Annotated in this window: 64 protein-coding genes and 6 tRNA genes (2 of these 70 only partly in view); 55 read left to right on the top strand and 15 right to left on the bottom strand. The window is 45.6% G+C overall.

The window, feature by feature from the left end; all coding sequences use genetic code 11:
- From CELL2_RS06440 to recJ, 4 genes are all read right to left on the bottom strand, one after another.
- Window positions 1–141 carry the 5' portion of a rod shape-determining protein gene (locus tag CELL2_RS06440; RefSeq protein ID WP_004081933.1) on the bottom strand. It extends 870 nt beyond the left edge of the window, so only the first 141 of its 1,011 coding nucleotides appear in the window; the start codon lies at window positions 139–141; its stop codon lies beyond the left edge, outside the window.
- 65 nt (window positions 142–206) lie between these two features.
- Window positions 207–282, bottom strand: a tRNA-Arg gene (locus CELL2_RS06435).
- A complete protein-coding gene (locus tag CELL2_RS09145) occupies window positions 273–929 on the bottom strand; it encodes a RuvX/YqgF family protein (protein ID WP_128080960.1) in 657 nt (218 codons plus the stop codon). The genes CELL2_RS06435 and CELL2_RS09145 overlap by 10 nt, the downstream gene beginning before the upstream one ends.
- Complete coding sequence (gene recJ, locus CELL2_RS06425) at window positions 890–3,757, bottom strand: single-stranded-DNA-specific exonuclease RecJ (protein ID WP_038034580.1); 2,868 nt, start codon at window positions 3,755–3,757, stop codon at window positions 890–892. Before recJ ends, CELL2_RS09145 begins: the two co-directional genes overlap by 40 nt.
- Window positions 3,758–3,835: 78 nt before the next feature.
- On the opposite strand from recJ, the gene CELL2_RS06420 reads away from it, so the two are divergent.
- From CELL2_RS06420 to CELL2_RS06410, 3 genes are read left to right on the top strand one after another with little or no spacing between them, the layout of a single operon-like run.
- Entirely contained in the window at window positions 3,836–5,248 is a 1,413-nt protein-coding gene (locus CELL2_RS06420) for an HD domain-containing protein (protein ID WP_012311013.1), read from the top strand.
- Window positions 5,242–7,059 (top strand): nucleoside-diphosphate sugar epimerase/dehydratase, encoded by a 1,818-nt coding sequence (locus CELL2_RS06415; protein ID WP_011943746.1) that lies wholly within the window; start codon window positions 5,242–5,244, stop codon window positions 7,057–7,059. Before CELL2_RS06420 ends, CELL2_RS06415 begins: the two co-directional genes overlap by 7 nt.
- Window positions 7,040–7,915, top strand: a complete 876-nt coding sequence (locus tag CELL2_RS06410) for a glycosyltransferase family 4 protein (protein WP_038034586.1) — start codon at window positions 7,040–7,042, stop codon at window positions 7,913–7,915. Before CELL2_RS06415 ends, CELL2_RS06410 begins: the two co-directional genes overlap by 20 nt.
- Here the strand turns inward: CELL2_RS06410 and CELL2_RS06405 are convergent.
- On the bottom strand, window positions 7,811–8,701 hold the full coding sequence (locus CELL2_RS06405; RefSeq protein WP_004081944.1) for a DUF1385 domain-containing protein: 891 nt from the start codon (window positions 8,699–8,701) through the stop codon (window positions 7,811–7,813). The two genes, CELL2_RS06410 and CELL2_RS06405, sit on opposite strands and share 105 nt — an antisense overlap.
- 76 nt (window positions 8,702–8,777) lie before the next feature.
- Between CELL2_RS06405 and amrA the strand changes: the two genes are divergently transcribed.
- From amrA to lepB, 22 genes are all read left to right on the top strand, one after another.
- On the top strand, window positions 8,778–9,302 hold the full coding sequence (gene amrA / locus CELL2_RS06400; protein ID WP_004081947.1) for an AmmeMemoRadiSam system protein A: 525 nt from the start codon (window positions 8,778–8,780) through the stop codon (window positions 9,300–9,302).
- A gap of 12 nt (window positions 9,303–9,314) precedes the next feature.
- Window positions 9,315–10,310 (top strand): AmmeMemoRadiSam system radical SAM enzyme, encoded by a 996-nt coding sequence (gene amrS / locus CELL2_RS06395; protein WP_004081949.1) that lies wholly within the window; start codon window positions 9,315–9,317, stop codon window positions 10,308–10,310.
- Window positions 10,277–11,326: an FAD:protein FMN transferase gene (locus CELL2_RS06390; RefSeq protein WP_004081951.1), complete on the top strand. Its 1,050-nt coding sequence runs from the start codon at window positions 10,277–10,279 to the stop codon at window positions 11,324–11,326. Before amrS ends, CELL2_RS06390 begins: the two co-directional genes overlap by 34 nt.
- A 5-nt stretch (window positions 11,327–11,331) precedes the next feature.
- Window positions 11,332–11,682 (top strand): NusG domain II-containing protein, encoded by a 351-nt coding sequence (locus CELL2_RS06385; protein ID WP_038034680.1) that lies wholly within the window; start codon window positions 11,332–11,334, stop codon window positions 11,680–11,682.
- Window positions 11,679–12,224, top strand: coding sequence for a Gx transporter family protein (locus tag CELL2_RS06380; RefSeq protein ID WP_004081957.1), 546 nt, complete (start codon window positions 11,679–11,681; stop codon window positions 12,222–12,224). Before CELL2_RS06385 ends, CELL2_RS06380 begins: the two co-directional genes overlap by 4 nt.
- Entirely contained in the window at window positions 12,148–12,762 is a 615-nt protein-coding gene (locus CELL2_RS06375) for a Maf family nucleotide pyrophosphatase (protein WP_010865361.1), read from the top strand. Before CELL2_RS06380 ends, CELL2_RS06375 begins: the two co-directional genes overlap by 77 nt.
- Entirely contained in the window at window positions 12,689–13,357 is a 669-nt protein-coding gene (gene radC, locus CELL2_RS06370; protein ID WP_038034593.1) for a DNA repair protein RadC, read from the top strand. The genes CELL2_RS06375 and radC overlap by 74 nt, the downstream gene beginning before the upstream one ends.
- Window positions 13,354–13,902, top strand: coding sequence for an HD domain-containing protein (locus tag CELL2_RS06365; RefSeq protein WP_012896413.1), 549 nt, complete (start codon window positions 13,354–13,356; stop codon window positions 13,900–13,902). Before radC ends, CELL2_RS06365 begins: the two co-directional genes overlap by 4 nt.
- 11 nt (window positions 13,903–13,913) lie before the next feature.
- On the top strand, window positions 13,914–14,660 hold the full coding sequence (gene deoC, locus CELL2_RS06360) for a deoxyribose-phosphate aldolase (RefSeq protein WP_038034597.1): 747 nt from the start codon (window positions 13,914–13,916) through the stop codon (window positions 14,658–14,660).
- Window positions 14,650–15,258 (top strand): cyclodeaminase/cyclohydrolase family protein, encoded by a 609-nt coding sequence (locus tag CELL2_RS06355; protein ID WP_004081967.1) that lies wholly within the window; start codon window positions 14,650–14,652, stop codon window positions 15,256–15,258. Before deoC ends, CELL2_RS06355 begins: the two co-directional genes overlap by 11 nt.
- A 31-nt stretch (window positions 15,259–15,289) precedes the next feature.
- The gene (tgt, locus tag CELL2_RS06350; RefSeq protein ID WP_052132633.1) at window positions 15,290–16,351 is read left to right on the top strand and encodes a tRNA guanosine(34) transglycosylase Tgt; all 1,062 of its coding nucleotides are present in this window, start codon (window positions 15,290–15,292) and stop codon (window positions 16,349–16,351) included.
- Window positions 16,348–17,148: a hypothetical protein gene (locus CELL2_RS06345; RefSeq protein ID WP_038034599.1), complete on the top strand. Its 801-nt coding sequence runs from the start codon at window positions 16,348–16,350 to the stop codon at window positions 17,146–17,148. Before tgt ends, CELL2_RS06345 begins: the two co-directional genes overlap by 4 nt.
- A 4-nt stretch (window positions 17,149–17,152) precedes the next feature.
- The gene (locus tag CELL2_RS06340) at window positions 17,153–17,959 is read left to right on the top strand and encodes a mechanosensitive ion channel family protein (RefSeq protein WP_038034601.1); all 807 of its coding nucleotides are present in this window, start codon (window positions 17,153–17,155) and stop codon (window positions 17,957–17,959) included.
- On the top strand, window positions 17,934–18,206 hold the full coding sequence (locus CELL2_RS06335; RefSeq protein ID WP_004081975.1) for an acylphosphatase: 273 nt from the start codon (window positions 17,934–17,936) through the stop codon (window positions 18,204–18,206). Before CELL2_RS06340 ends, CELL2_RS06335 begins: the two co-directional genes overlap by 26 nt.
- A gap of 151 nt (window positions 18,207–18,357) precedes the next feature.
- Window positions 18,358–19,659 (top strand): signal recognition particle protein, encoded by a 1,302-nt coding sequence (gene ffh, locus CELL2_RS06330; protein WP_011943734.1) that lies wholly within the window; start codon window positions 18,358–18,360, stop codon window positions 19,657–19,659.
- A 13-nt stretch (window positions 19,660–19,672) separates the two neighbouring features.
- Window positions 19,673–19,960 (top strand): 30S ribosomal protein S16, encoded by a 288-nt coding sequence (gene rpsP / locus CELL2_RS06325; protein WP_004081979.1) that lies wholly within the window; start codon window positions 19,673–19,675, stop codon window positions 19,958–19,960.
- A complete protein-coding gene (locus CELL2_RS06320) occupies window positions 19,957–20,184 on the top strand; it encodes a KH domain-containing protein (RefSeq protein WP_004081981.1) in 228 nt (75 codons plus the stop codon). The genes rpsP and CELL2_RS06320 overlap by 4 nt, the downstream gene beginning before the upstream one ends.
- 4 nt (window positions 20,185–20,188) lie before the next feature.
- Window positions 20,189–20,719, top strand: a complete 531-nt coding sequence (rimM, locus tag CELL2_RS06315) for a ribosome maturation factor RimM (RefSeq protein WP_038034603.1) — start codon at window positions 20,189–20,191, stop codon at window positions 20,717–20,719.
- A complete protein-coding gene (gene trmD, locus CELL2_RS06310; RefSeq protein WP_012896406.1) occupies window positions 20,719–21,456 on the top strand; it encodes a tRNA (guanosine(37)-N1)-methyltransferase TrmD in 738 nt (245 codons plus the stop codon). The genes rimM and trmD overlap by 1 nt, the downstream gene beginning before the upstream one ends.
- Window positions 21,450–22,028, top strand: a complete 579-nt coding sequence (locus CELL2_RS06305; protein ID WP_038034606.1) for an RNA methyltransferase — start codon at window positions 21,450–21,452, stop codon at window positions 22,026–22,028. Before trmD ends, CELL2_RS06305 begins: the two co-directional genes overlap by 7 nt.
- Before the next feature lie 2 nt (window positions 22,029–22,030).
- Complete coding sequence (gene rplS / locus CELL2_RS06300) at window positions 22,031–22,378, top strand: 50S ribosomal protein L19 (RefSeq protein ID WP_004081989.1); 348 nt, start codon at window positions 22,031–22,033, stop codon at window positions 22,376–22,378.
- The gene (gene lepB, locus CELL2_RS06295) at window positions 22,378–23,298 is read left to right on the top strand and encodes a signal peptidase I (protein ID WP_038034681.1); all 921 of its coding nucleotides are present in this window, start codon (window positions 22,378–22,380) and stop codon (window positions 23,296–23,298) included. Before rplS ends, lepB begins: the two co-directional genes overlap by 1 nt.
- On the opposite strand, the gene CELL2_RS06290 is transcribed toward lepB, so the two are convergent.
- A complete protein-coding gene (locus CELL2_RS06290) occupies window positions 23,295–25,106 on the bottom strand; it encodes a PQQ-binding-like beta-propeller repeat protein (RefSeq protein WP_038034609.1) in 1,812 nt (603 codons plus the stop codon). The two genes, lepB and CELL2_RS06290, sit on opposite strands and share 4 nt — an antisense overlap.
- Before the next feature lie 69 nt (window positions 25,107–25,175).
- On the opposite strand from CELL2_RS06290, the gene truA reads away from it, so the two are divergent.
- The 6 genes from truA to prfB are packed head-to-tail and all read left to right on the top strand — an operon-like array spanning window position 25,176 to window position 32,957.
- The gene (truA, locus tag CELL2_RS06285; protein WP_038034611.1) at window positions 25,176–25,913 is read left to right on the top strand and encodes a tRNA pseudouridine(38-40) synthase TruA; all 738 of its coding nucleotides are present in this window, start codon (window positions 25,176–25,178) and stop codon (window positions 25,911–25,913) included.
- The gene (locus CELL2_RS06280; RefSeq protein WP_038034614.1) at window positions 25,910–27,226 is read left to right on the top strand and encodes a PQQ-binding-like beta-propeller repeat protein; all 1,317 of its coding nucleotides are present in this window, start codon (window positions 25,910–25,912) and stop codon (window positions 27,224–27,226) included. Before truA ends, CELL2_RS06280 begins: the two co-directional genes overlap by 4 nt.
- The gene (locus CELL2_RS06275; RefSeq protein ID WP_038034617.1) at window positions 27,205–28,008 is read left to right on the top strand and encodes a TlyA family RNA methyltransferase; all 804 of its coding nucleotides are present in this window, start codon (window positions 27,205–27,207) and stop codon (window positions 28,006–28,008) included. The genes CELL2_RS06280 and CELL2_RS06275 overlap by 22 nt, the downstream gene beginning before the upstream one ends.
- A complete protein-coding gene (locus tag CELL2_RS06270) occupies window positions 28,005–29,231 on the top strand; it encodes a hypothetical protein (RefSeq protein WP_038034619.1) in 1,227 nt (408 codons plus the stop codon). The genes CELL2_RS06275 and CELL2_RS06270 overlap by 4 nt, the downstream gene beginning before the upstream one ends.
- Window position 29,232: 1 nt before the next feature.
- On the top strand, window positions 29,233–31,848 hold the full coding sequence (secA, locus tag CELL2_RS06265) for a preprotein translocase subunit SecA (protein ID WP_038034622.1): 2,616 nt from the start codon (window positions 29,233–29,235) through the stop codon (window positions 31,846–31,848).
- Between the two features lie 5 nt (window positions 31,849–31,853).
- Window positions 31,854–32,957, top strand: a complete 1,104-nt coding sequence (gene prfB, locus CELL2_RS06260; protein ID WP_038034624.1) for a peptide chain release factor 2 — start codon at window positions 31,854–31,856, stop codon at window positions 32,955–32,957.
- Here prfB and CELL2_RS06255 read toward each other — a convergent pair.
- Window positions 32,949–33,884: a helix-turn-helix domain-containing protein gene (locus tag CELL2_RS06255; RefSeq protein WP_128081017.1), complete on the bottom strand. Its 936-nt coding sequence runs from the start codon at window positions 33,882–33,884 to the stop codon at window positions 32,949–32,951. The two genes, prfB and CELL2_RS06255, sit on opposite strands and share 9 nt — an antisense overlap.
- Before the next feature lie 118 nt (window positions 33,885–34,002).
- On the opposite strand from CELL2_RS06255, the gene CELL2_RS06250 reads away from it, so the two are divergent.
- Genes CELL2_RS06250 through CELL2_RS06235 form a run of 5 tightly spaced genes read left to right on the top strand, consistent with a single transcriptional unit; the run spans window position 34,003 to window position 37,298 of the window.
- Window positions 34,003–34,896, top strand: coding sequence for an alkaline phosphatase family protein (locus tag CELL2_RS06250; RefSeq protein ID WP_241208639.1), 894 nt, complete (start codon window positions 34,003–34,005; stop codon window positions 34,894–34,896).
- Window positions 34,893–35,147 carry a hypothetical protein gene (locus CELL2_RS09635; protein WP_241208638.1) on the top strand — a complete coding sequence of 85 codons (255 nt, stop codon included), beginning with the start codon at window positions 34,893–34,895 and terminating at the stop codon, window positions 35,145–35,147. The genes CELL2_RS06250 and CELL2_RS09635 overlap by 4 nt, the downstream gene beginning before the upstream one ends.
- 34 nt (window positions 35,148–35,181) lie before the next feature.
- Window positions 35,182–35,601, top strand: a complete 420-nt coding sequence (locus tag CELL2_RS06245) for a ribonuclease H-like YkuK family protein (protein ID WP_235231212.1) — start codon at window positions 35,182–35,184, stop codon at window positions 35,599–35,601.
- 12 nt (window positions 35,602–35,613) lie between these two features.
- A complete protein-coding gene (locus CELL2_RS06240) occupies window positions 35,614–36,696 on the top strand; it encodes a hypothetical protein (RefSeq protein WP_038034629.1) in 1,083 nt (360 codons plus the stop codon).
- Complete coding sequence (locus CELL2_RS06235; protein ID WP_004082014.1) at window positions 36,690–37,298, top strand: ComF family protein; 609 nt, start codon at window positions 36,690–36,692, stop codon at window positions 37,296–37,298. Before CELL2_RS06240 ends, CELL2_RS06235 begins: the two co-directional genes overlap by 7 nt.
- Here CELL2_RS06235 and CELL2_RS06230 read toward each other — a convergent pair.
- Window positions 37,288–38,541, bottom strand: a complete 1,254-nt coding sequence (locus tag CELL2_RS06230) for a glycerate kinase (RefSeq protein WP_038034630.1) — start codon at window positions 38,539–38,541, stop codon at window positions 37,288–37,290. The genes CELL2_RS06235 and CELL2_RS06230 overlap by 11 nt on opposite strands.
- Complete coding sequence (locus CELL2_RS06225; protein ID WP_038034632.1) at window positions 38,520–39,140, bottom strand: nitroreductase family protein; 621 nt, start codon at window positions 39,138–39,140, stop codon at window positions 38,520–38,522. Before CELL2_RS06225 ends, CELL2_RS06230 begins: the two co-directional genes overlap by 22 nt.
- 26 nt (window positions 39,141–39,166) lie before the next feature.
- Between CELL2_RS06225 and CELL2_RS06220 the strand changes: the two genes are divergently transcribed.
- The 12 genes from CELL2_RS06220 to CELL2_RS06170 all read left to right on the top strand — a co-directional run bounded on the left by CELL2_RS06220 (window position 39,167) and on the right by CELL2_RS06170 (window position 42,898).
- A complete protein-coding gene (locus CELL2_RS06220; protein WP_039446221.1) occupies window positions 39,167–39,553 on the top strand; it encodes a hypothetical protein in 387 nt (128 codons plus the stop codon).
- Window positions 39,550–39,933 (top strand): diguanylate cyclase domain-containing protein, encoded by a 384-nt coding sequence (locus CELL2_RS09630; RefSeq protein WP_235231211.1) that lies wholly within the window; start codon window positions 39,550–39,552, stop codon window positions 39,931–39,933. The genes CELL2_RS06220 and CELL2_RS09630 overlap by 4 nt, the downstream gene beginning before the upstream one ends.
- Window positions 39,934–39,949: 16 nt before the next feature.
- Complete coding sequence (locus tag CELL2_RS09625; protein ID WP_235231210.1) at window positions 39,950–40,264, top strand: diguanylate cyclase domain-containing protein; 315 nt, start codon at window positions 39,950–39,952, stop codon at window positions 40,262–40,264.
- Window positions 40,265–40,297: 33 nt separating this feature from the next.
- Window positions 40,298–40,372, top strand: a tRNA-Val gene (locus tag CELL2_RS06210).
- Between the two features lie 12 nt (window positions 40,373–40,384).
- A tRNA-Phe gene (locus CELL2_RS06205) sits at window positions 40,385–40,460 on the top strand.
- Between the two features lie 188 nt (window positions 40,461–40,648).
- A tRNA-Ala gene (locus CELL2_RS06200) sits at window positions 40,649–40,724 on the top strand.
- Between the two features lie 6 nt (window positions 40,725–40,730).
- Window positions 40,731–40,805 (top strand) — tRNA-Arg (locus CELL2_RS06195).
- Window positions 40,806–40,826: 21 nt separating this feature from the next.
- A tRNA-Lys gene (locus CELL2_RS06190) sits at window positions 40,827–40,902 on the top strand.
- Between the two features lie 225 nt (window positions 40,903–41,127).
- The gene (infC, locus tag CELL2_RS06185) at window positions 41,128–41,562 is read left to right on the top strand and encodes a translation initiation factor IF-3 (RefSeq protein WP_038034686.1); all 435 of its coding nucleotides are present in this window, start codon (window positions 41,128–41,130) and stop codon (window positions 41,560–41,562) included.
- 14 nt (window positions 41,563–41,576) lie between these two features.
- Complete coding sequence (rpmI, locus tag CELL2_RS06180; RefSeq protein ID WP_038034634.1) at window positions 41,577–41,774, top strand: 50S ribosomal protein L35; 198 nt, start codon at window positions 41,577–41,579, stop codon at window positions 41,772–41,774.
- Between the two features lie 13 nt (window positions 41,775–41,787).
- The gene (gene rplT / locus CELL2_RS06175; RefSeq protein WP_038034636.1) at window positions 41,788–42,144 is read left to right on the top strand and encodes a 50S ribosomal protein L20; all 357 of its coding nucleotides are present in this window, start codon (window positions 41,788–41,790) and stop codon (window positions 42,142–42,144) included.
- A 10-nt stretch (window positions 42,145–42,154) separates the two neighbouring features.
- Window positions 42,155–42,898 (top strand): Mrp/NBP35 family ATP-binding protein, encoded by a 744-nt coding sequence (locus tag CELL2_RS06170; RefSeq protein ID WP_038034638.1) that lies wholly within the window; start codon window positions 42,155–42,157, stop codon window positions 42,896–42,898.
- On the opposite strand, the gene CELL2_RS06165 is transcribed toward CELL2_RS06170, so the two are convergent.
- Genes CELL2_RS06165 through CELL2_RS06155 form a run of 3 tightly spaced genes read right to left on the bottom strand, consistent with a single transcriptional unit; the run spans window position 42,864 to window position 48,234 of the window.
- Window positions 42,864–46,478 (bottom strand): diguanylate cyclase, encoded by a 3,615-nt coding sequence (locus CELL2_RS06165; RefSeq protein WP_038034640.1) that lies wholly within the window; start codon window positions 46,476–46,478, stop codon window positions 42,864–42,866. The genes CELL2_RS06170 and CELL2_RS06165 overlap by 35 nt on opposite strands.
- The gene (locus CELL2_RS06160; protein WP_038034644.1) at window positions 46,435–47,436 is read right to left on the bottom strand and encodes a bifunctional oligoribonuclease/PAP phosphatase NrnA; all 1,002 of its coding nucleotides are present in this window, start codon (window positions 47,434–47,436) and stop codon (window positions 46,435–46,437) included. Before CELL2_RS06160 ends, CELL2_RS06165 begins: the two co-directional genes overlap by 44 nt.
- Window positions 47,437–48,234, bottom strand: a complete 798-nt coding sequence (locus CELL2_RS06155; RefSeq protein WP_038034646.1) for a purine nucleoside phosphorylase I, inosine and guanosine-specific — start codon at window positions 48,232–48,234, stop codon at window positions 47,437–47,439.
- Between the two features lie 49 nt (window positions 48,235–48,283).
- On the opposite strand from CELL2_RS06155, the gene CELL2_RS06150 reads away from it, so the two are divergent.
- Genes CELL2_RS06150 through CELL2_RS06120 form a run of 7 tightly spaced genes read left to right on the top strand, consistent with a single transcriptional unit; the run spans window position 48,284 to window position 54,531 of the window.
- Window positions 48,284–49,348 carry a lysine racemase gene (locus CELL2_RS06150; protein WP_004082040.1) on the top strand — a complete coding sequence of 355 codons (1,065 nt, stop codon included), beginning with the start codon at window positions 48,284–48,286 and terminating at the stop codon, window positions 49,346–49,348.
- A gap of 32 nt (window positions 49,349–49,380) precedes the next feature.
- Complete coding sequence (locus CELL2_RS06145) at window positions 49,381–49,950, top strand: RNA polymerase sigma factor (protein ID WP_004082042.1); 570 nt, start codon at window positions 49,381–49,383, stop codon at window positions 49,948–49,950.
- The gene (locus tag CELL2_RS06140) at window positions 49,931–50,293 is read left to right on the top strand and encodes a hypothetical protein (RefSeq protein ID WP_010865369.1); all 363 of its coding nucleotides are present in this window, start codon (window positions 49,931–49,933) and stop codon (window positions 50,291–50,293) included. Before CELL2_RS06145 ends, CELL2_RS06140 begins: the two co-directional genes overlap by 20 nt.
- 4 nt (window positions 50,294–50,297) lie before the next feature.
- Window positions 50,298–51,065 (top strand): hypothetical protein, encoded by a 768-nt coding sequence (locus CELL2_RS06135; protein WP_228378896.1) that lies wholly within the window; start codon window positions 50,298–50,300, stop codon window positions 51,063–51,065.
- On the top strand, window positions 51,062–52,717 hold the full coding sequence (locus CELL2_RS06130) for a radical SAM protein (RefSeq protein ID WP_008194869.1): 1,656 nt from the start codon (window positions 51,062–51,064) through the stop codon (window positions 52,715–52,717). The genes CELL2_RS06135 and CELL2_RS06130 overlap by 4 nt, the downstream gene beginning before the upstream one ends.
- Window positions 52,718–52,731: 14 nt before the next feature.
- Window positions 52,732–53,259, top strand: coding sequence for a transcription repressor NadR (locus tag CELL2_RS06125; RefSeq protein ID WP_004082049.1), 528 nt, complete (start codon window positions 52,732–52,734; stop codon window positions 53,257–53,259).
- Between the two features lie 3 nt (window positions 53,260–53,262).
- On the top strand, window positions 53,263–54,531 hold the full coding sequence (locus tag CELL2_RS06120; RefSeq protein ID WP_038034649.1) for an MFS transporter: 1,269 nt from the start codon (window positions 53,263–53,265) through the stop codon (window positions 54,529–54,531).
- Here CELL2_RS06120 and pyrH read toward each other — a convergent pair.
- The 3 genes from pyrH to CELL2_RS06105 all read right to left on the bottom strand — a co-directional run.
- Window positions 54,528–55,223, bottom strand: coding sequence for a UMP kinase (pyrH, locus tag CELL2_RS06115; RefSeq protein WP_038034651.1), 696 nt, complete (start codon window positions 55,221–55,223; stop codon window positions 54,528–54,530). The genes CELL2_RS06120 and pyrH overlap by 4 nt on opposite strands.
- Before the next feature lie 61 nt (window positions 55,224–55,284).
- Window positions 55,285–55,884: a translation elongation factor Ts gene (gene tsf, locus CELL2_RS06110; protein ID WP_038034653.1), complete on the bottom strand. Its 600-nt coding sequence runs from the start codon at window positions 55,882–55,884 to the stop codon at window positions 55,285–55,287.
- A 1-nt stretch (window position 55,885) separates the two neighbouring features.
- Window positions 55,886–56,160, bottom strand: the end of a protein-coding gene (locus tag CELL2_RS06105; RefSeq protein WP_038034655.1) for a ribonuclease E/G. 1,090 nt of this gene lie beyond the right edge of the window; the window shows 275 of its 1,365 coding nt (coding positions 1,091–1,365); the start codon falls outside the window, past its right edge; the stop codon is at window positions 55,886–55,888.

Raw genomic sequence — 56,160 nt, 5'->3', positions numbered from 1 at the left:
TTCTTCTCCTATGGCGACGATTTCCCCGGTTTTTTCTGAGATCGCAACGACAGAAGGTTCGTGCAGAACAATTCCTTCTCCTCTCTTGTAAACGATTATGGATGCTGTTCCAAGATCTATTCCGATGTCACCTCTTGGCATTTTAAAACCTCCTCGTCATGATATTTCTTCTTCAAAATGTACTTTTCCTAGAAATTAAAAAAATCTGGTGTGCCTGGCGGGACTCGAACCCGCAACCTCTGGATCCGGAGTCCAGCGCTCTATCCGTTGAGCTACAGGCACACCAGTCTACCGTTTTCTTTCAGGTATTTATTCAACTCTTCGCAGTTTTTTCCAGAAATGATCAGGTCGTACTTCTTTTCCCGAAGTTCTCTTTCAACGAAGTATCCATTTTTACTGTAGAAATAAGCAAGAACCGGATTTTTCGTGACCACATCAACTTCTCTTGCTTCGATGTTCAAAGAAGGATCCGGGAACTCGTACAGGAGAACTTCTCCAGTGACTTTTTCCAGAGTCAGATCGACTTTTTTTCTTGGATCTGTGACTTTTTCACATACCGAGGAATTCTCGAAGAAAGACTGAAAAATCAGAGCAGCGCTCACGGCGTCATCTTTTTTCGAGATCCTTTCTCCTATTTTCGTGGTGAGTCTTTCGTCACAGAGATATGTCTCGTACTCTTTTGAAAATTTGAAGGCAACTGCGATTGTTTTGAACGTCTGCTGAGTGTATTTTCCACTCATCGAAAGAGGTAATCCAAAGATTATTTTATCAGGTTTCAGCTTTCTGATGAATTCCTTCAGGTTCTTTGTGGGTATAACAAGACTTTTTTGAGGGAGAATTTCTCCGAATGCGACTCCACATTTCCTTTCTCCGTAATCCACAGCGACTATCACTTTACCACCGTATCCTTGAAAAAGTTGAATATCCACTTCAGATCCTTTGAAAGAACGGAAACCGTCCTTTCGAACTGGGCTATTTCGAGCTCTCTCTCAAGCAATCTCCAAGGTATCCTTTCATCTTCCGAAAAACTCCATCTATCGAAGTTGAACCCGGATTCTTCCAGAAGGTCCAGGTAAATCTTTCTCAAAGTGGCACTGCTCAGATCGTACTCGCTCTCCAAAATCTTCTCCAGTTTTTCTTTGTCTTTCAGATTCATCGCTGTGATCGCTATTTCTTTTAGCTTTTCACGATCCGGAAACAGCTTGTTGAGCTCGTATCGACGCTTTTCAATGTCGGAGGAAGAGTAGCAGAGGTTAACCACCGATTTTCTTCTCAAAAGATCCACTATTTCGTAAATGCTGAGTGGGAAGTCGTAAAAGAAGATATCGCCTTTTATGTGGGTCGGAAGCCCATCGGTGTTGCTTGTGATGATCGCTTTTCGAGCAGAACCGCTCTCCATCAAGCTGATTGCCTTTATTTTCTTTTCCACATCCATGCTTGTGTAGTAAACGACCGCATCTTTGCCAATCTTCCGATAAAGATCTGGTATGAGTTTTTTCTCAGAAACAACCACCGCGAAACTGTGAGCGTCCACAAGAGAACCTAAGTCGAAAGAATTTCTCTGATCGGAGAACAGAAATTTCTCCGGTTCGTCGGTTCTCAGCTCAACGACATCGTATTTTTCCTTTTTCAGAAACTCTTCCAGCTCTGGGTGTTCTATCGAGGCAACGAAGATGAATTTTCCTGGGTGTTTGTCGACTATGTCCAGGAAGTTTTTGACCAGTTCGCTGTCGCGATGCGCCAGAAAATCTTGGAACTCGTTCACCACAAATACTTCAAAATCATCCAGACGGTGTTTCTTCAGAAAACCTGCAAGGGTGAAGAGGACAATATCGCTTTCTTCTTCCTTGGAAAAGGTAGAATTTACAAATCCCAAGTTTTTGGAGGTGTAGTACCTCGAAAGGCACCCCAGAATGTTTTGAGTCGTGGCGTTCGTTAAAGAAACGATCGCCAGTTTTCCCTGAAGCTCTTCCTTTATGGACAGCAGAAGCTTTGTTTTTGATGGGTAAGGTACTTTTATCAGTGTTTTTTCTTCTTTAGGTCTACTCAGTATATGACTCACTTCTCTGTTTTTTACAGAAAGAATAGGCTTTACATCCAGCGAGACAAGATAGTAAGAAATTCCATTTCCCATGGGACGTAGATTCACCACAACGTCTCCTCTGGTGGGAGTTACTGGTAATGTAGAGAGAGAACTCGAGAGGTTCTTGAAATTGTATCCCACAACTTCCAGGTTCTTTTCGCCGTTTTTCAGGTGAAGGAACACGTTGCTACCGTCTTCTCCAAAGAAATGAATCTTTTCTATCAGTACGTCTTTGAAGAGAAGAACAGGTTCCGGATTTCCCTGACCGAAGGGCATGAGTTTTTTTATATCTTCAATGAAGCGATCATCAATATCTTCCATTCTGACTTCAGCATCAACGATCACCTTCTCTTCTCGTCCCTCCAGAGAAATGTTTCTGATGTATTCCCTGAACGATTCCAGTTGGTCTCTTTTCAAGGAGAAACCAACCGCTGAAGAATGGCCACCTATCTCCTCGAATATTTTGAGAATATCTTCGTTGAAAATGTTCATTATGTCATAACCGTTGTAGCTCCTTATGGAACCTTTCGCTATCTTCTCGTCCAGAGAGACGACTGCAACGGTTTTTTCATAACGATTTGCCAGTTTGGCAGCGACTATGCCGATGACTCCCACGTGCCAGTTTTCTTTTGCAACGACTATGACGGGATCTTTCCACAGATCGTTTGTCTCGATTATTTCAATTGCTTCTTTGTATATCGCCCATTCTGTTTTCCTTCTGATGCTGTTCAGCTCCATCAACCTATCCACAACACCGTCCGCTTTCGCTGGATCGTTCATTATCAGTAAATTGAAGGCGTCGTTGGCACTGCCCATACGGCCAGCGGCGTTGAGACGGGGAGCTATTTTGTAACTGATATCGTGCGATGTGAGGTTCTTCAGGCCAAGTCTTTCCAGAAGCCTCTTTAAGCCCACGCGTTTTGTGTTTGAAAGCAGTTCTATTCCTTTTTTCACGAAGTATCTGTTTTCGTCAAGGAGGGAGACCATATCAGCGACCGTTCCAAGAGCTACCAGCTCCAAAAATCTCTCGGGATGGGGATAATTGATCGCCTCAGAAATGGCCTGGACGAGTTTGTAGGTTACACCGACACCCGCAAGATCTCTGAATGGGTAGTTCTCTCCAGGTACTTTCGGGTTCACAATGGCATCGGCGGGGGGGAGGTCACCGTTCACCTCGTGGTGGTCTGTGATGATCACTTTCATTCCGAATTTTTTCGCAAGAGCGACCGAATCCAGTGCGGTTATTCCGCAGTCAACCGTTACAAGACAGGAAACGTTGTTCTCTTTAAAAGTCAAGATGTTTTCCAGCTGAATACCGTATCCCTCTTCGATACGGTGTGGAATATAAACATCAACGCGCCAGCCGTTCTCTTCGAGAAATTCCTTCAATATAACGGTGGAAGTTATCCCATCCACATCGTAGTCTCCGTGAATCAGAACGAGCTCGTTCCTGGACCGGGCTTCAAGCAGGGTTTCAACCGCTTTTTCCATATCGTTGAAGAGAAAGGGATTGTGCTGGTGGGATTCATTGATGAACAGGAAAGCCTCTACCGCTTCTCTGGTGGTGAAGCCTCTGTTCACGAGTATTCTCGATGCAATTTCATTGAGACCAAAATACTGAGAAATCTCTGACACAGCCTTCTCATCAGGCTGTGAAAGTTCCCACTTTTTCATCCTCCGCTTCTCCTTTTCTTTTTTAGTAATTTTACCATATTTCCGAGTGATACAATTTAACAGAAGGGTGGTGATAGCGTGTTTAAAAAGGTTTCAAGGGATCCTGTGCATTCGGAAATATATCTCTATCCACTGGAAATACTAGCCACCGACACGAAAGTGGTTCAGAGGCTTCGCTTTCTTTCGCAGTTGGCAGGGGCGACCGTCGTGTATCCCGGCGCGACTCACACACGCTTTGCACACTCATTGGGAACCATGCACGTTGCCGGATTGTACGCGAGGAATCTTTTCAAAGAAAGCGATCGAATAAGGATAGTGCGTCTTGCCGCTTTGCTGCACGACGTTGGACACGGTCCGTTCAGTCACCAGTTCGACGATGTGGTTTTCAAAAGATACGGTTACGAGGATGGTCACGATGAGTTCAGAAACAAACTCATAACGGAAAAGCTTCCTGAAGAGATGATGAGGGTTTTCAACTCATACAACGAAAGATTGAAACAAGCAGTAATCGAAGATATAAGAGAATCGGTGGGAGAGGTTTCCCTGGAAGACGCCTTTCAGGAGATAGCAAAAAGGGTAGTTGAGGTATACAGAGGAGAGGAAACGGGGAGTGTGGATTTCAACATCATCCAGGGACCGCTGGGAGCCGACAGACTCGACTTTCTGCTGAGGGACTCTTACTACAGCGGAGTGGGGCATTTTGCTCCGATGAACGTGGACAGGGTGCTGAGGAATTCCCTTGTCAAAGAGGTAGATGGAAAAGAGATACTCTGTTACCACGTGAAGGTGGTTGACAACATATATTCGATACTGTTCAGCCGATTCATGATGTACAAAAATGTGTATTTCCACAAAACGTCCCGTGCTGCCGATCTCATGATTCAGGAGATACTCTCAAAGGCCTGTGAGATTCTCGATTTGGAAGAGCGCTTGAAAGATCTCGACGAATTCCTCGAATTGACGGATTATTCCATTCTCAGAGAACTCGAACTGAAGGGGGACAGTGAAACGAAGAAACTCGTGGAGCGGTTCAAAAATCGCGATCTGTGGAAGATGGTGGTTGAGCGTCCTTTCTCCGCTGAAGGGTTTGATCCATCTGAACTCAGCCTGTCTGCAGCCAGAAACCTGATCGATAAGATCGTCGAAAACATAGACCGTGTGTTGTCCAGTGTTAACGTAGAGGATTCAGACAAAAGCATTCTCGAAGAGATTCGCGATAACAAAGAGAAATTCTTCAGGATCGACACACCGTACAAACTCACCATCTTTCATCCCGATGAATTTCTCCAGAACAACGTCTTCCTTTACGACCCCAAACATGATGAGATTCTCACAGTGGACGAGTACGTGAAGAAATACCCTGCATACAGGTTGATGGTGAGCAACATGATTCAGATCGTGAGGGTGTACGTAACCGAGGATGTGCGTGAGGTACTCTTCAAGTACGGAGTTATACCGGAGGATGGGAGAAGGGTGATCACAAGATGGTAAGAAAGGCACTCCTTTTTGTAATCGACGTGGCTCTGACGTACTTTGCGGGTGTAGTGGCGCTCTTTTCGAGGTTTGGTTTTGACTTTCAGGAAATGAGCCGTTATGACGAATCCGTGATCGTATACACCGCTGTCTCGGCTGTTGTCTACATTCTGAACGGAAACTATTCCATCGTGTGGGAATACGCTAATGCCAGAGACTTTCTCATTCTCATAAGAGGAAGCGTTATCTCTTATCTTTCCAACCTTGCGTTTTTTTATGTTTACAGGGGAATAGTTCTTCCCAGATCCGTGGGGTTTGCCACCTTTCTTGGTTCGATGGCCCTTCTTGTGCTGAGCAGGATCACATGGCAGTGGCTGACTGTGAACAGGCTAAGAAAAACCTCAGGGGAGAAGAGAATACTGGTCATAGGGGCAGGAGATGCGGGAGTCTCTATTCTCGAAGAATTTGAGAAACACCCCCATTTAGGAAAAATAGTGGCCTTCGTGGACGATTCTCCCAGAAAGATCGGTCGAAAGGTGAGGGGAGTTCCGGTTTTTGGACCAATAGAGAAAACAATGGAATTCGTGGAGAAAATGAACGTGGACGAAATCGTGATAGCTATACCTTCAGCTTCCAGAGCTGAGATGGAACGAATTCTCAAAAGCATCGATTTGAAAAAGGTCAGAGTAAAGACCCTCCCCAGTGTGAGAGAGCTGATAGAAGGACGTGTCAGGATCTCCCATCTGAAGGAAATATCCATAGAAGATCTTCTGGGTCGCGAAGAAGTGAAGGTGGATTTTCATGAAATAGGAAAATTCTTGAAAGGGAAGAAAATTCTTGTGACCGGAGCAGGAGGCAGTATCGGTTCTGAGCTTTGCAAGCAAATAGCCAGGATGAATCCAGCGGAGATCTTTCTTCTGGGCCACGGAGAAAACAGTATATATCTCATAAACGAGTTTCTCACCGAACACTTTCCGGAGGTGAAGAAAAAAAGGATCATAGCGGATGTTGCCGACAGAAAGATAATGGAACACTGGTTGACCCAGCTGAGGCCGGACGTGATCTTCCACGTGGCAGCACACAAGCACGTTCCTTTGATGGAGGAAAATCCGCTTGAGGCTTTCAGAGTGAACGTTCTGGGAACGATGAATCTCGTGGAACTCTCCGAAAGGCTCGGTGTTAAGTATTTTGTTTTCATCTCGACAGACAAAGCGGTGAATCCCACTTCTGTGATGGGCCTCACCAAGAGGATAGCGGAACTCTACATCCTTTCGAGAGAAAAAAACAGCACGAATTTCTCGATCGTGAGGTTTGGAAACGTTCTTGGAAGCAGGGGAAGCGTAGTGGAAAAATTTCGCCGTCAGATAGAAAAAGGTGGGCCTGTAACGGTGACGGATCCACGAATGAAGCGCTACTTCATGTCCATACCTGAGGCCGTCTCCCTCATTCTCCAGTCCCTTCTCTTCTCTTCCGGAAAGGACCTCTTCATTCTCGACATGGGAGAGCAGATACCCATCCTGAAGCTTGTGGAAACCATGATCATGCTCTCTGGGTACACCCCTTACCAGGACATAAAGATAGTTTTCACCGGAATCAGGCCGGGGGAGAAGATGTACGAAGAGTTGCTCTACCCTTACGAGATGAAAGAGTTGACTCCACACTCGAAAATCTTCAGAGTGAAGACATCCGTTCTTCCAGGGAAAGAGAGCGTAGAACAGGCAATCAACAGAATGAAAGAAGCCTTCGAAAACAGCGACGTAAAAGGACTTCTCACCGAAATGAAAAAATTAGTCCCGGAGGCACAAATAAATGTGGGAAGCGATAATTAGTTTCTTCCTGACTTCGGTGCTGTCTGTTTTTGCGAAGAAGACGGGATTTCTCGATCATCCCGACTCCAGAAAATCCCACGGGAGAGCGGTTCCGCCGGTCGGTGGTGTTTCCATATTCCTGACGCTTCTCATCTTCGAAAGAGACAATCCCTTTTTTCTCTTTTCGATTCCCCTGTTTCTTCTTGGACTTCTGGATGATCTTTTCGACCTCTCCTACAGAATCAAACTCGCTGTGACCACTCTGGTTGCTGTCTGGTTCTCTACCGCTGTGACCATAGAGGTCAGTATCTTTGGAGCGAGGATACATCCTGTCTTTTTCGTGATCTGGTTTGTCGGTATGGTTAACGCGTTCAACGTAGTCGATGGATTGGACGGCCTTTTGAGCGGAATATCTCTATTTTCTTCGCTCATGATTGGAGAAAGGTCTCTTGCGTTTTCGATAATCGGTTTTCTTCCATGGAACCTTCCAGACGCAAAGGTTTTTCTGGGGAACAGTGGTTCGTTTCTTCTTGGAGCTTACCTCTCCACGTCATCGGTGGTTTTCTTCGAGGGAGATCTCGGATACGCCACGCTTTTCCTTGGATTTCCGTTCTACGAGATTGTGTTCAGTTTTGTGAGAAGATTGGTTGTAAAGAAAAACCCGTTCTCTCCGGATGAGAAACATACTCACCACGTGTTTTCCAGAAAGATAGGAAAATGGAAAACACTTTTGATCCTCGTTTCCTTTTCACTGATGTTCAATCTTCTTGGACTATCCCAGAAGTTCTACCTCATCCTCCTTTACGTTGTCCTCTGTTGTGTCCTTCTCTTCACCTACTGCGTACTTCAGCGCGGTGATGGCAACCTCAAGCTGTGAGTCATCTGGTTTTGCCGTGGTCAGGTATTGAAGAAGGTACCCTGGAAGATAGAGAAGCTTCACCAGTCCCTTTCCATTGAAGAAGGCTATGACTTTCAGGAGTTCGTAAGAAATCCCCGCTGCGAAGGGAAGAAGAACGAGCCTTGAAACGATCCTCGTCCAGGTGTTCATCTCCACAACGACACCGACCAGACTGAGAAGAAGGATGGCCACTATTAAAAAGATCATCAAAAAGTTGGTCCCGCATCTTGGATGTATCGTCGAATATTTTCTCACATTTTCCGGTGTGAGTTCCTCTCCATGTTCGTAAGCGTGAATTGTCATATGTTCCGCACCGTGGTACTGAAACACGCGTTTTACATCCTTGAACAGTGAGATGATCCAGACGTAGAGGAGAAAGAGTCCAACCCTTATGAATCCTTCAACAAGCGAATAGAGAAACTCTCCTTTTTTCGTCACCAGGAAATTGGTCAGAAAAATAGGTACTACCACAAAAAGACCAACGGCAAGTCCAACAGCTGTGATGAGAGAAAAGAATTTCTCGCTTTCCTTCAGTTTTTCACCGGAAGAGATTTCGGAGGAAAGATTGAGGGCTTTTATTCCAAAGTAGAGAGAAACAAAAAGCGAATAAAAACCTCTCAAGAAAGGTATCTTCGCCCAACCTGGAAACTTTACTTTCCCGAGTTCCCTGACTTCGATGTTCCCATCTGGATTTCTGACAGCAAGGGAAACCTTTCTTGCGATCATAAGCACTCCTTCTATTACCGCTTGACCACCTGCTTTCACGTTCTATCCTCTCCTTTCTCGATCTCTCAAATTCTATGATACAACAGGTGCTATAATTGTTACAGGTGGTGGGAACATGATAGGCGAGCATCCTTACGTGAAATGGGCAATAAGGGTCATAGAGAATTACGTGAGATATGGAAAAGTGATCGAACCCGATGAAAGTGTTCCTGAAGAGCTCTTCAAAAGAAGAGCAGGGGCTTTTGTGACTCTTCACAAAACGGACGGTTCTCTGAGGGGCTGTATAGGAACCTATCTTCCCACAAAGCCGAATCTCGCTCTTGAGATAAGAGATAACGCCATCGCGGCTGCCACTCAGGACCCAAGGTTTCCTCCGGTCTCGCCCGATGAACTCGACGATATCGTTGTGCACGTGGACATTCTCAGTCCTCCTGAACCGGTGAGGGATATCTCCGAGCTCGACCCGAAAAAATACGGTGTGATAGTAGTTAAGGGCTGGAGGAGAGGGCTCCTTCTTCCTGACATAGAAGGTGTGGATACGGTCGAAGAACAGCTCAGAATAGCGAAGCTGAAAGCCGGAATCCCTGAGTGGGACGACGATGTGGAGATTTACAGGTTCACAGTTGAACGCTACAAATGAGGAGGATGGGACATGGAAAGGATGGCTTTGCACTTTGAAATTCTTGAGAATGGAAAAGTTAAGTGCCTTCTGTGTCCGCATGAATGTGTGCTCGATAACGGACAAATTGGGTTGTGCGGTGTGAGAAAGAACAAAAACGGCTCTCTGGTGAGTCTGAACTACGGTGAAGTAACAGCAATCGCTATGGATCCCATAGAAAAGAAACCGCTTTTCCACTTCAATCCTGGTGAGCAGATATTCTCTGTGGGAACTTTCGGCTGTAATTTCAAGTGCGGTTTCTGTCAGAACTGGGAGATTTCGCAAGCAAAGCCAGAAACCAAAAGAGTCACTCCAGAACAGCTTGTCAAGATAGCCCAGATGAACAGAAACTCAAAAGGAATCGCTTTCACATACAACGAGCCTCTTGTCTGGTACGAGTTCGTTCTCGACACGTCTCGTGTGGCTGTGAGAGAAGGTATGTACTGCGTTCTTGTGACCAACGGTTTTATAAACGAAGAACCTCTGGAACTCCTCTTTCAGTCCGTGCATGCGATGAACATAGATCTCAAGGGATTCAACAGAGATTTCTACAGGGAGATCGGGGGAGATTTGGACGTGGTCCTCAGAAACATAGAGAAGGTTTACAACGCAGGAATTCACGTTGAGCTCACCACGCTGATAATTCCGGGAAAGAACGACGACAAAGAAGACCTGAGGAGAGAATTCGAGTGGATCGCTGATCTGGACAAAGACATCCCTCTTCATATAAGCCGCTACTTTCCAAATTACAAGTACACCATACCTCCAACGCCGATAGAAGAGCTCATCGAGATATACGAGATGGCCAGAGAGTATTTAAATTTCGTCTACCTCGGTAACGTGTGGGACGAAAGATACGAGAGCACTTTCTGCCCGGATTGCGGAAATCTTGTGATCAGAAGACAGGGATATGAAGTGGAAAAAGTGGGACTGGATGAAGAAGGGAAGTGCACAAAATGTGGCCGTCAGATAGCAACGATCATCGGGTAACCAGAAGAAACGTCATCATCTTTTCTTCACTTCTTCTAGGTTCTCTTGCGATTCTCTTGGCTTTACTCCTCATCCGAACGAAAGATCAGTATTATGAGCTCAGAGATTTCGCTCTCGGAACGAGTGTGAGGATAGTCGTTTCCTCTCAGAAGATAAATCCCAGAACGATCGCAGAAGCCATTCTGGAAGACATGAAGAGAATCACCTACAAGTTTTCTTTCACGGATGAAAGAAGTGTTGTGAAAAAGATAAACGATCATCCCAACGAATGGGTCGAGGTGGACGAAGAGACTTACAGTTTGATCAAAGCGGCCTGCGCGTTCGCAGAGCTCACAGATGGAGCGTTTGATCCGACAGTAGGAAGGCTTCTCGAACTCTGGGGGTTTACCGGAAACTACGAAAATCTCAGGGTACCTTCTCGGGAAGAGATCGAAGAGGCTCTGAAGCATACCGGGTATAAAAACGTTCTCTTCGACGATAAGAACATGAGAGTGATGGTTAAAAACGGTGTGAAGATCGATCTTGGTGGTATAGCGAAGGGATACGCCCTCGACAGGGCCAGACAGATAGCACTCTCTTTTGATGAGAACGCAACGGGGTTTGTCGAAGCAGGTGGAGATGTTCGTATCATCGGGCCAAAGTTCGGAAAGTATCCGTGGGTGATAGGAGTAAAAGATCCCAGGGGAGACGATGTGATAGATTACATCTATCTGAAATCTGGAGCGGTTGCGACTTCCGGTGATTACGAAAGATATTTCGTTGTGGACGGTGTCAGGTATCATCATATTCTCGATCCTTCAACAGGGTATCCTGCTCGTGGTGTGTGGAGCGTAACGATCATAGCCGAAGATGCCACCACAGCCGACGCACTCTCCACAGCGGGCTTTGTGATGGCCGGAAAAGACTGGAGAAAAGTGGTGCTCGATTTTCCAAATATGGGAGCTCATCTGCTGATAGTTCTTGAAGGAGGAGCGATCGAAAGGTCTGAGACCTTCAAGCTGTTCGAAAGAGAGTGAAAAAGGTGAGGAGCTTCTTCAGAAAAAAAGATGTGATGCTGATCATTTTGATCTTTGTTGTCCTTATCTTTTCAATACTCGCTTCGGAGAAAAAAGGAAGTAAAGTTGTGGTTCAAGGAAGAGATTTCAGAAAGATTCTGTCGAAACCAGGAACGTACGACATAACAGAGAACGGAAGATTCCTCATGAAGGTGGAATTCCATGGGAACAGGGTCAGAGTCGTCGAGTCAACCTGTCCTTTGAAACTGTGTGTGAAAACGGGATGGGTTGGTCCAGGAGGGACCATCATCTGTGTGCCAAACGAGGTGATAATATTCTTCGAAGAAAAGACAGATTACGATACCGTGACCTGGTGAGGAGAATCACATTTCTTTCTGTTTTGACGGCTCTTTCTTCTACTTTTTATGTCCTGGAGAACTTGCTCCCTTTTCCGGTACCGTTTGGAAGATGGGGATTCTCCAACTCGGTAGTCCTCATGATAGCTTCGGAAATTGGTTTTGGAGATGCTCTGATCGTCGCATCTGCAAAGAGCATTTTGGGTGCTCTCTTTTCCGGCAGGTTTCTTTCTCCATCTTTTCTAACCGGATTCTTCGGTGCCGTTTCCGCTTCCCTGGTGGAATCGTTTCTGGCCCGGTTCGATTTTGGTTACTTGAGCTTGAGTGCAATGGGATCTTTTGTGAACAACCTTGTTCAGCTCATCGTCATATCTTTTCTGGTTGGAAGCACGAAGACCTTCTTACTCTTTCCTTTGATGGTGATACTCGGTCTTGTTTCGGGAACAGTCAACGCCTTCCTGGCAAGCAGGATGGGAGGGATAGTGTTTGAGAATTATTCTCGCTTCTTCTTCGCCCAGAAGAAGGCAACTGATGGAGTTGCTGGGGATAGAGTTCGAAGTTGAAAAGCCTGATGTTGAAGAGGAATTTCTTGAAAGTCCCGAAGAGACCGTTAGAGAACTCTCGTTGAGAAAAGCGGAGTGGGTGTTCAAAAAGAGGAAGGAAGAGGAAATACTCGTCATTGGATCCGATACGGTGGTGGTTTTGGATGGTAACATACTGGGAAAGCCGGAGTCTCTGGAAGAAGCGAAAGGTATGCTGAAGAAGCTTTCTGGAAAATGGCACGTGGTTTACACGGGGGTGGCGTTCGTCTCCAGTGAAACAAAAGACGTGATCGTTTCTTCAACGAAGGTCAGGTTCAGAGAACTTCCAGAGAGTGTGATCGATTACTACGTTGAGAAATACAGACCTCTCGACAAAGCGGGGGCTTATGGGATACAGGATTTCGCGGCCGTCTTCGTTGAAAAAATAGAAGGAGATTTCTTTACTGTGGTGGGATTTCCTCTTGGAATGGTCTGGCAGTACCTCTATGAAAAGGGATGGTGGAAGGTTGCTTCCAAGAGAGAGGATGATAAAGGCGGGGCCAGAGTCGCTTTCGGTTGAAGAACTCGTCGCCATAGTGTTGAGAACTGGAAAGAAGGGAAAACACGTTCTCGAACTTTCAAAGGATCTTCTTGAAAGGTTTGACGGCTCGTTGATAAAACTCTCGAACGCAGGTCTCGAAGAGATAGCTTCGGTCGAAGGGGTCGGTATGGTCAAGGCCATCACCTTGAAAGCTGCTCTGGAGCTTGGAAAAAGACTTCACAGAGAACTGGAAAGGATACCGGAGAAGCTGGACTCTTCCGTGAAAGTTTACAGGTACTGCCAGGAAATGGTGTATCTTGAGAGGGAAATTGTGAAGGTGATCTGTCTCGATACGAAGCTCAACGTTATAGGAGAAAACACACTCACTGTTGGAACTTCTGACAGGAGTTTGATACATCCGCGGGACGTGTTTCGGACGGCTATCAGGGCTAATGCATCTGGAGTGATCGTCGTTCACAACCATCCTTCTGGTGATCCCACTCCCAGCAAAGAAGATCGTTTGATCACGGAAAGATTGAAACAAGCGGGAGAAATCCTTGGGGTGAGTCTTGTGGATCACGTCATTGTATCGAGACGAGGATATTTCAGCTTCAGGGAGGAGGGAGAACTTTGATCAGCAGGGAAAGGGCAATGGAGTTGTTGAAAACCCACGTTAAAACGAAAAATCTTGTGAAGCACTGTCTTGCAGCGGAAGCTGTTATGAGAGCTCTTGCGAGGGAATTCAACGAGGACGAAGAAAAATGGGGTCTTGCCGGACTTCTTCACGATCTGGATTACGACTACACCAAAGATAAACCCGAGGAACATGGCTTGAAGACCCTGGAAATCCTGAAAAATGAGGACGTACCCGAAGACGTTCTCAACGCTATTCTGGCCCACTGTGAAAAGAAAACTCCAGAAACTTTGATGGAGAAGGCTTTGTATGCGGTGGATCCAACCACTGGTTTTATAGTAGCGGCCGCACTGATCAGACCAGAGAAGAAACTGGATGTTATCGATGTGGATTTTCTGCTGAGGAGATTCAAGGAAAAGGCCTTTGCGAAGGGAGCGAGCAGGGAACAGATGAAAACCTGCGAAAACTTTGGGCTCTCGCTTGAGAAATTCTTAGAAATTTCTCTCGAGGCGATGAAAACGATCGCTTCTGAACTCGGTTTGTGAGGTGATTTCTCATGATAGAGTACAGAATTGAGGAGGCAATAGCGAGGTACAGAGAGTACTACGAGTTCAAGCCCGCCAGAGAAAGCGCGGGTATCGAAGATGTGAGAAGTGCTATAGAGCACACGAATCTGAAACCGTTTGCCACACCAGACGATATAAAAAAACTCTGTCTTGAAGCAAGGGAAAATCGTTTCTATGGAGTCTGTGTGAATCCGTGTTATGTGAAACTGGCTCGTGAAGAACTCGAAGGAACCGATGTGAAAGTCGTCACCGTTGTTGGTTTTCCACTGGGAGCGAACGAAACTCGGACGAAAGCCCATGAGGCGATTTTCGCTGTTGAGAGTGGAGCCGATGAGATCGATATGGTCATCAACGTTGGCATGCTCAAGGCAAAAGAGTGGGAGTACGTTTACGAGGATATAAGAAGTGTTGTCGAATCGGTGAAAGGAAAAGTTGTGAAGGTGATCATCGAAACGTGCTATCTGGATACGGAAGAGAAGATAGCGGCGTGTGTCATTTCCAAACTCGCTGGAGCTCATTTCGTGAAGACTTCCACGGGATTTGGAACAGGAGGGGCGACCGCAGAAGACGTTCATCTCATGAAATGGATCGTGGGAGATGAGATGGGTGTAAAAGCTTCCGGAGGGATCAGAACCTTCGAGGACGCTGTTAAAATGATCATGTACGGTGCTGATAGAATAGGAACGAGTTCGGGAGTTAAGATCGTTCAGGAGGGAGAAGAGAGATATGGAGGTTGAACGCCTTTCGCTCAAAGAATTCTGCGATATGGTTGCAGAGAGAAAGCCAACTCCTGGTGGGGGAGCGGTTGGATCAGTCGTGGGAGCCATGGCATGTGCCCTCGCTGAAATGGTTGCGAATTTCACCAGGAAGAAAAAGGGTTACGAAGATGTGGAACCGGAGATGGAGAGGATAGTTGAGGCAATGGAAGAAGCGAGACTGAAACTCTTCGATCTTGCAAAGAAAGACATGGAAGCCTTTGAAAAGGTCATGAAAGCTTACAAATCCTCTGAAGGAGAGCTTCAGAATGCTCTGAAGGAAGCTGCTTCTGTACCGATGGACGTGATAAGGGTGATGAAAGACCTCGCACACGAGCTCGAGAAGCTCGCCGAATTTGGAAACAAGAATCTGGCATCGGACACGTTGAACGCCGCAGATCTCTGCCACGCGGTCTTTCAGGTTGAGAAGGTGAACGTTCTGATCAATTTGAAAGAGATTTCAGACGAGACTTTCAGGAAAAACATGCTGGAAGAGCTCGAAGAACAGGAAGCACAGATTGAAGGCTGTTATCAAAGGGTGAAGAAGATGCTGGAGGGAATCGTGTGGAGTTCGAAGTGAAAAAACTTTCGGAAAAGCAAGACTGGGTGTCATGAAGCTTCACCACGGAGCTGTTGAAACTCCTGTTTTCATGCCGGTTGGAACCAACGCAAACGTGAAGCTTCTCACTCCCAGAGATCTGGAAGAAGCAGGAGCGGAGATAATTCTTTCGAACACGTTTCATCTCATGTTGAAACCCGGTGTGGAGATCATAAAGCTTCACAGGGGACTTCACAACTTCATGGGATGGAAAAGACCGATACTCACCGACAGCGGAGGTTTTCAAGTTTTCAGCCTTCCAAAGATCAGGATAGACGATGAAGGTGTGGTCTTCAGATCTCCTATTGACGGTTCGAAAATTTTCCTGAATCCAGAGATATCCATGGAGGTTCAGATCGCTCTGGGATCGGATATCTGCATGGTCTTCGATCACTGTCCTGTACCCGATGCCGATTACGAAGAGGTGAAAGAGGCAACAGAGAGAACCTATCGATGGGCTCTGAGATCTAAAAAGGCTTTCAAAACGGAGAATCAAGCACTCTTTGGAATCGTTCAAGGAGGGATCTACCCGGATCTGCGGAGAGAAAGCGCCCTTCAGATCACATCGATTGGATTCGATGGATACGCCATAGGAGGATTGAGCATAGGTGAAGAAAGATCCCTCACTCTTGAAATGACCGAAGTCACGGTGGAGTTTCTTCCAGAAGATAAACCCCGTTACTTCATGGGAGGAGGGTCTCCAGAACTCATACTCGAACTCGTTAATCGAGGAGTGGATATGTTCGACAGCGTCTTCCCAACCAGGATAGCAAGACACGGAACTGCGCTCACCTGGAATGGAAAACTCAACCTCAAGGCCTCTTACAACAAGCGGTCCCTCGAACCAGTGGACGAAAGGTGCGGGTGTTATACCTGCAAGAATTTCACGCGGTCTTACATCCATCACCTCTTCGATCGAGGAGAAGTCCTTGGGCAGATACTCCTCACGATTCACAACATCAACTTCATGATCTCTTTGATGAAGGAAGTAAGGCGTTCTATAGAGGATGGAACTTTCAATGAACTGAAAAGCAGAGTGGTAGAAGTATATTCTTCAGGGGGTGTGAATGTATGAAGAGAGTCTTTCTTTTGATTTTCGTGATTTCAACACTGGCGGTGGCTTCCCAGCTCGAGATTTTTTCCTCTTCTGGTGAGCGGGCTTTCTTCGAAAATCCCGCACGGCTTCTTTCCATGAACAAACAGGGAGTCATGGGTTCGTATCAGGTGTTTTCAGGCGAGGGTGAATCTCTGGGAACCTTCCTGGTTGGACTCTTCCAGACTCCCGCACCGAACATCGCTGGAGTGTTGTATTTGAAAAGAAGCACTCTAACGGAATCCAGCTACAGGACCACGATCGAATACGATGCGGTCTTTTCGCCAGAAGAAAGCTTGAATGTCGGAGCCGGTGTTTCTTTCACCATGGATCAGGAAGAAAGAAAAGAGATCGATCTCCACGGGGGTGTCTCTGGTTACCTGTTCAAAGATGTTGGTTTTGGTGCCAGCGTTCGGGATTTCACTCTCTGGAGTCAGAAAGGAAATTACATGGGAGGAACTTATCTTTTGAAGCTTTTCTACGATTCTTCCAGGAAAAACAGATTCTCCTACTCTCTGGTATTTGACCAGGAAGTGCTGGAAAACAGGATAGATTTCGCGATCGGATCGGAACAAAAAGCGGGTCTGGGAGTTTCGATGCTGAGCAACACCAAAACGAAAGAAAGCGCCGTGAAAATCTCTCTTGGTTTCTACGCAACTGTGAACAACGTCTCTGTAGGTTTTAGCACGTTCATCATCAGTTCACCCGTGAGTAGTGATCCGTTCTCGGAGTACTACTACACTCAAGGAACAGGTATCAGATTTGCTGTGAGGTGGTGAAAACTTGCTCACCAGACTGATCCTAACGGCGGTAACGGTTGTTGTTTCTTATCTGGTTTTCAAATGGCTGTTCAAGCTCATTGAAAAGAGTGTGGAAAAGCTCGGAAAAGAGCTTCAAATGAGAAACACCCTCAGATTTTTCCTGGGATTGATCATCTCTGTGATCGCGGTGATGATAATTCTCGACATCTGGGATTTAAGTTTTGCACCACTTCTCGCTGGAGTGGGTATCGGAGGTCTTGTCATAGGTCTTGCTCTTCAGGAACCGCTGGCCAATTTCTTCTCAGGGTTGTTCCTTCTAGTGTCTCGGGCTGTCAAGGAAGGAGAGGCTCTGGAGGCCGGTGGAGTCTCCGGAACCGTTGAAGTGGTGAATTTGAATCATACCGTGATCAGGACCTGGGATGGTCGAAGAGTGATGATACCGAACAAAGCCGTCTGGAACGACAAGATAATACATTTCTGGCCTTCGAACGTTAGAAGACAGGAAATTGTGGTGGGAGTTCCTTACTCGGCTGATTTGAGGAAAGTGGTGGAGATCTTCCAGAAGGCGCTGGAAGACGAAGAGACTGTTGAAAAAGATCCAGCACCAGCTATCGTTTTCTCTGCCTTCAACAGCTCTTCCATAGACTTCATTATCAGATTCTGGGTCAACCGTGATAACTTCTTCGAAGGTATGAAGAGATTGGCTTTCAGAATAAAGGATTATCTGGAAAAAGAGGGAATCTACATACCTTTCCCACAACTCGATGTGCATTTTGACGAAGAATTCATAAGGGCGTGGAAGCATGAAGGCTCTGAAAATAAGAGTTGAGGGGATTGTTCAAGGAGTGGGCTTTCGATATTTCACAAGAAGAGTTGCGAAGTCTCTTGGTGTGAAGGGTTACGTGATGAACATGGATGATGGGTCTGTTTTCATACACGCCGAAGGTGATGAAAATGCCCTTCGGCGTTTTCTGAATGAGGTAGCGAAAGGCCCACCTGCGGCGGTTGTGACGAACGTGAGTGTGGAAGAAACTACGCCTGAAGGATACGAGGACTTCACGATCAAGTATTATTAAAAACATGTGTAGTTTAGTAGGTGGATTAAGTTAAACCACCTATTCATTGAAAATAAATTGTAACATTAAGTGCGCTACTCCTTAGATGATTGGAAACCTGGTATTAATGAGAAGCGTCTAATATGAGAGAAGGTCCTTCGGAGGTGTTTCGATGTTCGAGAATCTTCAGGAGAAGCTGTCCAGAGTTTTCAAGAATCTGTCTGGACGCGGAAAGATCACAGAAAAGAATGTAAAAGACGCGATCAGGGAAGTGAAACTTTCCCTGCTCGAAGCCGATGTCAACTACAAAGTTGTGAAAGAATTCGTGGACCACGTCCTCCAGAAAGCTCTCGGAGAGGAAGTTCTCAGGAGTCTCACACCGGACCAGCAGTTCATAAAGATAGTGAGAGACGAGCTTGTAAGAATCATGGGAGAAAAGAACGAACCATTGAGACTCGTCCACAGACCAGCTCCCATAATGATGGTGGGACTTCAGGGAAGTGGAAAGACCACAACGTGTGCGAAACTCGCAAAACTCCTCAAAAAAGAGGGAAGGAATCCTTTGCTTGTCGCAGCGGATCTGTACCGTCCCGCAGCCGTTGATCAGCTTGTGAAGCTTGGAAATCAGATTGGTATAAACGTTGTTCACGATTACAACAAAACACCCGTTGAGATAGTGAAAGAAGCTGTAGACGTTGCTGAGAGTACAGGAAAAGATATTCTGATAGTGGATACCGCTGGTCGACTTCACATAGACGAAGAGATGATGAAAGAGCTGGAAGAGATAAAGAAAATCCTGAACCCAGATGAGATCCTGCTCGTCGTTGACGCGATGATGGGGCAGGACGCAGTCAATACCGCCAAGGTGTTCGATGAAAGGCTCGATTTAACAGGATTCGTCGTAACAAAGATGGACGGAGATGCAAGAGGCGGAGTCATTCTCTCCATAAAGTACGTGACGGGGAAGCCCGTCAAATTCATTGGAACGAGTGAAAAAATCGACGGTCTGGAGCCGTTCCATCCAGACAGAATCGCAAACCGAATCCTGGGAATGGGGGACGTTCTTTCACTGATCGAAAAAGTGGAAAAGGAACTCGATCAGGAAAAGATGAAGAAAAGCGCAGAAAAGTTCCTGAAGGCAGAGTTCACCCTGGAAGATTTCAAAGAACAGCTTCAGGAGATGAAAAAACTCGGACCTCTTTCTTCCATTCTTGAGATGCTTCCAGGTGCACCAAAGGTCGATGTGGAGATGAGTGAAAAGGAGCTGAAAAAGATCGAGGCCATCATAAATTCGATGACCATAGAAGAGAGAAGAAATCCCGGTATAATAAACGCCAGTAGAAAAAGGAGAATTGCACGTGGAAGTGGAACCACTGTCCAGGATGTGAACAAACTTCTCAAAAGCTATGAACAGATGAAAGCTCTAATGAAGAGGATGAAAAAAGGTAGATTCAAAATACCATTTGGATTCTGAGGAGGTGTGTTCGGTGGTAAGGATCAGACTCACAAGGATGGGAAAAAGACACCAGCCTTTCTACAGGATAGTCGTTGTTGATAGCAGGAAGAGGAGAGATGGTGCTTACATCGAGTCTCTTGGATACTACAACCCTCTGAAAGAAGGGGAAATAAAGATCGATGTGGAAAGAGCCGTGGAATGGATTCTGAAAGGAGCTCAGCCGAGCGACACTGTGAGGGATATCTTCAGAAAATTCGGGGTTATGAAGAGGGTCCACGAGATAAAGTACGGAAAGAAAGAGGAGGCCACGGCTGAATGAAGGAGCTCCTCGAGAAGATTCTTCGGGGAATAGTGAAGCATCCCGAAGAGGTTGTGGTCATGGAGTTCGACGAAGAAGGAAAGAAAGTATACGAAATCGTTGTGAACGAAGAAGATGTTGGACAGGTCATAGGAAAAGATGGAAGAACGATAAAATCTTTGAAGATACTTTTGAGTGCGCTCATGGGAGATTCTAAGGAGATCACCATCAAGGTGGTCCGGTGAGAGTATGATAAGAACCATTCAAGACCTGTTGAATGAAAGAGTAGCGATTGGAAAGATCGTCAACACACACGGCCTCAAGGGAGAGGTCAAGTTCTTTCCTTACACGAACTCTGAAGAAATCGTGAAGAACCTCTCCGATGTGATTCTTTATAACAGCGAGAAGAAGGCGTTTTACAACCTCACCGTTGAGTCTGTGAGGAGGATGAACAAGCTCTTTCTCATCAGGTTCAAATCGATAGACACGATAGAAGCCGCAGAAAAGATCAAAGGCTGTGAAGTCTTCGTAAAATACGAGGAACTACCAAAGCTCAACGAAGACGAATACTACTTTTACGAAATACTGGACTGCGATGTTTTCTACGAGTCTGGTGAAAACGTTGGAAAAGTAGTTGACATAATAGAAACCGGTTCGAACGACGTACTCGTGGTGAGGAAAAAGAAGAAAGAAACCCTGATCCCCATGACGAAGGACTGTATCGTTGAGATCGATAAAGGTGCGAAAAGGATCATAGCAAAGGAAATGGAGTGGATTTGATGAGGATCACCATTGTAACAATATTCCCTGAAATGGTCGAAGTTATAAAAAAGTACGGCGTCATAGCCCGGGCGGTAGAGAGAGGTATCGTGGAGATAAACGTGGAGAATTTGAGGGATTACACCACCGACAGACACAGAACGGTTGACGATTATCAATACGGCGGCGGATACGGCATGGTGATGAAACCTGAACCTTTCTTCAGATTCTACGAAAGTTACGTAGAAAAATACGGAAAACCTTACGTTGTTCTCACAAGTCCGCAGGGAAGAATTTTCAACTACAAGATAGCAGAAGAACTTTCAAAAAAGGAAGACATCGTTATATTCTGTGGAAGGTACGAAGGAATAGATGAAAGAGTGATGAGCATCGTTGACGATGAAATATCCATAGGAGACTACATACTCACAGGTGGAGAGCTACCCGCAATGGTCATAACTGACGCTGTTGTGAGGCTTGTACCGGGTGTTGTCGAGAGAGAATCTGTAGAAAGAGAATCGTTTCATCAGGGACTGCTTGATCATCCCGTTTACACACGGCCTTATGAGTACAAGGGTATGAAAGTTCCAGATGTTCTCCTCTCTGGAGACCACGAAAAGGTGGAACTCTGGAGAAGAAAGGAGAGCATAAAGAAAACACTGGCAAAGAGGCCAGATCTTTTCTTAGCGAAGGAACTGGACGAAATGGACAAATTGGCTATAATAGAGTTGTTCAGGGAGATGATGGAGAAATGTTAGAGAAGGTGTACGTGGCCCTGATTCACTACCCAATAAAAGGAAAAGACGGCAGCATCATATCAACGGCCGTGACAAACCTTGATGTCCACGATATAGCAAGGACCGCGAGAACGTACAACCTCAAGGGATACTACATTGTGACTAACCTCAGAGCGCAGCAGGATATGGTAAGCAAGATGCTGAAGTTCTGGAGAGAAGGTTTTGGAAGCCGGTACAACCCTTCCAGAACGGAATCTCTCACACTTGTGAAGCTCAAATCCTATCTGGAAGATGTGCTGGAAGACATAGAAAGTGTCGAAGGAGAAAGACCTTTGATCTTCTTCACCTCTGCGAAAAAACGCGAAAATGATATTTCTTTCGAAGAGGGAAGAAGAATAATCATGGAAACCGAGAAACCTGTTCTCATACTTCTCGGTACAGGCTGGGGTCTTCCCGATGAAATTCTCGAGATATCCGATTACGTACTGGAGCCCATAAGGGCGCAGTCTGATTTCAACCATCTTTCCGTGAGAGCGGCTGCTGCCATCATCATCGATCGGTTGATAGGAGAAAATTACGCGAGGAGGGATTGAAGATGGATCATCTTGTGAAAATCATCGAAAAGAAATATGAAAAAAAGGAGATTCCCGATTTCAGACCAGGAGACACCGTGAGGGTGCACGTGAAAGTTATAGAAGGTGACAGAGAAAGAACACAGGTGTTTGAAGGAATCGTCATCGCAAAGAGAGGTTCCGGAATAAACAAAACGTTCACAGTGAGAAGAATAGGCAGCCACGGTGTTGGAGTAGAAAGGATCTTCCCCGTCCACTCCCCGGTTGTTGAGAAGATCGAGGTTGTGAGAAAGGGTAAGGTGAGGAGAGCCAAGCTCTACTACCTCAGGAACGTCAGAGGTAAGATCAGGATCAAGGAGCGCAGAGATTGATGAACCTGAAAAAAGAATCCGTGGAATGGATCAAGGCACTACTTTACGCACTGGTTGCAGCTACGATCGTGAGGCTCTACATATTCGAGACTATGCTGGTTCCAACTGGGTCGATGATCCCAACGATACAGATTGGGGATCGACTCTTCGTCGAAAAGATCACGTACACTGTATGTGAACCGCAGATAGGAGAGATTGTGGTTTTCTGGTCACCGTTCGTGGATGAAAGAGCAAGCCACATGCTTCGACTTTTCGATAAATTCATGGATCTCTTTTCTCCCAGTAAGTTCAGGGGTCATGTAAAGTACGTGAAGCGTCTCGTTGGAAAGGGTGGAGACGTCCTCGAAATAAAGGACGGAAAGCTCTACGTGAACGGTGAAATTCCGGAAGTTTTGAAGGACAGGTACTACGAACCGGAGGGAATCTTCAAGTACGAAGATTTTTACGATTGGCTGTACACGGCCAGCAAGCTGAGAAAAGACAAACAGGCGTACAGAGATTTCATATACGATATCGCGAAGAATTACGGTAGAACAGCGGCAGTTCTTGTTTTCTCCCTCATCGGGGAGGAAGGTCTAAGCTACGGAGAAGCTTTCCTCCCCGGTTTGTTGAACTATTTCGATCCATCCATGGTTTACTACGACGAGAAAACGAAATCCTATTACATCCCAGGAATGATCTACCATGAGTTTTACGAGGAATATTACTCCAAACTCGATCTCAAGAAGTACATCGGAAAAACAGATGATGGTACGATCAGAATAAGGGTGCCGGAAGGATTTTACTTTCTGATGGGGGACAACACAAAGGAAAGTCTTGACTGCAGATATTTCGGTTTTGTCCCGAAGGACCACATCATAGGATGGCCAATTTTGAGGATCTGGCCCTTTGAAAGATTCGGTCCTATTCAGAAATACTAAGGATGAACAGAATCGAAGAAACAGTAGAGATTTCCACTTCTGGTGACAACCACTACACGTTCTTCACCAACAACGGGTTCTACGGTACTCTCCCCGACCTTTCTTTCCCATCTTCTCTTTCCATCGAGCGTGAAGGAGTAAAGAACGCCCTCAGACACGAAGTATACGTATCCTTCCTTTGAAACAGCCACCGGAGAAGGAGTGGAAGCTGAAATGATTCTTTTCACATTACCGGAAAGGTCGATCGAGTAGATTCCATCTTCCGCGTTCACAAAAACGGTACCTTCGAAAGCTGAAAGTTGTGAATTCAGCGAGAGAGGAAGTTTCTTTTTCCAGACCACGTTACCGTTTGTTCTGTTAACGCGCAACAACCAGCCTGAGTTACTTCCAGTGATCACATATCTGTCGATGATTATTGGTTTCATCGTTAGAAGATATCCTGTGCGGGTTTTCCATCTCAAGGAACCATTTGAATAGAGAGAGTACAGACTTCTCGAAGTTCCAAAATAGACGACTCCGTTTTCATCGACCGTTACACCGGTTGAAATCCACTCTTCGTCTTTGAATCGCCACACGATGGAAGAATCGTGATCGATGAAGTACACTTCGCCGCTGTCGGTGGCAAGGTAAATACCGTAGGAATTCACTTCAAAAGGCTTTGAAACATCAGCCCCAAGATCGATTTTCCACACCAGCTGACCGTTTTGAGATATGGCGTAGAGGAAGTTGTCCCAGCTCGTTACGTAGATCCTTTCCATGAAAACGCGGGGTGGTGCCGTTATGACGAAACCTGTTCTGTAACTCCAGAGTTTTCCACCGCTCATCGAGATAGCGTGAACGATTCCTTCTACATCCGCCACAACCAGCAGATTCTCAAAAATGACGGGTGAAGATCTCACCTCGGCTTCCAGATTCAGCTGCCAGATCAGATCTCCCGGTGTGTACATCTCACCCTGAGCAAGAACCGGAAAAACCCTTTGAGCTGTTCCGATCTTCTTCAGAGAGAAGACTCCCACTCTGTAGAGGTCGTTACCTTTTGTGAAGAGGATTGAATCCAGGAGTTTTACAACCGATGTGGTGTTCCCGCTTGCAATATACTCTTTGAACGCTCTGGGAGACGTCAATTTTGCCGCGTTCATGGTGATCACTTTGTTTCTGAAAAAGACGATCAGAAAGTCTTCGATCCATTCTAAGTCTTCTGCTTCTTCAAATTTCGAGAAGAAAACGACCTTCGGTGCCAAAACGTTTTCCAAATCCACCAGAAAAATCGTTCCATCGGAAGTTAAAGCGGCGAACGCTTTTTTCTCTTTGTTTACAGAAATCTTGTTTATCTCTGCCTCGGCCTCTATCTTCCAGATCTCTTCACTGTTCTTCATGAGAGAAACGTATTTTCCATGACTCACCAGCAGGTAGCCTTCGTAGAAATCGACGTCAGAAACGGATTGTTGAAAACTGATCTTGCTGTATTTGAAAGAAACGGGATCCAGAAGCAGAACCTCTTTTTCGCAGATCACCACCAAACGTTCATCGTTCCACTTCAATTTCTTTGCCGGTATTTTCAGCGATCGGATGATTTCTTTGCTCTTCAGATTGTACTCCAGAAGAGCGTTTCCGGTCGCAAAATATGCCGTATCTGAAACCACGACTCCATCGAGAGGAGAGAATGGAAAGGTGACCTCCAGGTTCTTCTTCAAGGAGTCTCCTTCCACTTCCACGAGGGAGGCGAGGTTTCCCTGGACGACCATGAGTTGTGCTGAGAAAAGGTAAGACACAAGGAAGATGCAAAAGAGGACGGTTTTTCTCCACATGTGTTTCAACTCCGGCTGTTAAAATATGATCTGGTACAGTAAAAATATAGCACGAATCGGGGTGAAAAGATGAAGCGCGTGGCGGCAGTGATCGAGTACGATGGAAGTAATTTCTTTGGATACCAGGGGCAACCCGATGTCAGAACGGTTCAGGGAGTTATAGAAGACGCTCTTGAGAGGATATTCAAACAGAGAATCTACACCCAGGCAGCGGGAAGAACGGACGCTGGTGTTCATGCGAACGGTCAGCTCATCGCTTTCAACTGTCCGAACGATCGAATGACCACCGAGGACATAAGAAACGCCATGAACGCGAATCTTCCGGATGATGTTTATGTGAAAGAGGTTTTCGAAGTTCCTGTGAATTTTCATCCCCGTTTCGATGTGACAAAGAGAATCTATCACTACTTCATTCTGACTTCGAGGCAGAAGAACGTTTTCCTCAGAAAATACGTCTGGTGGTTTCCCTACGAGCTCGATCTCGATGCGATGCGAAAAGCGGCGAAGTATCTGGAAGGTACCCACGACTTCACCTCTTTCAAGACGGGGAGTGATGAAAGAGATCCTGTGCGGACCATATACAGAATCAGAATTTTGAGGTTAAAAAACGATCTTGTTCTCATAAGGGTGGAGGGAAGGTCCTTTCTGAGAAGAATGGTTCGAAACATCGTTGCCGCTCTTGTGAAAGTTGGTCTGAAGCAGTGGGAACCTGAGAAGATGAAGGAGGTGCTCGAAGCACGCGACAGGAGCGCGGCGGCTGGTACCGCACCTGCACATGGCTTGTACTTTTACAAAGTGCTGTTTTGATTCTTGCTTTCAATTACAGGATTGAGGAAAACGGAGTACTTTACTTCCTCGGTGATGCGACTCCGACGTCATCTGAAATCGAGATCATCGAGGAATGGAAACGGCTTCCTGTGGTGACGCTTGTTTACGATGGACCCTCTGAGTACGAAGGCGTTGTGAGAGATCTTCTCTCTGAAGAAGGAGTACTGACTGGTTCGGGAACACCCCTCATTGTCAAGATTCGAACTAAGGAAAATTACGTTGCCTTTCAGTTGATATTCGAAGAAAAGTCCGTGGATAACTTTGAAAATCTCTCAACAAAAGACACCTTCCCGGAACACTTCAGAAAAGCTATTAGGGAAATCTTTCCAGATTCTCAGCTTCCCGATGAGTTTTTCCTCGTCGTTTACAGAGATGGAAAGCTTGAAAAGAGTCTTCAACCGACTACGACTTTTGCGGGAAGAAAAGCTCCCGTTGTGATAATTCCTCAGTGGAAAGAGAAACATACTCTGGAAATAGGAAACTACAGAAAGGTGGTTGACGAAGAGTTTTACCAGATCGGCGGGAAAATGATATACGCAGGAAGGGACATTTTCATAGAAGACGTCCCAGGGCTCTACAGGAATATCGATATGGTCTTTTTGGACGGAGAAAAAGAGTGCATCTATCGCGATGGATTTCTTATGATGGAAGAAAAAATCCTAAAGATCGAAGAACCCGTTGATGTGGTTGATGGAATAGTGATCACCAGACACAGGATGGGAAGTAAAGAGATCGATGATACAATTCTGTTCAGGTGGAACAATTTTGTTTTAACGGCATCGGGGTCCCTTGTGGATATAAGAGGAAAATGGTCGTGGAAAGTTTCAAATACACCGGTAGAGTTTTCCTTTCAGGGTGATGTTTTCTACGTACTCGATGTGTGCGGTTTCTTGAGAAGTTACAATCTCAAAACAAGACGGCTTCTCTGGGAGAAGAAATTCGAAGGAGCCTGGGGACTGGATTCTTCTAAGGATCGGGTTTTCCTGGGTGCTGGAGACGAAGTACTCGTTTTGAACGCGCAGGACGGAGAAACGATCGAAAGAATGGTAGCAGATGATTTCGCTGTGTGGAAGGGTAGACTGCTCGTTTACAAAGATGGAAAGGTAGATGGAGAGGATATGGAAGGGTTCTTCATCAGAAACTTTGGGATGCCTCTCTTCGTTTCGGGAAAGCGAGTTGTGATGTTTGGTACGGAGAAAAAGGAGTTCGAAGAAGTTGAGAAAGTGCGTCTTTTTGACTGGGGAACGGTGATAAAGGCAGGGGATGAATTGTGGCTGATAAGAAGAGATTAGACCAGCTTGTTTTAGAAAGGGGACTCGTGGAGAGCAGAGAAAAAGCGAAGACGTTAATCATGGCGGGGAAGGTCCTCGTGAACGGAGAAAAAGTCACAAAGGCCAGCAAACTCGTTCCAGAAGATGCCGATGTCGAACTCCTCGAGGAGCCAAAGTATGTGAGCAGAGGAGGGTACAAACTCGAGTCTGCCTTCGAGAGTTTCAAAATAGACGTTTCAGGGAAAGTCGCGTGCGACATAGGAGCGTCTACGGGGGGATTCACGGATTTTCTCCTCCAGTGTGGGGCAAAGAAAGTGTACGCTGTGGATGTGGGATACGGCCAGCTTCACTGGAAATTGAGAAACGACCCCCGGGTTGTTGTGATGGAAAAGGTGAACGCTCGCTATTTAACTCCTGAAGATCTAGGGGAGAAAGTGGATGTTGTAACCTGCGATGTGTCTTTCATCTCTCTGGAAAAGATCATCCCTGCCATTTCCAGGATACTGAAGAACACCGGTGATGCTGTTTTGCTCGTAAAACCTCAGTTCGAAGCTCCAAGAAGATTCGTAAAAAGGGGTATCGTAAAAGATCCTGATGTCCACCTTGAAGTACTGGGGGAAATACGAAAGAGATTAATCGAAAACGGTTTTATTTTGAAAGGATGCTGTTTTTCAAAAATCAAAGGAACGGAAGGGAACATAGAGTACTTTTTCTGGGTCAAAAAGGAAGGAGAGAACGCTGAAATAGACCTGAGAAAAATCGTGGAAGAAGCCTGGAGGTTTTTTGGGGAGAGGGAAAGATGAAGAAAACAGTATTTTTTCTGCTTTTAATAGCTTCTCTGTCTTTTTCAGTACCTGTTCTGCAGAACTACGATTACTTTATCCATATAAAGAATACCGGAGAGTTCTACTCGGCTTTGAAAGAACTGCCGCTCTTTGAATTTTTGTTCTCGAAAGGTGTCGGTTACGAAGAAACAGTTGTGAAATGGGTGGAAAGTCGATTGAACGATCCTGAAGAGTTCTTTCAGGGCATTTCAAACGAGATAGTGATCTGCGGAAAGGAAGATATTTCGAACCTCTTCACTCTGGATATCAACGATATTCTCTCCTTACCAGAAAAAATAGATGGATTCATAGCCTTCAAGACAACGGCTCCAGAAAGGTTCATTGAGGATTTTGCAAAGGTGAAGGACCGCACCTTCATCAAAAGAGACGATCTCTATGTTCTGGGAAACACCACACCTCTTTTCTCGAAAATTTCAGGAAACTACGTCTTGATCTCCTCGACAGAGACCGTGTTCGAAAAGATAGGAGAGAGTGAAGACACGACTGATAAACCGCTATTTGCCCGTATCAAGAAAATGAGCTTGTTTGGGAAAGAAGGCGAAGTCGAAATCGTGGGACAAGTGGAAGAATCGCACCTCACCGTTGAGATCACGCAGAAGGCCAGTCCGTTCAGGGTATCAGCCAGAGAAGATATCGGTAAACTGCCGTATCTGGGAGATCTTTTTGCATTCACAAGCGATCCTGAGATCCTTAGGTGGTTTTTCATGAATATGTTCAGAGGAAGCGATGTGGAGAAGTTTTTCAACACGATTTCTTCTGAGGGGAGCTCTATGTTTCTGGTTTCTCTGTACGGAACACCACGGTTCGCTTTCCTGATGGAGAATAAAACGCTGGATGAGGTGACGTCCGATCTCGTCAGCCGTGGTGCGAAACTTGTGGGAGAAGAACTGCAGCTCGATGTGGGAGGTTTGCTTCTTCACTTCTTCGATTACAACGGGAAACTCGTTGTTTCATCCATAAAAAAAGTGGAATTTCTGCAGACTTTGAACAGAAAAAGACTCGAAAATCACCCGAGCTTCGTCTTTCTGGAAAAAGAAGCACCTCAAAGCGTTTTTCTCGAGGTGTTCGTTGACCTTTACACACTCTTCGATAAGCTCCTCGGATTTTCTCCAAGGTCGAGTCTTCTTCTGATAGGCTATGAGGAAGATGGTCTCATAAAATACAGATTGGAGGTAATGTGAAATGATGCTCTTCGATAAGAACAAGCGCATTTTGAAAAAATACGAGAAGATGGTCTCAAAAATAAATCAAATAGAGTCCGATTTACGCTCAAAGAAAAACAGCGAGCTGATAAGACTTTCCACGGAACTGAAGGAAAAAGTGAATTCCTTTGAGAACGCCGATGAACACCTTTTTGAAGCGTTCGCGTTGGTTAGAGAAGCAGCACGAAGAACACTCGGGATGAGACCCTTCGATGTCCAAGTGATGGGTGGTATAGCGCTCCACGAAGGGAAAGTGGCCGAGATGAAGACCGGTGAAGGAAAAACCCTCGCCGCCACCATGCCGATTTATTTGAACGCCCTCATCGGAAAGGGTGTTCATCTGGTCACGGTCAACGACTATCTGGCCAGAAGAGACGCGCTCTGGATGGGGCCTGTATATCTGTTCCTTGGTTTGAGAGTTGGTGTGATAAATTCTCTGGGAAAGTCATACGAAGTGGTTTGGAAAAACCCTGATCTCGCCAGAAAAGCAATAGAAGAAAACTGGAGCGTCTGGCCTGATGGGTTCAACGGAGAAGTTTTGAAAGAGGAATCTATGAACAAGGAAGCCGTTGAGGCCTTCCAGGTGGAACTCAAAGAGATAACCAGAAAAGAAGCCTATCTATGCGATGTTACCTACGGCACGAACAACGAATTCGGCTTTGACTACCTGAGGGACAACCTCGTTCTCGATTACAACGACAAGGTGCAGAGGGGACACTTCTACGCTATTGTGGACGAAGCCGACAGCGTGCTCATAGACGAAGCAAGGACCCCACTGATCATCTCCGGTCCTTCCAAAGAGAGTCCTTCTGTGTACAGGAGATTCGCTCAGATCGCTAAGAAATTTGTTAAAGATAAGGACTTCACGGTAGATGAAAAAGCGAGGACCATCATTCTCACCGAAGAGGGTGTGGCGAAAGCGGAGAAGATCATCGGTGTCGAAAATCTTTACGATCCGGGAAACGTGTCTCTTCTCTACCATCTCATAAACGCTTTGAAAGCGCTGCACCTGTTCAAGAAGGATGTCGATTACGTCGTCATGAACGGTGAAGTTATTATCGTTGACGAGTTCACAGGAAGACTGCTACCTGGCAGACGCTACAGTGGAGGACTCCACCAGGCTATTGAAGCCAAAGAAGGAGTGCCCATAAAAGAAGAATCCATCACCTACGCGACGATCACATTTCAGAACTACTTCAGAATGTACGAAAAGCTCGCCGGTATGACAGGAACAGCCAAAACAGAGGAAAGCGAATTCGTACAGGTTTACGGTATGGAAGTGGTGGTTATTCCCACTCACAAGCCCATGATAAGGAAGGACCACGATGACTTGGTCTTCAGGACTCAGAAAGAGAAGTACGAAAAGATCGTGGAAGAAATCGAAAAGCGCTATAAAAAAGGTCAGCCAGTTCTTGTCGGAACAACCTCTATTGAAAAGAGTGAACTTCTCAGTTCCATGCTGAAAAAGAAAGGAATCCCCCATCAAGTTTTGAACGCGAAATACCACGAAAAAGAAGCTGAGATCGTTGCCAAAGCCGGGCAAAAAGGCATGGTGACGATCGCCACCAACATGGCTGGGAGAGGAACGGATATAAAACTCGGCCCGGGGGTGGCGGAACTTGGAGGACTGTGTATCATAGGAACGGAAAGACACGAGAGCAGAAGAATCGATAATCAGCTGAGGGGACGTGCCGGTAGGCAGGGAGATCCAGGAGAGTCCATCTTCTTCCTCTCTCTCGAAGACGATCTTCTGAGAATCTTCGGTAGTGAACAGATTGGAAAAGTGATGAACATACTCAAAATAGAGGAAGGACAGCCTATACAGCATCCGATGCTTTCAAAGCTCATCGAAAACATTCAGAAGAAGGTTGAGGGTATCAACTTCTCGATAAGAAAAACCTTGATGGAAATGGACGATGTCCTCGACAAACAAAGAAGAGCGGTGTACTCGCTTCGCGATCAGATCCTTCTCGAAAGAGACTACGACGAATATCTGAAGGATATCTTCGAAGATGTTGTCAGTACAAGGGTTGAGGAGTTCTGCTCCGGAAAAAATTGGGATATCGAAAGCCTCAAGAACTCTCTCTCTTTCTTCCCGGCTGGTTTGTTTGACCTGGACGGAAAGCAATTCAGTTCTTCTGAAGAACTTCACGACTATCTGTTCAATAGACTTTGGGAGGAGTATCAAAGAAAGAAGCAGGAAATAGGTGAAGATTACAGGAAAGTGATCAGATTCTTGATGCTCAGAATAATAGACGACCACTGGAGACGATACCTGGAAGAGGTAGAGAACGTTAAGGAAGCCGTTCAGCTGAGGTCTTACGGTCAGAAAGATCCTATCGTTGAGTTCAAAAAGGAAACGTACTACATGTTTGATGAGATGATGAGGAGAATAAACGATACGATAGCCAACTACGTTCTCAGAGTTGTTAAAGTTTCGGAGAAGGATGAAAAAGAGGCCAAAGAAGAACTTGGTAAAATTAGACTCGTGCATGAAGAATTCAATCTTGTGAACAGAGCGATGAGAAGAGCCACAGAGAAGAAAAAGAAAAAAGATGGATTACCCAGCTTTGGTAGAATAAGAGTGAAGAGGTGATGGGTATGATCAGTTTCGAAACTAGAACAAGGATAGAGGAACTTGAAAAAAAGTATAAGGACGTACTTTCTGTGGTTAATGAAAACGAGGTTGATAAAGAGATCGAAGAAATAGAAAAAAAGCTCACAGACCCGTCGGTTTGGGACGACCAGAAAAAAGCGCGCGAGTACACCCAGAAACTGAAGAGGCTGAAGAGCATCTCTGAAGATTTGAAGAGAGTGAGATCTTTGTTCGAAGATCTGGAAGTTGCCATAGAACTTTCCGACGAGGATCAGGAGATGGCTCAGCACGTGGAAGAAATAGTCCAGGAACTGGAGGACGCCGTCAAAAAGCTGGAACTTGAGATCATTCTGAACGGAAAATACGATCCGAACAACGCTTATCTGTCGGTCCATCCAGGTGCAGGTGGTACTGAGTCCCAGGACTGGGCGCAGATGCTTCTCAGAATGTACATGAGATGGGCGGAGAGAAAAGGTTTCGATGTTGAGATTGTAGAGCTGCAGCCAGGAGAGGAAGCTGGCATCAAGGATGCCACGATCCTCATAAAAGGTGAATACGCTTACGGTTACTTGAAACACGAATCCGGAGTTCACAGACTGGTTAGGATCTCACCCTTCGACGCGGCCAGGAGAAGGCACACTTCTTTCGCCTCTGTGAATGTGATTCCGGAAATAGATGACGACGTGGATATAGAGATCAGACCGGAAGATCTAAAGATAGAAACCTTCAGAGCTTCTGGACACGGTGGACAGTACGTCAACAAAACCGAATCTGCCGTGAGAATCACGCATCTGCCAACTGGGATTGTGGTCTCCTGTCAAAACGAAAGATCGCAGCACCAGAACAAACAAACCGCGCTGAAGATACTCAAGGCGAAACTGTACCAACTCGAGATGAAAAAAAAGCAAAGAGAAATACAGGAGATTCAGGGAGAGCTCAAAGACATTTCCTGGGGAAACCAGATAAGATCTTACGTTTTTCATCCGTACACGATGGTCAAGGATCACAGAACCGGAGTAGAAACGGCAAACGTTGACGCCGTTATGGATGGAGATATAGACATGTTCATAGAAGCTGAACTGGTCTATTTTGCACGCCGATCAGGTTAAGCCGTATTTCTTCATCTTGTAAGACAGGGTCTTGTAGTTCATATTCAGAACTTCACACACTTTCTTTCGATTGCCCTCGTTTTCCTCGAGGGCTTTCTTTATGACCTTTTTTTCCACGAATTCAACCAGAGAGTCAACAAATTCCTTCAGGTTCAGACCTTTTATCTCATCGATTCCGCTGGCAATTTTCATCGCCTGATCGATGGGATTCTCCAGAGTAATTATTTCATAGACCTTCTCGAGAAATTCCTGTGTGTTCCCGGGCCAGTGGTACTCTATCAGGAGCTTTGTCAGATCGTCATCGATTTTCACCGTTTTCCCCTGGAACTGAAGAGACTTTATGACCCCGTCAAGCATGTAGGGGATATCCATCTTTCTTTCTCTCAAAGGCGGTATTTCGACGAAGGGGATGTTGTTTTTCGGTGTGCTGTCCATTCCCAGTATTATCTTTCTGCCACCAAGGCCAGCAGGCGAGAAATCTGGAGGCACATCGTCGATGAAAACAGTGTGCGAATTTATGTTCAGCGGAAGATCTTCATGATAGGTGAGAGAAAGATAATTTCCACCCGTTACAAAATCTACGTACGCGTGCCTGTGAACTCCTTTCTCTGAAACCAGCGCAAAAATTGAAAAAGAGTTGTAAAATTTCAAAACTCGGAACAGAATTTCCTTTATCTTGGCTCCCTGAAGCTCTGGGGTGTAGAGTAAAAGGTTGAATCTTGCCTTGATGGTTTCAAGATCCTTTCTGGCAGCCGCGTACTTCAAGGCAAGTTCCAGCTCCCTCAAAGACTGGACAAAAAGGGTGTCTTCCATTTCCAGAATTTTTTCACCGAAAACTACATCCCACTTTTCGGCAAGGATCTTGTCTCTGTAGTCTTCTCCTTCGTACAGGTCCCAGATCACATCGTGGGATATCTCTGATATCATATCTTTGAAGGTGTTGACAATATCCTTTCTGATGAGGACCCTCAACACGGTATCAGCCCCGTTGTCCGTTGCTTCCGTTTCAAATCTTACCACACGAAAGGGAGGAAAGAGGAACGGAATGGAGCTCAAAAAACTGGATGAAGGTCTTTTCTGGCCGGATTACAAAAACTCTATCGTCAATTTTTCAAATTCGATTCTCGAGTTGTTCGACGAAAAACCACTACATAGGCCTTTCAGGTTCCCCAAGCGAGTTCTTGAAAACGTGAGAAAAGTGATCGTTATGGTAATAGACGGCCTCAGTTTTGAGATCTTTTCGGACACGATTCATGATGACGATGTTCAGGTTTTTCCCTGTTCGGCTGTTTTCCCAACCACCACCGCTGCTGCTCTTCCCAGTCTCTACTCTGCCCTCACACCGTTAGAACACGGCTTTTTGGGCTACATCCTTTATCTCAGAGAAGTGGGAAGCCTTGTGAACATGATAGAGATGTCCCCTCCGGGCCTTCCCAGAGACAGCGTGCTCAGGTTTCACGATTTCAAGTTCACCACTATCTTTCAGAGACTTCAGAGCAAAGTGAAGAGCTTCTTTCTTATTCCAAGGTATCTTCTGGGAACGGGTTTTTCCAGAATAATGTCCCGGGGATCGGAGCAGATCGGATTTTCGAGTTTTGGGGACATGATTGAAAAAACTCTTGAGATTCTTGAAAACCCTGACAGAACGCTGGTTTTTATCTATTGGCCAACGTTGGATTCGATAGCGCACAAAAACGGTGTTGGAAGAGAGTATATCAGAGAGCTGAGATGGATTTACAGGATCCTGAAGTTCGAACTTCTCCGCAGGCTGAAGCAGGACACACTCTTTTTCCTTGTGAGCGACCACGGGCAGATTTCAACACCTCAAGACAACGAAATATGGTGGGATTTTTCTTCTGAAGTCATGAGGTTTCTTGACAGACCCCCCACTGGAGAACAGAGAATGATGTTTCTTTATACGAAAAAAAGAGAGCTTTGATAGAATATCTTAAGGAGAAATACGGAGATTTTGCCGTTTTTCTCGATCCAAAAGATTTCGTCCATCTTTTTGGAACTGGAAGAAAGCACTCGGAATTTTTCAGCAGAGTGGGAGACGCTGTTCTGATAACAAAAGAGACTTTTTCCTTTAACTACAGGTACACAGGAAAGGAAGAGAGCTTGTCTGGAAGACACGGGAGCCTTTCTTATCAGGAACTGGTGGTGCCGTTGGTAGTCTACAGGAGGTGGTAGGTTCCGTTATCTGAAGAGTCCAACCTGGGGAAAAGTGGATTACAGAACAGTTCAAGAGCTCGTAAAAAAGTTTACAGAAGGATACAAATACAGCGTGTTCGTCGGGACGGACAGCGATGTGAAGGACGGGAAAGTGATATATGCCACGGCACTCGTGGTGTATCGTTTTGGGAGCGGTGCCACTTACTTCTACACGGTGTACAGGGACGGAAATGGAAAAGATCTGTACTCGCGGATTTTCAGAGAAGCGGAGATGAGCCTCGAGATGGCCAGATTCGTAGAGGAGATATTGAAACTGGGAAAACCCGTTATCCACCTCGACATAGGTTACGAAGGTCTCACAAAAGATCTCGTGTCCAGTGTGATAGGTTACGTGAAGGGGGTTGGGTACCCCTATCAGATAAAACCCGATTCGTTTGCCGCCACGAAAATTGCGCATAAACACACCAAATAGGGAGGTATAGTTGTGAGAATCCTTCTGAGTGTCTCCATATTCGAAGACGAACTGATTGAAATTCTCGATGGACTCGATGAAACATACGAAATCTTAGCTGATGACGACTGCTTCGAGATTCTCAAAGATAGAATCCCCAGGATAAGACCGTTTGAAAGAGACGACTTCGATCTTCTTTATCTGAACTGGAAAGATTTGCCTTCCGAGAAACGAGAGGAAAAGATTCTTTCGACCGTCGATGAGAACAGAACTCTCCTTTTTCTGAAGGCGATCAAGAATTATCGTGAAAAGCTTGTAGCGACCTCCTTGGAGGATTTGAAACTCACCTTCTCTGAGATAGAAAGAGCGGGGGACGTTTCCCTTCAAACTAGGAGGTACCTTCTTCTCAAAGGGCTGGCATATTTTTTGAAAGTTCATTCCGAAGTTCTTGAGAGCCTGTCTGATCTATTTTTCATAAAGGATTGGAAAGCAATCGTCCTGGAAAGGTTACAAGAGGGTATCAAAGCGCCTGTCAGTCTCCTGCCAGTGAGCATTCCTCCAGAACTGGTTGAGGATATCGGTCTCGCTTCGCATCTGATAAGGTTCCTGCCCCAGAAAGCGTGCGTTCTGGTTAAAAACGGGAAGATCGTTTACGCTTCATCGACGGGTGATCTTCCAGAAATCGAGGGTGGTGTTTTCGCACTCAAAGGTGTGTTCAGAGGAGAGAAGAAGTTTGACTTCATCCTGGCAGAGGATTTCGAAGGTGATGTGGAGGGTTTGAGGATAAAGGACTTGCTCCATCAAGAAGAGGGCCTCGTTCTTTTGGGAGCGTCTGGATACCTGAGAGAACCCGTTCCAACAAACGACTTCACAGAGGTGCTCTCTATGCACCCGGTTTTCGACAGCTGCGCTGTGACGAAAGAAGGAAAACTCGTCCTTCACGTTGTGGAACTGAACAGAAGCGATGTCATAAATGCCCTTGAGAAAATTGACCTTTCGGGCACGGAGGTGGCGTTCAACTTTCCCATCTCTGATGAAGAGAAAGCCGAGCTGAAACAAAAGGGGGTAAAGAAGGTATCCTGGATAGATTCGAGAAGAATCTGGAGAAGGTGCTGAACTATCTTTTTGAGAATAACTGCCTTCTCTGTGGCAAGGAAGTGTCACCACTCAGATCTTTGTGTGAGAACTGCGAAGAGAAGGTCCTCAAAAATGGACCTTCTTTTTATCGTGAAGTTCACAGAAAATACGAGCTTTTTGTGTACTCTGACTACACGGATGAAATTGAACGCATCATAAGGCTTTACAAATATCATGGTGAAGTTTCTCTTTCCGGAACATTGGTGAAGCTTTTTCTGAAACTTTACAGTTATTTTCCCAGAGAAGCCAACCTCATCACATGGGTTCCTTCTTCGCTTGATTCTCTCGAAGACAGAGGCTTCGATCACATGAGACTTCTAGCGAAGAGGATAAGCAAAGAGTTGGGCATACCGTTTGACGCTGTTCTGGAAAACGTGTCGGAAGGAAGACAGGTGGAAAAGAGCAAAGAAGAGAGGAAAAGAACCGGAAGATTCATCTGTAAGAAAGATCCTCCTCAGAACGTGATACTGATAGACGATGTTTTGACGACGGGAACCAGTGTAAGAGACTGCGTGGAAACCCTTTTCAGGAATGGAGTCAGCAAAGTTTTCGTTTATGTTCTGGCGAAAACTAGACGATGAGGCCTATTATCAAGTCGTTGACGTTCGTTCCCGTAGGTCCTGTTATCAAGAGCGCTCCAGATTTTTTCAGAGCGTTGTACGAATCGTTGTTCTTCAGATACTGGTAGGGGTCTTCTCCCATTGCTTTCAGCGTTTTTGCCGTGCTTCCATCCACGATTCCTCCAGCTGCGTCTGTGGGGCCGTCCGTTCCATCTGTTCCTGCTGAACACAGAATCACTCCTTCTATCCCTTCGAGGGCTATCGCTGCTGAGAGGGTAAGTTCTTGGTTTCTTCCTCCGATGCCGTTTCCTTTCACATGAACGACTGTTTCTCCACCGAAGATCAACGCGGCTGGTTTTTTCAGAGGTCTGTCTTTGAACTTGACCTCCTTCATGATGCTCGCTATGAACCTTCCCGCTTCTCTGGCCTCGCAGTCCAGAGAAGTGGTTATTATCTCCGCGTTGAACCCTTTTTCTTTTGCCAGTTTTTTAGCTTCGTCACACACCTTTTGAACGTTTCCTATCAAATCTATCTCCACGTTCGATAGATGCTTCGGTGTTTCTCGAAGGATCGCTCTTTTCACCGATTCGCTGGTTTCTATTCCGTACTTTTCCAGAACTTTCAGAGCGTCTTCGGAGGTGGAGCTATCAGGCCAGGCAGGACCGGATGCTATCACGTCCAGTCTGTCACCGAGTACATCGGAGAGGACGAGCGCTACGACTTTAGCGGGAAACACCCTCTCCGCGAATCGACCACCTTTCACCTGCGACAGGTGTTTCCTCACGGTGTTTATCTCTTCTATGCTTGCACCACTTTTCAAGAGAGCGCTGGTTAGCTTTTGAATTTCTTCGAGAGACACTCCTTCTAAAGGCAACTCGAAGAGGGAAGAACCTCCTCCAGAAAGAAGAAAAAGGACTGTGTCGTTCTCATTCAGCTGATCAACAAGTTCTAAGACTCTCCTGGTGGTTTTTATGGTGTTTTCATCGGGAACCGGATGGCCTGCCTCGTAGATTTCAAAATCATCTATCGGTCCTTCGCTGTGGCCGTACTTTGTTACAACCACACCTTTTCTTATCTTCTTCCCAAGAACTTCATAAGCAGCTTTTGCCATTCGCCACGCTGCTTTCCCAACGGCAACGAGAATCACTCGATCGAGGTTCAACTTCGGCAGCGTTTCTTTCACTGCTCTGTCGGGAAAAACCGCTTCTATGGATTTTTTGACTATTTCTATCGCTAATTTCTTCAAGGATTCAGGATCAAACAATACGTATCCTCCCCTCTTTTTTGTATCACAGGTTCTCTTTTGAATATCTCCCGGGCTGTGAGGTACGCGTGTGACAGGGCTATTCCCAGGTCTACAGGCCTTTCCGAAGAGATGCAGAGTTCACCGCCGGTGTATTTGATTTTCCACGGCTGTCTGTTCAGGGCAGACGGTGCCAGGATCGTCATCTCAACGATTTTTACGATCTCGGGTGGAAGTTCTTCCAGGTCGTTTTCGAGAAAGGAGGTGATGGGTCTTCTCTTTCTGGTGAAATTTCTGGTCCTGGGATATCCGAAGACGATGATGTAAGGAACATCAGGATGGGGTGATCGGGCCATCCAGCACGTTCCAAAACCCTGCGCTGTGAGAAAAAGGACTATTTGTTCTCCCTGAAAACCGTATTCGACGAGTTCGTCAAAATGTTTTTCAGCTTTTGCGTAAATGTAACTTGGAAATGAGGAAAGATTTATTTTCCAGTCCAGTTTCTTTGTGATAAACTTTACTAAAAGATTTTCAATATCATCTTTTACTCTCTCCGGCATTTTCCTTTCCAAAAAATCCCGCACTGAGTGCCTGTTTCCAATCGCTTCAAAGATGTTCACCTCTACCACCTCCGGGGGTGAGCGACGTGAGAAAATCACTGGCTTTTTTGATTATTTCTGTTCTGCTTTCAATTTCTTTTGGGGATTTCCTGTATCTTGTGCCGCTCTCGGTGGATTTTCCCGAGGAACTCTACGAGAGCACGGGAACCAGGTCGTTCCTTGTGAAATATTTTACTCTTTTCGAAGACGAATTCCAAAAGGGAATCGTTTTTTCTGGATGGATCTTTTCACCCAGCGATCAAGCCACAGCCACCGTGGAAGTGAAGCTCGAGGGTGAAAAAGAGCAGCACAGCTTCTCTGTGGAAGCGAAGCGGAAGGGTTTTTACCTTGTGATCCCTCCACATCTTCTGGTGTTTCCAAAGGATTTGAAGGTCTTCATTGGAAAATACGAAGTGGGGGGTGAGCCTCGTTGATAGAGATGATCACCCATTTAACGGCTGCTGTGCTTCTTTTCTTCTTCGTCGTTATCGTGAGAAAGTACGCAAGGAGCCTGGGGAGTTATTTTCTGGAACTTGGAGTTTCTATCATAACAGGGGGGCTTTTACTTACAGAGATCAACGGAACATTTGGATATAATATCATACTTGTTGGGATAGTGGTTACCTTTTTTGGCGTAACAAAAATCTTCAAGAGATTAAAAGAAATAGCCATAAAAGACTATCTCACAGGACTTTACACGAGGTACTACTTCTTTGAGGAGTGGCTCCCAAGGGAAATGGAAAGGCAAAAAAGAAAGAGTGGAAAGGGCATCTCCTTTCTCATCATCGATCTGGATGATTTCAAATTCTCATAGAATGGGCGACAAACTTTTGAAGTACGTTGCAAGTGAGATCATCAAAAACATCAGGAAAACCGATTGTGCGGTTAGATTCGGCGGAGACGAAATTCTTATTGCTTTCCCGGATACCGACAAAAAAACTGTTGAAAACATTGTGAAAAGACTTGAGAAAAAATTAATTTTCAACCCTGTGGGACTCCCGGTAGAATTTTCTTATGGAATAGAGACCTGGAAACCCGGTGAAAATGTGGAAGGAATTGTTCAAAACGCAGATCTTCAGATGTACGCTCTGAAGAACCTGAAAAAGCAAAAGCGCGTTCTGACGGAAGAGCCAGAGGTTGACTAACTCAAAATTTTAAGGTAATATATTCAATGCGGTGGGAGCGTAGCTCAGGGGGAGAGCGCCTGCCTTACAAGCAGGAGGTCGTAGGTTCAAGTCCTGCCGCTCCCACCAGAGATGTTAGGTGGCCAGGTAGCTCAGTTGGTAGAGCACTGGACTGAAAATCCAGGTGTCGGCGGTTCGATTCCGCCCCTGGCCACCAGCTCGTACCGTTGAAACCTGGATTTTCAGCTCGGTCATTTTGACTGACCGGGCTTTTTGTTTTAAAGATCCAGATTTTCTTAAAAACAGGGGTTGAACATACTTCATGCTCATGCTATAATCTTCTTCGGCGCGTCTGAACTGGTCTTTTCAAAGGAAAAGGATTGTGTTATAATATAAAGACGAGGTGGGGCCGTAGCTCAGCTGGGAGAGCGCTACCATGGCACGGTAGAGGTCGTGGGTTCAAGTCCCATCGGCTCCACCAGCGGGGGCCCCCGTAGTTCAACGGATAGAACGGCGGATTCCTAATCCGCAAATGGAGGTTCGACTCCTCCCGGGGGCACCACTCCCGGAAGGAATATGTGGTGGGCCGTTAGCTCAATAGGTAGAGCACCTGATTCTTAATCAGGGGGTTGCAGGTTCGAGTCCTGCACGGCCCACCAGATTTCATTAAAAAAGTAAGTGGAGGCCAGCCCGGCTTCCCACCCTGGGGCAGAAGGCTACCAGGGTAAATATCCCTGAAAGATTCAGCTTCGAGGGGAAGCGGGCTTTTTGCCCGCTATTTTTTATAGTGTAAGGAGGCGATAGATATCGGTGTAAACACGGATCTTCCGAGAAACGAGCAGATAAAAGTTCCAAAAGTCAAAGTGGTGGACGAAAATGGGAAGATGATAGGTGTCATGCCAACCAGAAAAGCTCTGGAACTTGCAAGGGAGAAGGGGCTTGACCTTGTTCTCGTTGCTCCCAACGAGAATCCACCTGTTGCCAAAATTATGGACTACGGAAAGTACAAGTACCAGCTCACAAAGAAACAGAAAGAAAGCAAGAAGAAGCCTGTTCAGATGAAACAGATGAAGTTTCGCTTGAAGATTGACGAGCACGACTATCAAACCAAGGTGAAGCATATAAGGAGATTCCTGGAAGATGGTCACAAAGTCAGGGTGGTTGTGATGTTTATAGGAAGAGAAATGATGTTCGCAGAAAAGGGTAAAGAAATCTTGGAAAGAGTTATCAAAGACACTGAGGATCTGGCTACGGTGGAAAGTCCTCCCAAGATGGAAGGAAGAGACATGTGGATGGTGCTGAAACCCAAAAATTCGTGAAGGAGGTCCTGGATATGCCGAAGGTGAAAACAAACAGGAGTGCCGCAAAGAGATTCAGGATAACAAAGAACGGTAAGATAATGAGAAATCACGCTTACAGAAGTCATAAAACGGGAAAGAAAAGAAGAAATGCCCTCAGGGAACTGAGGAAGAAAGACGTTGTGTCCAGCGCTGACGAATACAGAGTTCTCAGACTTCTTGGAAAAAAGTGAGGAGGGATAAATCATGCGCGTAAAAAGAGCTGTACACGCGAAAAAGAAGAGAAAGAAATATTTGAAGGCTGTCAAGGGATACAGAGGAGCTCTCAGCAGAAGGTACAAGCTCGCCAAGCAGATGTATGTAAGATCGAAATGGTACTCCTATGTTGGAAGAAAGCAGAAGAAGAGAGATATGAGAAAGCTCTGGATCACGAGAATCAACATTGCTGCAAGGAACGAAGGACTCAAATACAGCGAGCTCATTCACGGTTTGAAGCTTGCCGGTGTTTCCATAAACAGAAAGATGCTCTCTGAACTCGCAGTGAACGATCCTGAAGCTTTCAAAGAATACGTGAAGATAGCGAAAGAAGCTCTCGCATCCTGAGGTGTTGAGAATGGAAAAAACGAAGAAGATAGCTGTGATGAGTGGTAAAGGTGGCGTTGGAAAAACTACTGTAGCGGTGAACCTTGCTGTTGCACTGGCGGCTGAGGGTTACCAGGTTGGTCTTCTCGATCTCGACCTCCACGGACCAAACGTTCAAAGGATGCTCGGTGTTTCTCTGCCACCTTCCGAAGGTGAAAAGATCGTTCCAGCAAAGTATGGAGATTCTTTGAAAGTCTTTTCATTAGCAATGATTCTCCAGGAAGGTGCTCCCGTCATATGGAGAGGTCCTCTCAAACACAAGGCGATTGAACAGCTCACAAGAGATGTAGAATGGGGTGACCTCGACTACCTGATCTGTGACCTTCCACCGGGAACAGGGGACGAAGCGCTTTCCACCTTTCAAATAATAAAACCTGACGCTGTGATAGTCGTTTCCACTCCTCAAAAAGTGGCTGGAGACGATGTGAGAAGAGCGATAAACTTTGTCAAAAGATTGAGTGGAAAGATACTCGGACTGGTGGAAAACATGTCCTATCTGGTCTGCCCAAACTGTGGTGAGAAGATATACGTTTTTGGAAAGGGAGAGACAGAAAAACTGGCAGAAGAATTTGGTATCCCTCTTCTTGCCAGGACACCCATGGATCCAGAGGTGGTTTCCCTCTCAGACGAAGGAAGGCCTGCGGTGGTTTATAAGAGAGGAACCACAATAGAAGAAGAATTCAAGAAGATCGTCGAGAAAGTACTTTCTCTGTGACCACAGAGTTCTTTCCAAGAGTTTTTGCCAGGTAGAGGGCCTCATCGGCCCTTTTTATTGTTTCAAAGGGGTCCTCGCCGTTTTTGTATTCTGCCACTCCAAAACTCAGAGTGATGTGATAGGTGTTCTCTGGATCTTCCATAACGGCCTTTCTCAGCTTCTCTGCTACAATCTTTGCCTCTTCCAGGGAAGTTCCCGGGAGAGCTATAATGAACTCTTCCCCTCCGTATCTTCCCACAAGATCGCTCTTTCTCAAAACGGACTTCATCTTTCTTCCCAGCCAGCCGAGAGTTTTGTCACCCGCAACGTGTCCAAATTGATCGTTTATCTTTTTGAAGTCATCGGCATCGCACATAATGATGGAAAGGGGAGATTTATACCTCGAAGATTTGTACGCCTCTTCCTCAAGACGTTCCATGAAGTACCACCTGGACAGAACTCCCGTGAGAGGATCCTTCATACTTCTGTCTCTGTAGAGACGTTCTCTGAGAATGGTGGTGAGAATGTTTCCAAATTGTTCGAGCGTTTCCACCAGCTCCCAGGCTGTCTTTTCGTCACATTCAAGGTTGGTCTCGACACCAACGATCATGTCGTGCTTCATATCGAGATGGAAGGACATGACCGTTCTGAAGGGTGAAATTTCGAGGAAGTCCTTCTCCATAGGTGGAGTGATTGGAGATGTTGAATATTCTTCCATCACCTTTTTCGTTGTTCTCTCAATTATTCGAATTGAAAAAACTTCGTATGGAATTACTTCTGAAAGCCTTGCCGAAGCAAACTCCATCATATCAGAAAATTCCTTTTCTGTTTCTATGAAACCCAGCAATAGATAAAACGGTGCTTTTTTCTCTTCAATTTGAGTTTTTTCTTCCACTTCCAGCTTGACCGAAACTTCTCTCAAGCCTATCAGGTTGTAAACAAAAATCGCCCTTCTGAGATAACGCTTGGCTTTGAAGTTTTCTCCAAGGGCACTGTAGAATTTGTAAAAGGTTTCATAAACCAGAGCGAGTGTGAGATTTGAAGAGTTTTCGACGTTTTCCCTTTCAAGTTCGAGCAGAAAATCTTCGAAGCCTTCTGGATCCAATTTTGCTAACCTTTCTGTAAAAACGTAAGCGATTTCTTCGTTGAAGAATTTCTGAGGAGTTTCAAGCCTTTCTTTCCAGATTTTCAAGAGCTCTGAATCGTCTTTTGCAAGAACCAGCCTCTTGAGAAAATCGAATCCGAATCTATCGAACTCGGGTTCATCCTTTTCCAGAAGACTTTTAGCGGATTCAACGTCTCCAGAAAACAGATAGTTAATGACCAGTCCTCTGAGTGCTCTTCTTTCTATTCCGTGTCTTTCTTCCAGTTCGAGTTCTGTTCTGAAGACTTCTTCTGCTTTTTGGAAATCTTTCTTGTGGATGTAGTAGAGCCCTTCGAGAAAGTAGGTGTAAGAAAGGATGGGCATGTCTTCAAAGAGCCTTGCCTGTTTTCTCAGTCTTTCAAGCTGGACGAGGAAGTTCGTTATTTTTCCCTCGTAGAGCAAGCTCCATGTCAAATTGCTTTCGTCCACGATGGAAAGTGATGGGTCTATTTTTCTTGAAAGCTCTAAAGAGTGATGGAAGTAGTAGTTGCTCATCGCTCTCGTTCTTGAAAGAACTCCCAAAGCTCTGTAACCCATCACTTGAAGGTCGAGGAAACCTTCCGAGGTGGCAATGTTCATCATCTCTTTCAGTGCTTCCCGATCTTCAGTTGAAGAAAAGAGATCGTAGAGAAGATGAGCCTTCAGATAAAGCCTTTCTCTTGTGGAGAAGTTTTTCTCTTTGAGCTCTCTTTTGATGGTGTTGAGAATTTCCTGAGGGGCTTTCTTTCCCGCTCTTATGTGAAAACGGGAAAGAACGACGAGATTGTATAGATCATAATAAGACAGTGAGTCTTTTTGCAAGATCGATTCAACATCTATTTCTCTGAGGGTTTTGAATCTGCGAAAATGAAAATTCTCCTTTTCTACACCCAGAGGATCTATTCTGAAAATAAGCTTCATCTTCAAGCTTTCTATGGAATAATAGGGCTTTTCGAAAAACTCTTCCAGTCTTCTCAGGTATTCAATGAGCGATCTGGTCTTTTCATAATCCCAGAAGTGCTTTCTCACGTATCTCAGCACGTAGAAAAACTTTAATTTTGGGTCTTCCAGAGATAGAGCGTGTTTTATTGCGAGGTCGTCCGGGAGATTTTCGAACAGTTTTTCGTGGAGATTTTTCTTTTTGTTCTCTGAAAGCTTGTTGTAGTAGTAGTATTTCCAGAATTCTCTAAGTGCGAATCTGTAGAGTCCTTCTTCTGTCGTTATCACACCAGAATCATATGCGGACATCAAAGTGTCATGGTAGTCTTTTCCGGTTATCTTTTCAAGAACCCTCAATTCGCTTCCGGTGAACTTCTGTCCCAGAACGCTCAGTTCTCTGATTTCTGCGGAATCCAGCTCTCGAAGAAGAGGTTTTAAGATTCCAACGATGTTTTCTCTGAGATTGGATTTGTTGAAGAATTTCAACAATTCTACCATGTATCCCGGTAATCCCTTGCTGAGACTGTGAATCAACTTAACTTGATCCTCGCTGATTTTTCCAATCGCTCTCTCAAGAAAGATACGAGTTTCCTCAACTGTGAAAGGAGAGAGCCTGTACACCTTGTGGAAGAATTGAAAAGCCTTTGTAGAAGTTGTTAGAACGATTATTTTGGTGATAGTGGAGAGTCCGGAAAACTCCTCGAGAAACGATAACAAGTCTGAACCTTCAAACAAGTCGTCGATCAAGATCACCTTTTTTTGACCGTCGTCGAGTTTGGTGAGAAGATCGAGTTCGTCTGAAGCATCGTACCATACACGGAGATCTTCAAGAGATGAGATCTGGTGAATCATATATCCTCTTTCTCTCAATTCATCGACCAGAACAGACGCGAGTTTCGTTTTTCCCACCCTCTGTTCACCTGTGATCAGAATGAAGAGAGGAAATTTTTGGGAAGTTTCTATGTCTCTTTTTATCAGTTCTTCTTCTTTCCTGTGAATGTAGGGAATTCTGATCTCTCTGGAGTCGAACGAGGGCTCTCTGGTCTCCAGATGAGGTTCTATTCCGTGGATTTTCAAAAAACGCCTGCACACTTCTTCGGTTGCCCGGGAAGATCTCTCTGGAGAAAAAACAACGCCCTTCACATCGTCCGGAATGTTCGAGATGAGTGCAGGGATCAAAAAAACTCCGTCGTTCACCAGTACGTCGTCCATCCCGAGCGCGGGAACAGTGACGCCCGCTCTCGAGAGAAAAAGAAACATCTTGAGAAGCTGTTTTGCGACCTGCTCGCTCAGATTTTCGAGAGGTGCGAGGTTGTGGTAGTAGGGATAGAACAGCAGGAACTTCCCATCAGAGATTTTCAACCTTTCAGGCAGAAGAACGTTTGGCAGATTGAGACGTTTCAATTTCGCGTATTCGTTGAAGAAGAAAGATCTATCCACGGGAGCTCTTACGATTTTCAAAACTTGATCTTCACCGTCATCTTCTATGAGAAATTCATCCCCCCAGTACGTCTCCCTCAGGAATTTTTTCACTCTCACTTTCCACACCTTCTTTGAACTTCTTCAAGAGATGATTTATAACCCTGGGAATCACTTCTTCTATTTTCTTCCCCTCGAAAGTCACACCCGCTGCTCGAGGGTGCCCCCCTCCTCCAAGCTCAAAGGCAACCTCGTTGACGTTGAACCAGTCTTTTGATCTCATGCTGACATGTATTTTACCACGTGGAAACTCCATGAAGAGCACAGCCACTTCCACGCCTCTTATGGAACGAAGCTCACCGACAAATCCCGCGCTGTCCTCATCGGTGCAGTTGTGTCTGAGATAGGTGTCGTAATCGATGTAGGAGTAAGCGATCTTTCCATTTTCAAGCAGCTGGAGTCTTTCGAGGACTTCAGCGAACAGTTTGAACTGTTCGAATCTCTTGTTCTCCAGGATCTCTTTGGCAACGAAATGTGCATCTGCTCCCATCTTCACCAGTTTGTAAGCGTCTTCGAACACTCTGACATCTGCGTTGGAGTGCCTGAAAAACCCTGTGTCGGTTGCGATCCCAAGGTAGTTCAAAGTGGCAAGGTTCGAATCGTACTCTACACCAAGCGCCATGTTGATTCTGAATATCATCTGAGCGGTGGCTGCAAAAGACGGATCCACCCAGTTCCAGTTTCCGAAATTCGTGTTCGTTGAGTGGTGATCGATCACAACAGAAGGAACCTTATCCAGGAGATCCTGAAACTTTCCGATTCTGTCGGGAGAGGAGACATCGACCACCACAAGAAGCTCCGGATCAAAATTCGGATTCTCTTCTATTTTATCTATGTAAGGGAATTTCTCGAATACGTAAGGAATTTTGTAATCTACAGCAGCCTTCACTTCTTTTCCTAATTTTTCCAGTCCGAGTGTGAGGCTCAGAACGGAACTCACACAATCACCATCTGGCATTATGTGACCTACGACGAGTATTCTATCGTGTTGAGAGAGCACTTTGACGATCTCGTCCACTTAGAACACCTCCACTGCAGTGGTGAGAGCTTTTTCTATTTTACCCTGTGCCATTTTCGTTGTTCTCACCACTTCTTCGTGTGACAGTCTTCCGTGGGTGATACCGGCTGCCATGTTCGTCACACAGGAGAATACAACCACCTTGAGCCCGCAATGTTTTGCAGCGATCACTTCCGGAACGGTTGACATTCCAACAAGATCGGCTCCGAGCTTTTCAAAGGCGCGTATTTCAGCTGGCGTCTCGTAACTTGGTCCAAGAACACCGATGTAAACCCCCTCCTTCAGTCTGAGTCTTTCCTGGATTTTCCTCGCCCATTCAGGATCAACAACCGAGGACATATCGGGAAACCTCGGACCTATCTTTTCGTCGTTTGGACCTCTGAGAGGATTTCTGAACATGAAGTTTATTATGTCTCTCACCAGAATGATTTCTCCAGGTTTGAACTCCGGGTTTATCGCACCGGCGGCGTTGGTTACAACGACACCTTTCACTCCCACGTATTTTGCCAGATACACGGGAAAAGCCACCGTTGCTGGATCGTGACCCTCATAAAGGTGAAACCTTCCTGCCATGATCATAACTGGCTTATCGCTTATTCTTCCAAAAACGAGTTTCCCGCTGTGACCTTCCACGGTAGGTTGTGGGAAGTGAGGAATATCTTTATAATCTATAATAACAGGGTCTTCCACTTTTTCTATGAAAGGCCCAAAACCGGATCCCAGGATGATCAAAATGTCCGGTGAAAGGTTCGTTCTTTCACTTATAAACGTCCTTGCTTCTTCGATCTTTTTCATCATAACTTGTGATCACCTCCACGTAACTATTCTACTATAAAGTGAGGTGTTGATGGTGTATCCCAGGCTTCTGATAAATCTAAAAGAGATAGAAGAAAACGCAAGAAAAGTGGTCGAAATGGCTTCCAGAAGAGGTATAGAAATAGTTGGTGTTACCAAGGTGACTCTTGGTGATCCCCGTTTTGCGGAAACGCTCAGAAAAGCGGGTATCGGGATACTGGGTGAGTCCAGGATAAGGAACGTTCTCAGAATGAAAAAAGCGGGAATCGAAGGACCGTTCATGCTCCTGAGACTTCCCATGATGAGTGAACTTGTTGAAGATGTGAAGCACTTCGATTACATAATGGTCTCCGATCCTGATGTAGCAAAGAAAGTGGATGAGCTCTCCAGAGAGATGAAGAGAAACGTGAAGATCATATACATGATAGACGTGGGAGATCTCAGAGAAGGTGTTTGGTTTGAGAAGGCCGTTGAAGAAATAGCTCAATGCAGGGGAGCCAACATCGTGGGAATAGGCACCAATTTTGGATGCTACGGTGGTATCATACCAACGAGAGAAAAGTTCGAAATCCTGCTCGATATAAAGGAAAAGCTGGAAAAAAATCACGGATTCAACATAGAGATAGTCTCCGGTGGAAACACTCCGGCGCTCTACGCACTGGAGAATGGAGAGATTCCTGAGGGAATAAACCAGCTCAGGATAGGAGAGGCCATTGTTCTGGGAAGGGACATAACGAACAATCGAGTCATAGACTGGCTTTCTCAGAACACCTTTCTGATCGAGGCTGAAGTGATAGAAGTGAAGGAGAAACCCTCCGTCCCCCTGGGAAAGAGAGGACTCGATGTCTTTGGAAGGAAGGTTGACTTCGTGGACAGGGGTATAAGGAAAAGAGCGATCTGCGCTCTTGGAGAGCAAGATATAGACAGCAGAGGGCTCATTCCCGTGGACAAAGGAGTTGAGGTACTGCACGCTTCGAGCGATCATATCGTCCTCGATGTTACGGATTTTGGAGATGTGAAAGTCGGTGACGTGTTCAGATTCAGAATGACTTACTCCTGTCTTTTGAAGGCTATGACTTCTCCATTCGTGGAGAAGGTGTATGAACCCTCAATCTGAGGGGAAAGTCTTAATACGAGGAGGAAACGGTTTTGAACGAAAAAAAACTCGTCGAAGCCCTCAAAAGGAAAGAAGACTGGGCATACGAGGTTCTATACAGAGAATTCGCTCCAAAAATAGGGAGTATAGCAAAGAGCTTTTTGAACACCGACGATGTGGATGATGTCGTTCAGGATGTGTTTTTGAGGATTTTCAAAGGGATAAAGAAATTCAGAGGTGATTCGAAGCTCTCTACGTGGATCTACAGGATAGCCGTGAATGTCTGTAAGGACTACCTTCAGAAGTACAAGAAGAGAAACGAGTTTTTGACAGATTTTCAGGAGAAAGACAACGAGGAAGAAATCTATATCCAGCCAGAAGCGAAAGAGAACGTACTCGATGAAGTGCTTCGCTCAATCACCGCTGAGAGGGTTCAAAAGGCTCTGGAAAAGCTCTCACCGGAGGACAGGCTGCTCATAAAACTGAGGGATATAGACGGGTTGAGCTATGAAGAAATAGCGTCCGTTTTGCAAAAACCTGTTGGAACTGTAAAAAGCCGTCTTCACTACGCAAGAAAGAGGCTGGGAAACTTGTTGAAAGAGGGTGAAACTGTTGAAAGATGACAGATTGAACAGGATTCTTGACGGTGAAGAGCCCATAGAGGGGCTTCCTGAGGAACTCCTCAGAGATTACCGAGTTTACAGGGAGGCTATCACTCTCTACAGAATACGATGCGAGTACGTTCCAAGTGAACGTCTGATGAGGAAGATCCTGAAAAAAAGGCGAAAGAAACTCGTCCTTTCAACAGTTTTCGCTGGGATCGCAGTTTCCCTGCTGCTTCTTTCTGTAGTCCTCGACATTTTCCCTGTCTCTCCGTCTCGAAAAGTTGTTCAAAAACAAAATCCTGTTGTTAAAGAGTTAATAGATTACATAAAAACAGTGGAAGTAGTGAGCGATGGATGGTGATAGTGTGAAAAAGTACGTTCTGGTAGTTTTGTTTTTCCTCGCAGCTACGATTTTTGCACTACCTGAAATCGTGGAAAAGTGGATGTACGCGAACTATTACGCGAAGAGGATAATGGTTGAAATTGGTTTGAAAAGCCGTTTCAGATACGAAGAGGTGTACAAGTGGGGAGCGGACAAGATGGTTCTGGTACACGAACCCGTCAGTGTGAACTGGGTGAGACTGGGTCAGAGCTGTTACATGGGATCCGGTACCACCTTGAAGAGATCTCCCATGCTCATTCTCGATCTTGAGGATCTTGCCTTCAAGGAGATTCTGCAGGGAAGAGATCTGAAAATTGAAGAAACAAACGAAGGGTACGAGATATACATTCATGACACGGGAGAATACCGCGTGCTTCTCTCATCCGATGGATTCCCAAAAGAGATCGAAAGAAACTACATGGACACGAAGAGCAAGCTGATCTACGAAGAAGTGAAACCGCTTTCTGCCGATAAGAATGAAATTTTGAAAGACTACACTCTTGTGGACTCTGGAGTGGAATTTCCAAAAGAACTGGTTGACATCCTGAGTAACTTTCGTTTCCTCATAATCAGAGAAGGAACATCGGGGCTCGAGATAGAGGGTATCTACAAAAACGGTCAAAAAGTAGAGATATTCATAGGAAACGACCTTCCAAAGGGTGGTTTACAAGTCAACATCAACGGACTCAAGATAGCCATCGTTGCCGATGAAAAAACTCTTGAGGAGATAAAGGTGATTCTTGGACAATGAGAGCGCTCATAGTGGACGGTTACATAGACGAGCCCGCCGCCTTTGGTGTCCCACCTTATGTGAGTCCGTACGTCAGGTACCTCGCAGGTGCACTTGTGGTTCATGATGTAGAAGTCGATTATGTCACCATAGACAAAATGAGAAAGGAATCACTCTGGGAAATTGCGAACGAATACGATTTTCTTTTTGTTTTTGGTGGAATCACCGTGCCAGGTCGATACAAGGGCGGAACACCTCTCACCCTTTCAGAGCTTCAGAGGATTCTCAGCATCGCAAGAAGACCCATAAAAATAGTGGGTGGTCCAATAGTTGGGGGATATTCACTCAGAGGGGGATCTGTGGCAAGACGATTTGACATACAGGCGGATTATCTGGTGAGTGGAGATATGGAGGCTTTTGTAGTCTCCTATTTTCAGGGTGTACCCGATCCAGAGGCAAAAAGCGATTATGAGCTGATCGATGCGGTGGCACCTTATGGGGCCGTTGTCCTTGAGAAACATCCGAACTTTCCGCATGTCATATGCGAAATAGAAGTCTCGAGAGGTTGTGAAAGAAGAACGTTCTGTTCTTTTTGCACAGAACCGCTTCTCCATGGAAGGTTGAAATCTCGAGATGTACAGGCCATACTGAAAGAGATAGAGTCCCTCTACAGAGCTGGATGCAGAGCATTTCGCTTCGGAAGGGCTGCGAATATTCTGGCGTTTGGATCTGACAGGAACGGAGGGAAGCCCTCTCCGGAGATCCTGGAGGAGTTGTATTCGGGTACCAGAGAAGTAGCTCCTCATCTGGAAGTTCTCCACACGGATAACGCCAACCCATCCTACCTTGTTACATACGAAAAGGAATGTAGAAAGATAGTTGAAACCATTGTCAGATACAACACACCAGGCGATGTGTTCTCCTTTGGAGTGGAGTCCTTCGACGAAAATGTCCTGAAGAAGAACAACGTTCAGGGTTCGCCGGAAGAGTTTTTGAAAGCCATCGCTGTTGTGAACGAGATAGGTGGAGTGCGGGTGGATGGAATACCAAAACTCCTTCCCGGTGTGAATCTGATCTTTGGTCTTCCGGGGGAAACGGAAGAAACCCTCAAAAAGAATTATTCATATCTGAAGCGCATTCTCGATGAAGGTTATCTTCTGAGAAGGATAAACATCAGAAAACTTCTCGCTTATCCGGGAACTCCGGTATACGAGTATTTAAAGAATAAAAAGCACAGAATCAAAAGTTATCTTCATGATCAGTGGAAAAGAAGGATAAGGGAAGAGATAGATCGTGAAATGCTGAAGAGAGTCTTCCCTGCCGGCACTGTTCTAAAAAAGGTGATAGTTGAGTACAGAGAAGGAAAAATCTCTTTTGGAAGACAGCTAGGGAGTTATCCGATACTCGTCGGCATTCCAGGAAATCACAGTGGTGTGCTGGACGTGGTTGTGGTTTCCCACGGCGAACGATCGGTGACTGCCCTGCCTTACCCTTCCTTCATAAACTCCATGTCACTGGAAGAACTCACAGCGATACCCGGAATCGGAAACGCCCTCGCCAGAAAGATCATTCTGAATCGTCCCTTCAGAAGCTGGGAAGATCTCAAGAAAGTAGTTCCCGCCGAGACAGCGAACTTTCTCAGAAATCTTGGCATTTCTTTACAGCAGGTGTAAAATATGCTCGGGTGATGCACATGAAAACCGTTAGACAGGAAAGATTGAAGTCCATCGTAAGGATTCTCGAGAGATCAAAAGAACCTGTCAGTGGAGCTCAGCTGGCAGAAGAACTCAGTGTGAGCAGGCAGGTGATCGTTCAGGATATCGCCTACTTGAGAAGTCTTGGTTACAACATCGTGGCCACGCCAAGGGGATACGTGCTTGCGGGTGGAAAGTCTGGAGTCTCGAGGCTTGTAGCTGTGAAGCACGCGCCAGAAGAGATAAAAGAAGAATTACTCTGTGTGGTGAGAAACGGTGGAAGAATAGTCGATGTGATTGTGGAACATCCGGTTTACGGTGAAATAAGAGGTATCATCGATGTTTCCTCCGAGGAAGAGGTCTTGAAATTTGTAAACTTGATGGAGATGGCAAAGACAGAACCTCTCTTAACTCTCTCTGGAGGAGTTCATCTTCACACCATAGAGGCACCGGATGAAGAAACAATGGAAAGAATCATGAGAGAGCTGAAGAAAAAAGGTTTCCTGATAGAGGAGGGATAAAAGATGAGAATAGACGAAATAGTTGAAAAATACGTGGACAGAAAAACTCAGAGAAGGTTTCTCATCCTCACTTCTATCGCCTGGATGTTCGATGCTGCCGGTGTTATGCTTCTTTCTTTTGTGCTTCCTTACGTGATAAAGGAATGGAATCTCACCTCTACTCAGGGAGCTACCATAGCAAGTGCTACCTTCCTTGGAATGCTTTTTGGAGCGCTTTCTGTGGGGTTCGTGGCTGACCTTCTTGGAAGGAAAGTTTCCAATCTGTTCTTTTTCATCGTAACGATCACCTTCACTTTTCTGTCCGGCTTTTCCTCATCGTTCGAAACTCTTTTAGTTCTGAGAGGCCTTTCGGGTTTTGGGTATGGAGGCTTGATGCCTTCGTTCAACGCGTATCTTGCAGAATTCACGAGTATCAGACTCAGGGGAAGGTATCTTGTGCTTCTGGAGTCGAGCTGGGCGGTTGGGAGTATACTGATAGGACTCTTCGCAGTGAATGTTCTCCCGAACTGGAGATGGGTCTTCTGGATCTTCTCCATCGGGTACCTTTTTGTTCCGGTGTTTCTTAGGATGCCCGAAACCCCAAAGTACGCGTTTTTGAAGGGTGGAAAAGAAGCGCTGGAGAGGTCTCTGGGTAAAAGAGTGGAGGAAGAGGTGGAGCTTCCAAAAAAAGAGAAAGTTCCCATCCTGGCTCTTTTGAAGAGGGAACATTTGAAAGACACAGTTGTGATCTGGATAGCGTGGTTCGTTGTGAGCTTCGTGTATTACGCTCTGTTCACCTGGGCTCCCAGGATCTTCTCCTCGCTGGGTGTGAGTGTTGTCAAATCTTCCTGGTTCACATTCTACATGATGGTGGCACAGCTTCCCGGGTACCTTTCGGCAGCCTACTTCATAGAAAAATGGGGAAGAAAGGCTTCTCTTGGTGTTTACTTCATAGGAACAGGACTTGCCGCTCTGCTGTGGGCCAACGTGAGAGGAGATGCTTCGCTTCTTGCAGCTGCTTTGGTCCTTTCTTTCTTCTGTCTTGGAGTGTGGGGACTGGTCTACGCTTACACACCGGAGCTGTATCCCACGTCGCTCAGGGGGACTGGAAACGGAGCAGCGGGAGTATGGGCAAGGATAGCGGGTATAATAGCTCCTTACTACACAGGCTTCATGATGGAGAAAGGAAAAAGCATCGCGGAAACCCTCGCATGGATCTCCGCGATGGCAATGTTTGCCGGTGTGATCGTTCTGATGTTTGGAAGAGAAACAAAGGGGAAATACGTGGATTAATCTGGAACAACGGTGCTTCCCACGTCTTCTCCCTTCAGCGCTTTCAGAAGAGTTCCTGGTTCGAAGAAATTGATCACCTTCACTGTGATCCCAAGCTTCTTACACAGTGCGAAGGCTTCGGCGTCCATGACCTTGAGCCCCATTTTCATCGCTTCTGAGAACGTGAGATGAGGGATCTTCTTAGCATCGGGAAATTTCTTTGGGTCTTTATCGTACACACCATCCACTTTTGTGGCTTTCACCACCAGTTTTGCTTTCATCTCCTGGGCTCTCAGAACGGCTGCCGTGTCCGTTGTGAAAAATGGATTGCTCGTACCTCCAGCGAAGATCAGAATGCTGTTTTCTCTTAGGGCAGATTCTATAGAATCGTAGTTCACCCTTTCCACATCCGGAAGATTCACTATCTGTGAATAAATTCGAGCTTTCAATCCGGATCTTTCGAAGATGTCTTTCAAATATACGGAATTCATCACGGTTCCGAGAAGACCGATCTGATCGGCCCTTGTCATGGTGAGATTCTTCAGCTCGACACCCCTGAAGAGATTCCCTGCTCCCACAACGATACCTATTTTGAAACCTTCTTCAATGGCGCTTTTAATCTCGTTGACTATGTAGTTCACTCTTTCTGGATCGAACCCTCTGCCTCCTTCTCCCGAGAGTGCTTCCCCACTCAGCTTCACCAGTACTCTCATGATCCATACCTCCAAAAAAAGGGTGAGCTTTTCGCTCACCCTCGCTTATGTGTGTCGTTGATCAATCTTCATAGCCCTCTCCTATCTCGTATCTTGTGAACCTTGAAACTCTTATGTTTTCACCTGTTTTCGCTATCAGTTCGTTTATGAGATCTTTCACCTTTTTTGTATCGTCGAATATGTAAGTCTGTTCGTAGAGACACACCTGTTCAAAGAATTTCTCGAGCTTTCCTTCTACGATCTTTTCCACGATGTTTTCAGGTTTATCTTTTATCTGAGCTCTGTAGATTTCTTTCTCTTTTTCTATGACTTCTGCCGGAACGTCCTCTCTTCTGACGTACAGAGGTTTCATTGCAGCAACCTGTTTTGCGAGGTTGTAAGCGAGTTCTTTGAACTCATCGGTTCTGGCCACGAAGTCCGTTTCACAGTTCATCTCGAGCAGAACACCTATTCTTCCGTTGAAGTGAACGTATGCAACGATGATTCCTTCTTTGGTAGTTCTTCCAGCTTTCTTTTCAGCTGTTGCAGCACCCTTTTTTCTGAGAATCTCCACCGCTTTTTCCATATCACCGTTGGCTTCTTCGAGGGCTTTTTTACAATCCAGAATACCTGCACCTGTCATTTCTCTGAGCTTTTTGATTAGGTCCATGGATATTTCCATGTCACTTTCCTCCTTTCTTGGTCTTCGCCTTGATCTCGTAAGAATTTGGATCGTGCCAGCCATAATCCAGGTTTAGTTTTACTTTGAATTCCTTTTGAAGCTTTTCTAAATCTTCCTTTTTGAAGTATCCTGACATGTTCGGATGAACTTTCAATGTTACTTCCTCAAAATCTTTCAATTTTTTCAAATCTTCTCTGATTCTCTTAAGCAGAATCTTTTGAGAAAGTACTTTTCCCGTTCCCGAACACACGGGGCACCGGGTGAAAAGAAGTGTAT

It is taken from the genome of Thermotoga sp. Cell2, assembly GCF_000789375.1.
GTDB lineage: Bacteria > Thermotogota > Thermotogae > Thermotogales > Thermotogaceae > Thermotoga > Thermotoga petrophila.
The sequence above is the reverse complement of the archived record's forward strand: the minus strand, read 5'-3'. Positions and strand labels throughout refer to the sequence as shown.

Coding starts and splice junctions, on each gene's coding strand:
- recJ (WP_038034580.1), bottom strand. CDS start 3,757: ATGAAAAAGTGGGAACTTTCACAGCCTGATGAGAAGGCTGTGTCAGAG.
- CELL2_RS06415 (WP_011943746.1), top strand. CDS start 5,242: ATGGTAAGAAAGGCACTCCTTTTTGTAATCGACGTGGCTCTGACGTAC.
- CELL2_RS06410 (WP_038034586.1), top strand. CDS start 7,040: ATGTGGGAAGCGATAATTAGTTTCTTCCTGACTTCGGTGCTGTCTGTT.
- amrA (WP_004081947.1), top strand. CDS start 8,778: ATGATAGGCGAGCATCCTTACGTGAAATGGGCAATAAGGGTCATAGAG.
- amrS (WP_004081949.1), top strand. CDS start 9,315: ATGGAAAGGATGGCTTTGCACTTTGAAATTCTTGAGAATGGAAAAGTT.
- CELL2_RS06390 (WP_004081951.1), top strand. CDS start 10,277: ATGTGGCCGTCAGATAGCAACGATCATCGGGTAACCAGAAGAAACGTC.
- radC (WP_038034593.1), top strand. CDS start 12,689: ATGAAAAGGGATGGTGGAAGGTTGCTTCCAAGAGAGAGGATGATAAAG.
- deoC (WP_038034597.1), top strand. CDS start 13,914: ATGATAGAGTACAGAATTGAGGAGGCAATAGCGAGGTACAGAGAGTAC.
- CELL2_RS06355 (WP_004081967.1), top strand. CDS start 14,650: ATGGAGGTTGAACGCCTTTCGCTCAAAGAATTCTGCGATATGGTTGCA.
- tgt (WP_052132633.1), top strand. CDS start 15,290: ATGAAGCTTCACCACGGAGCTGTTGAAACTCCTGTTTTCATGCCGGTT.
- CELL2_RS06345 (WP_038034599.1), top strand. CDS start 16,348: ATGAAGAGAGTCTTTCTTTTGATTTTCGTGATTTCAACACTGGCGGTG.
- CELL2_RS06335 (WP_004081975.1), top strand. CDS start 17,934: ATGAAGGCTCTGAAAATAAGAGTTGAGGGGATTGTTCAAGGAGTGGGC.
- ffh (WP_011943734.1), top strand. CDS start 18,358: ATGTTCGAGAATCTTCAGGAGAAGCTGTCCAGAGTTTTCAAGAATCTG.
- CELL2_RS06320 (WP_004081981.1), top strand. CDS start 19,957: ATGAAGGAGCTCCTCGAGAAGATTCTTCGGGGAATAGTGAAGCATCCC.
- rimM (WP_038034603.1), top strand. CDS start 20,189: ATGATAAGAACCATTCAAGACCTGTTGAATGAAAGAGTAGCGATTGGA.
- trmD (WP_012896406.1), top strand. CDS start 20,719: ATGAGGATCACCATTGTAACAATATTCCCTGAAATGGTCGAAGTTATA.
- CELL2_RS06305 (WP_038034606.1), top strand. CDS start 21,450: ATGTTAGAGAAGGTGTACGTGGCCCTGATTCACTACCCAATAAAAGGA.
- rplS (WP_004081989.1), top strand. CDS start 22,031: ATGGATCATCTTGTGAAAATCATCGAAAAGAAATATGAAAAAAAGGAG.
- lepB (WP_038034681.1), top strand. CDS start 22,378: ATGAACCTGAAAAAAGAATCCGTGGAATGGATCAAGGCACTACTTTAC.
- CELL2_RS06290 (WP_038034609.1), bottom strand. CDS start 25,106: ATGTGGAGAAAAACCGTCCTCTTTTGCATCTTCCTTGTGTCTTACCTT.
- truA (WP_038034611.1), top strand. CDS start 25,176: ATGAAGCGCGTGGCGGCAGTGATCGAGTACGATGGAAGTAATTTCTTT.
- CELL2_RS06270 (WP_038034619.1), top strand. CDS start 28,005: ATGAAGAAAACAGTATTTTTTCTGCTTTTAATAGCTTCTCTGTCTTTT.
- secA (WP_038034622.1), top strand. CDS start 29,233: ATGATGCTCTTCGATAAGAACAAGCGCATTTTGAAAAAATACGAGAAG.
- prfB (WP_038034624.1), top strand. CDS start 31,854: ATGATCAGTTTCGAAACTAGAACAAGGATAGAGGAACTTGAAAAAAAG.
- CELL2_RS06255 (WP_128081017.1), bottom strand. CDS start 33,884: ATGATATCAGAGATATCCCACGATGTGATCTGGGACCTGTACGAAGGA.
- CELL2_RS06250 (WP_241208639.1), top strand. CDS start 34,003: ATGGAGCTCAAAAAACTGGATGAAGGTCTTTTCTGGCCGGATTACAAA.
- infC (WP_038034686.1), top strand. CDS start 41,128: ATGATAGGTGTCATGCCAACCAGAAAAGCTCTGGAACTTGCAAGGGAG.
- rpmI (WP_038034634.1), top strand. CDS start 41,577: ATGCCGAAGGTGAAAACAAACAGGAGTGCCGCAAAGAGATTCAGGATA.
- rplT (WP_038034636.1), top strand. CDS start 41,788: ATGCGCGTAAAAAGAGCTGTACACGCGAAAAAGAAGAGAAAGAAATAT.
- CELL2_RS06170 (WP_038034638.1), top strand. CDS start 42,155: ATGGAAAAAACGAAGAAGATAGCTGTGATGAGTGGTAAAGGTGGCGTT.
- CELL2_RS06155 (WP_038034646.1), bottom strand. CDS start 48,234: ATGATGAAAAAGATCGAAGAAGCAAGGACGTTTATAAGTGAAAGAACG.
- CELL2_RS06150 (WP_004082040.1), top strand. CDS start 48,284: ATGGTGTATCCCAGGCTTCTGATAAATCTAAAAGAGATAGAAGAAAAC.
- CELL2_RS06130 (WP_008194869.1), top strand. CDS start 51,062: ATGAGAGCGCTCATAGTGGACGGTTACATAGACGAGCCCGCCGCCTTT.
- CELL2_RS06125 (WP_004082049.1), top strand. CDS start 52,732: ATGCACATGAAAACCGTTAGACAGGAAAGATTGAAGTCCATCGTAAGG.
- CELL2_RS06120 (WP_038034649.1), top strand. CDS start 53,263: ATGAGAATAGACGAAATAGTTGAAAAATACGTGGACAGAAAAACTCAG.
- pyrH (WP_038034651.1), bottom strand. CDS start 55,223: ATGAGAGTACTGGTGAAGCTGAGTGGGGAAGCACTCTCGGGAGAAGGA.
- tsf (WP_038034653.1), bottom strand. CDS start 55,884: ATGGAAATATCCATGGACCTAATCAAAAAGCTCAGAGAAATGACAGGT.